The organism is Halorubrum kocurii JCM 14978 (assembly GCF_000337355.1).
Lineage (GTDB): Archaea > Halobacteriota > Halobacteria > Halobacteriales > Haloferacaceae > Halorubrum > Halorubrum kocurii.
Genome location: NZ_AOJH01000006.1, coordinates 11468 through 69138, shown reverse-complemented (window position 1 = coordinate 69138; position 57671 = coordinate 11468). Strand labels below are relative to the sequence as shown.

Genomic DNA, 57671 nt, shown 5'->3' with positions numbered 1-57671 from the left:
GGATCTGGGTTTCGGTGCTAACAAAGTGTACTCTGACAACGCCGAAGGAGTACAGATTTATCGCTTGCAAGGCGGATTCTTTCTATCTTATCAGGGTGTCGGGTCTCTGGTCGTCGAGACTAACGAAATCACGGTCTCACCCAATCCCGCTGCTGACCAAGACAGTGTCAAATGGCTGGTTACGAACCTCGGGCTCAGGCTCGCTCTCGTCGCTCGGGGTGCAGTGGTCTTTCACGCGAGTGCAGTAGTCATCGACGACACGCTCGTCTCGTTCACCGGACCCTCCGGACGGGGGAAGTCGACGGTCGCCGCAGCGTGTTACGCCAGCGGTCACGTACATCATTCAGACGATCTCGTACCCGTTTTCCCTCAGTCAAGTGGGGAAGCCTCTTGTGCGCCCCCTGGGCCACCTCGATTGCGAGTCAACGCAGACGTTGTTCCCTCACTGGAACTATCACCACCTCAGTCGAAACAAACTGACCGGAAAGTGCGGATAGATACTTCAGCCAGACACTCGACGAGGTATCAAGCCATAGATGTGCTGTATCTGATCGAAGACGCAGAAAGCATCGCTATTAACGAGGTCCCGGCACATGATGCGGTCTTAGAGATTTTACGTCAGTCATACGCACTGTACCGCGATTCGGACACCGACTCCGCGCGAGCTCACTTCGAACGCTGTAGTCAGTTGGCTCGGTCGATGAGCGTCCGAACTCTTTCTCGCCCCCGTTCACTACAAAGACTACAGGAAGTAGTGAGTTCCATCGAAGAAGACGTCTTAGAGTGAATGATCTACCGAAACCATCTATACTGTATCGCCTACTATCATTACTCAGTGCAGTTTACTACAGAGCGAACACCCACGGCCGCAGATGAGGTGAACACAGCCAACTACTCCGTTTCACCCTGACTAATGACTGATATCGATGACCGGTTGATCCCGAATTGGTCCCCGCAGGCGCTCTGGACCCTCGCAGTCGCCTTCTTCGTTGTCGGGGACCTCCTCACCACGAGTATCGGTGTTTCCTCGGGACAGATCGCTGAGGTCGGACCGCTCGGTGAGCCGATCGTCAGCCGGTACGGGATCCCCGGGATGGTGGCGTTGAAACTCGTCGTGGTCGGTTGCTCGCGTCTCGCTTGGAGGCTGGCTCCCACTCCGGATCGAATCGGCATCCCTCTCGGACTGGTGGTTGTCGGTATTCTTGTGACTTTCTGGAACTTCTTCGTGGTGCTCTCGGCCTCCGGATCCGTCTGACCGGTCCTAGGAAAGCCTGCGCGGCGTCCGCGCGAGGTCTACGGGCGACTCGAGATTCCTCATCCATTCAAGACGAGATGCTCTCTCGTAACATTGGTTACTATACTAATTTTTACCATCTAACATTTTCAATTCATTTTTGATAATTTGGACCCTGAATTTATTCGTCCTGTTCAAAGAGAAGCGGATAGAAATGAACCACACGGTGGCGGTCACAGGCGAAACGCAGGGAGAGGGCAAGGCCACATCGGTCGCGATACCCGGGGGCGTGTTCGCCGAAACCGGCGCCGACGTCCTGCTCGTCGACTGTGACTTCACCAACCCATCGCTCGCGGTCGATATCGGCATTAGGGACCCGGAGACTACGGTCTACGACGTGTGCACGGGGAGCGCGACGGTCCGCGAAGCGGTCCACACTGGGCTGGCCGGGATAGCCGTCGTTCCAGGTAAGCGATTCAGTGTGCCTGACGCGGCGGACGGCGTTGTCGTTGTCTCGAGGTCGGGGGGCGCTGCGGGGCGGAACGCGGCGGCAGTTCACGGGTCGCTCCGGGAACACGGACGTCCGCCGCTCGGGACCGCGATCACTCGCGTCGAGAGCAATGCGGATAGTACGGACTGGGACTGTGAGCTGCTCGCGACGGTTCCTGAGTCGAACGCGGTCGCGGTCGGGGCGACAGCCGTACTCGACGCACTGTCGGACCCGGCTGCCGGGAGCTGCCGGGAACTCGCTCAGGGCGTGTACCGACGCCTCCGAAATGAGAACGACGAGACGGTCTCGAACACCGTGACCTGGCTCCCACAGCTGTCGGATCTGTTCGTTGCGGCCGCCGTCACAGACGGAGCGTCTGGTGATACGGACACATCTTCGATCGATGAAGCCGGGGAGCCCAAGTCGGCCGCCAGCGCTGATGGCGCTCATTCGACTGTGACCGCGGTCACGGACGGTGGGACCGACTCTGAGGGAGTCGCGGACGACTCGACAGCGGAGGCAAACGGGTCTACCGAAGGACCGACAGAGGACGATGACAACGGTCCCACGATCACACGGCGTGGCGCGCTAGCCGCGCTTACGGTCGCCGTGGGCGGCGTGTCGGCAGGGATACTGAACACGCATGAGACGCCGAAGATCGAGGCGTTCGGCTACGGCGGCACGCCGGTTTCGTCGACCGAATCGGGAGCGACGAGCGCGACGAACAACACGACGAACGCGGGGTCGCTCCCGACGGCCGGGGTCGCCCAAACAGAACCGACGGACGAGACGGGAACAGAGGGGACTGAAGAGGACCCGATCGGGAACGAAACGGAGACTGGCAACACCACGGCCCCCGAGAACGTCAGCAACACAACCGAGACCGGGGAGGATCTAGCTCCCGACGCGGAGCCGGCACCCGACGAAGACAGTGAGACAGAAGCACCACCGACGAACGGCGGTGGAGGAGGGAGCACCGGGAGCGGCAGTGACACCGGTGGCGGCGGCGGGGCAGGCGGGGACGACGGCACGACCGATGAGCCCCCAGAGCCCAGACAAGGAGAGTTTGGAACAGTCGGCTACGGTAGTGGTGGCTACGGAGGTGTCGCGTGACCCGTCCGGAAGCGTGCGTCTGACCGCTTGTTTGCGCTCGTGGGAGGATCAGTCCACTGTAAACGCGTGGGCGACCGCGGTTAGCCGCTCATCACCGATCTCGTCTCGCTGACAGTGTTGCCGGCGTCGTCTTCCACGCTGAGCGTGACATTGTACATTTCACCGCCCCCTTTTTTGATCCTATACGACTCGGAGCCTGAGGCGTTACTACTGCCGACTGCCGTCTCGCTGGATCTCACGGTCGTGCCGTCAGCGCCGTCGACCCAGATAGAGATCGCACGCAGGTCTGCGTCTGTATCGGAAACGATCCAATCGACACTGATCTCAGCGTGCGGATTCGGTGAGCCGGCCTCCGAAACCTCGAAAGACTCGACTGCCGGATCCCTTTCCGCAGTAATCGTCGTGAACGCGGCCGAACTTCCCGTCGCGGAGTCACCATCGCTCGTCGCGGCGAGCGCTCGGAACTCGTAGTCCGTGTCGCTCGCCAACCCGGTTACGGTCTCGCTGAAACTCCCTGTCGCGGTCAGCGTCTGTGTTGCTGTCGCGTCCCAGCTGCTGCTCCCTGCGTCGCGGTACTCGAACGAGACCTCGGCCGAATCGGCGTTGCCGAGGTCGGGCAGCGAGCCCTCGAACGTCGCGCTCGTCTCGCCGACGTCCGTCGCTCCGTCGGTCGAAACGCTCACCAGGTGTTCGACGGTCGTGAAGGCGGTCGTCGAACCGGTCGTCGACTCGCCGTCGCTTCCCGTTGCTACCGCCCTGAACTCGTACTCGTCGCCGTCACCCAGTCCCGAGAGGGACGCGCTGAAACCGCCGGTCGACGAGAGCGTCTGTACGGCGGTGGCGGTCCAGGTGGCGTCGCCGGCGTTCCGGTACTCGAAGGCGACGTTCGCGGACAAGGCGCCGCCGAGGTCGGTCAGCGATCCGTCGAGCGTCGCTGTCGTCTCGCCGACGTCTGTCGCTCCGTCGGTCGCGACGGTCAGCGTTCCGGTGGGACCCCCGTATCCCTCGACGCCGTATCCGCCTTCACCGTACCCGTCCGATGAGGCCGTCGCGGTCCCCGACCCGAGGGTGACGACGGCGGCACCGGCGCCGAGCGTTTTGAATACCGACCGACGCGACAGGACTGGCCCACCGTTCTGTTTCTCAGTTGTCGTTTCTTTCTTTGACATATAAAATAAAAATATATTGAATGTATAATTACTCGGATCTGATTATCAAATATGAGGCTAGTTTTCGACGGTGGTAGTGTTTGAATACCCGAAATTAACTGTTCTCGGCGGGAGTAGTTCAGTCCGTAAAATCGACTGCTGAGACACTCACACCGCTCTGTCTTCCGGGTGCGGGTAGATCGCACCGCTCGGCTGCCACGACGAAAGGGACCGATCGACACGCTCCGCCAGTGGGCGGGAGCCGCCTATCGGTCGTGTTCGGCGTCGCCGAACTCGGCCGGTGTCCGGGTTCCGTTTCTTGTACAGGATGACGAGGGCGTGAACACCTGCGAGTTGGAGGGCGTCGCAACCGGGCCGCTCGCAGGTGGAATGTTAAGTCGAGCAGATTAGTGGCTGTAGCGGGCTTCGAACAGCGACTCGTCGGTCACAGTGCGGGTGGTTGAGCGTTCGGGACTTTTCCGTGACCTTTGCCCCTCACCACGTCAGTCCCTCGTACGTGATTCCGTCACGGCGCTCGATGATTCTTCGCCCGTCGACGACGACCGGATCCGCCATCGCGTCGAACTCCTCGTCGAGCGTCGCGAACTCGTCCCAGTCCGTGACCACGACCGCACCGTCGGCGCCGTCGAGAGCGGCTTCCGCGGAGTCGGCGTAGTCGACGTCGTCGAGGTATTCCTTCGCGTTCTCGATTGCGACCGGGTCGTAGGCGGTGACGGTCGCGCCGCGATCCTGGAGCCGCTCGATGACCGGGATGGCGCGGGAGTTCCGCATGTCGTCAGTCCCGGGTTTGAACGCGAGTCCGAGCACGGCGACGGTGGCGCCGTCGAGATCGATGTAGTCGGCCGTGAGGTCGATCAGGCGCTCCGGCTGGCGGTCGTTGACCTCGACGGTGGCGTTGAGCAGGGACGGTTCGTACCCCGTCTCCTCGGCGGCGGCGATGATGGCGGCGACGTCCTTCGGGAAACACGAGCCGCCCCAGCCGACCCCGCTCCGGAGGAACCGCTCGCCGATCCGGTCGTCGAGTCCGATCGCGTCCGCGACCTCGTACGCGTCGACACCCAGTTCCTTGCAGATGTTCCCGAGATCGTTGATTAAACTCAGCTTCGTCGCGAGGAACCCGTTGTTCGCGTACTTGATCATCTCGGCTGGAATGGTAAAATCGCACGAGATAGGCGAAATTGAGCTGTTCAGCTACGGTGGCAGACTTTTCATATCAAACGGGTTGAGGTCGACAAGCGCGACGTACGGTACGATCTGTGCTGAATCGCCTTCGACTGATAGAGTTACTCATACGGAACCGACGACTGAGGCAGGATTCGGTGACACAGAATGCGATCTATCGGAGAATGTGACGCGAACTAAAAGATCTAATAAAGTAATGAAAGACTTATACTGAAACCACTTTTTTATAACTGGATGCTGATAGCATAGTAAACATGAACTTAGTTGGAGCAAGTGTCAAGATGTTTATATCTAAAGTTATAAAATCTATTGGAGGTTTTCTAGCTGTAATCATTTTTTCGAGAGAGGCAGGGGCATCACCCTTGGGAACATACTATGGCTTTATAGCTTTCATTGGAATACTGAGCATTCCAACAGATCTTGGGATTGAAAGTGCTGCTGAAAAACGAATTAGTGAAGGAAAGGATCGTGATACGTATCTTGCGTCAGCTATCCTGCTAAAATCAGTTATTATAATTGTACCTAGTGTGTTATTATTGCTAGCAAATAACTATATCAATCAATACTTAGGTGCAGAACTCGGCTATATACTAGTATTAATACTGGTGATAGATCAAGGAGCTGGCCTTGGTATGAGGGTTCTCCGTGGTGAGCTCCGAGTTGGTGAGACGGCTCTCATACAAACTATCCATCCGTTAAGCTGGCTTACTGTAGGATATTATCTGTATATCCAAGGATATGGTGTCTCTGCTCTTGTATATGGTCACCTTTTTGGTACAATTCTTACGCTTGTAATATCTTGGTGGAAAGTCGAAACAAATGTTGGCTATCCCTCGATTAATGCTTGCCGATCGCTATTTGATTATGGTAAATATAGTGTGGTACCATCTATAGGCGGAACAGTATATAGTTGGATCGACATATTAATTTTGACTCTATTTTTAACTGAAGTGGGAAATATTACGCGTGGTGAGATCGGGGCCTATGAGAATGCTTGGAGACTATCTCTACTCGCGTTGATGATTAGCCGTTCTATTGAAACAACTATCTTTCCTCAATTTAGTCAATGGGATGCTGAAGGCGCCACCGATCGTATTGAGGAGGTTATCCCAAAGGCAGCTCTTCCCTCGTTGCTTGTTGTAATTCCAGCATTTGCAGGTACTATCGTTCTTTCTAAAGACCTCCTTCGCGTGCTGTTTGGTAGTGAATTCACCGTTGCGTGGTTGGTCCTGATTATTTTCTCTGGAGAAAAGGTTATCCAATCACTGTATGGGGTCTTTGCACGACCACTGATGGCTATTGATCGTCCAGAACTGTCTGCATATGCGACAATCACTAGTATAATAGTTAACATAATACTTAATATTGTATTGATCTTTGAATTTGGTATTATTGGTGCAGCCGCCGCTACAACGATATCTTTTGGTTTAAATACTATTCTACATGCTCGCTATCTAAACAAATTTATAAAAATCGATCTTCCACTATTTCAGGCAGCTTGGAGCGCAGTTGTTTCCCTCGTAATGATGCTTCTGGTTTATATTACTTCATCAATAATAGTAATTAATACAATCCCCGACCTAATCTTTGTAGTTTTATTTGGGGTAATTATATATGTAATTGGAATATTGATATACAGTCCGACTCGGACAGCGATTTGGCAAATGACTAAACCAATTATTGGAAAGTTCTCATCAAAAGTATCTGTGTCGTAGTCATCTCAAATACAGATACTTTTATTATGCTAGGTTTAATTGTGAGTAGGATGTGGAAGAATCTAATGTGTGGTAAAAAGCTAGATTCGTCAGTAACTGATGATGATACAGTGAATATAACCATAACTAATGTTTTTGGGTACAGTAATAAAGGAGATTCTGCTATTGTCTTGAGTATGTTAGACGCTTTGAATAAGGAACTGGGTGATGTAGAGATTGCTATCGAAAGTTGGCACCCTGAGTTAGATCAAGATATATATAAAAATTGTAGAGTGTTTGATCGTCTCTGGAAGGGAAGACGTTGTGAGAAGTTCGGAAATTTTAGTCCGTACCCAGAAAACCTGTTGGAATCTGTGACCAAGTTACCTTACCTGATTAATTCTATACAATCAAACAATGGACCTCTCTCCGAGAGTATTTTCTTGAGTTCCAAAGAAGAAGAGCTTATCAGCCAATTACAGGAGTCAGATGTTATAGTAAGTGTTGGCGGTGGATTTCTCTTAGGATCAATTGAGAGCTTGGTTCATTTGTATTCATTAAAAATTGCAACACTCAGTAACACCCCTGTTGTGATATACGCGCAATCTATCGGTCCTTTTGATAACAAACTGGTTCGAGAATTAGCGGCGTCTGTTTTACAAAATGTTGACTATATAACTGTTCGAGACAATATTTCAAAAGAAAATCTAGAATCTATGGGTGTTACTTCCCCAAAGATAGAGGTAACTGCCGATGCTGCATTTCTATTTGAGCCAGAATACACAAGCAATATCAAAGATATAAATAACGATATTAATAATTCTGGTTTCTCTGTTGGAATAACTGTTAGAAATTGGCGTTATCCCAATTCGAAGAATCCGAATAAAAAAAGAAAAAATTACCGTCAGCAGCTGTCTAAATTTGTAGACTATATAAACTCCGAATATGCCGATCACATTTATTTTTTCAATCATACAGAGCAAGATTCTGCTGAGGCTGAAAGGATCATCGATATGAGCAGTTGTGAAAGCGACATTACTAATTTGAGATCTGATATCCCACCCAGAAATCTAAAACATTTAATAGGTAAGATGGACTTATTCGTTGGAACGCGGATGCATTCTACGATCTTTTCAATGGAAATGGGTGTTCCAACTATTAGTATTGCATACTTACCTAAGTCAATAGATTTAATGCAGCGTGTCAATTTAGATAAATACGTTATTCCAATCGAAAAAACAAATAAAAACGATCTGCAGATTATGCTTGACAACATTATTAGGAATGAACAAGAATATCTACAAACTATGACGAAAAAAATACAAAGACTGCGTAAATTGGCGAGAAAAAATGTAGAAATTGTTAATAAACACGCACAATCTTAATTCTATTTAATTATAGCTGACTAGGGTGCTCTATTGAAAATGCGGTAAGGAAGCGAGATCATAGTGTTTTGACGAGCTACTTGAGGTTGTAGCGTGTGAACGAGAGGATGATCTCACGGAACTGTCGGTACCAGAACTGCGAACGCAGGGCGAAGTCCTGCGTTCGCTTGACTGTTGAGTAGGAAGTTTTTGACATCCATCGCTGTGTATAGCCTTTTTTTCGAATGAGCGCGGTGTTGGCGGCTGATTTGGAGTTGATCCACGTGAACGAGGTACTCAACATCTAATGCGGTAATCTCGTATTCGGAGTACCAGTCCTGAAAACTATTGTCGGCAAACGGCCCACAGGTCGTCCGCGTTCCGGCGGACGACCCGCGGGCCAGTCTTCGTGTCATGCTCACGCTTGATACAGCAGTGAACGTCTAGTACCGCCAGCGACTCTGTACCGGTTAATGTTGTCTCTTTGATGATCTTTACTCTCTGTTTTCTCCACTGGCAATAGTACTCTGAAGCGTGGAACCGATTGAAGAACCTGCTGTCGAGTGCGAAGTGGCCAGATTGCGGGTGTTGTTGCGCGTTTCAGCGCAGCAACGCCCGCCAGATGTGTATCTTGTATCGATCGAACGAGTCGCTAATACGCTCCTCGAAAAGGATCTCGATGAACTGCTCTCTGAGCAGGCGGAGGTCTGCGCAGACTTCCACCTGCGGCCCTACTATGGTGACGAAGACGACACAGACGACCTCTGTCACCCGGTAGCAAAGTGTGGAACTACTGCGTTCCACGCCTACGCCACACTCTACGCGCGCGTAAAGAACAAACACTACACGCTGGCGGTATCGCCGTCTCGGAGACGGCGATACCGCCAGCAGTGTCCTCGCTGAGTTCTTTGGTGTCCTCGACGGCCTTGACACCATAGTCAAGGCTGGCTACCTTGATCGCGGATTCTAGGACAGCAAGTGTCTCACGCTGCTTCAGGCGCGCAATTACGCGTGCGTGATCCCGATCATCCGGTGGGGTGAGATGATTCAGCAAGAGCTCTCGGAACGATGGAGTCGCGTCATTCAGCACGATCTGACAGGGAAACTCGACGGTCACAGCTGGACCGTCGAGTTTCCCGTCTACATCGACTGTACGTACCTGAACGGGAAGTACGACGAGAACGGCGTGGCGCGTCACGGCTACGCCGCCGTTCATCGACTCACTACAGGACGCTCGATACCACTACTCGAAACGCTTCGGTATCGAGTCAAGCTATCGGTCGTTTGAGCAAGCGACAACGACAACACGAGTTCCAACGGTACGGCTGCTGTACGTCGTGGTGAGTCTTTTTTCACAGAACGTCTGACGGTACCTTCACCACAAATATGTGGCGACGCCCGCCTCGGCGAGGCGTCGCCTCTGTTGGTGGCCGTACAAGGAGTTCGTCAATATGGTTTGACGAGCTGCGTGGACAGCCCGGCGCGTCGCGAGGGCCGTCCCCGCGGATCGGCCACCTGACGACCGATTCAACCGCTAACCACCGACCGAGCAAACCAGCAGAGCGAGTGGCAACGCTGTCGCTGTCGGCGGCGGCTGGCCGCTGCCGACAGCGACAACTCTCCATCGATCTGTCCGTAACTCGACACAGAACTCAGGTCGCAGAAACAGCTAGCCGAGGATGTTTTGTGAGGTACTGATACTTGTTTCGCTCTTATGAAGTACATTGTTGGTGAGTCAGAGAACTGCTTGGACAATCTCTTTCAACGCCTCTCGACCCGGTTTACGGAGGATTCGTCGCCGAAGCTGGAGCGGTCTGAGATACGCTGTCAGTTTGTCCTTTGAGACGCCTCGATGCGGCGAGAGCCACCGTCGCGCCAGCGACGCGTGGCTCTCGCACGTGTTCACGTGCGCGTCTCCATCAACGTACTCGCCGTCGCCGTGAATTACTGATTCTCGGTGGAAGCTCTCGTCATCGTTAAGTGGATCGTAGGCCCGAAATCCGTCAGTATACACGGTCAGCGACTCCTTCTCGTGGTTGCCGAGAAGGAGTCGCATCGTCGCTTCGTCGGCGGATTTCGCCGGAATGACGTATCGCTGACCGCTGCCGCGATCCACGAGGACGAACACGGGTGGTTTGTCTTGATCATACGTTCCCCGTCCGCGTCGAGAGAGGCCGCGAGAGCGCGACCGAGAGTCGCGCTCGCGGCCTTTCTTCCCGGCAGAGACGTAGAACTCGTCGATCTCGGCCGGGCCAACGAGAGAGATGGCTGGCGCGTCGAGCGTTCTGGCGAACTGCTCGACGCGCCGGCGGAGCGAGCGATACGAAACATCAATTTCAGCGTCTAACTGGCGGATACTCGTGTTGAACCGGAGGAACGAGTAGAACGCGAACAACAACTTGTCGAGACCGATCTTTGCGTGCGCGAAGATCGTGCCGGTCTTATCGTTGAACGTGCGGTCGCAATCCTTACAGAGATACCGTTGATACTCTCGATAGCTGCCGTGTTTGATCACCGACTCAGACCGGCAGCGCGGGCAACAGAGGCCCTCGCGCCAGCGAACCTGCTCCAGCAGGTTCGCGGCGCTTGCCTCTGAACTCAGCAATTCAAATGGGAACATTGCATTCGGGTGACGCGTTCGCGTCACCCTTGCCCGCTACGCTTCCACAGCGACAGCTCTACCTGACCAACAATCTACTTCCGAAGAGCGNGCATTCGGGTGACGCGTTCGCGTCACCCTTGCCCGCTACGCTTCCACAGCGACAGCTCTACCTGACCAACAATCTACTTCCGAAGAGCGTACTTGTTTAGCTACACGCAGTGCTGTCTCAACGAAGTCGAGTACGCGACGCTCATAATCGCTTTCTCGACCTCATTTTTTCAAATTGTTACGGGAGGATCCCGTCGCTGTCTTCTATTTTTAGTAGAGCAGTTGGAACACGTCGTTTGCGGCCGATTCCGACCCAAACATATTAAGTAGAATCACATTGTCGAATATTGCTTCCACGGTGTTGTTGTCTGTTTTAATACGACGGTGAAAGCTCAACGGCATCAATAATCTCCTACTGAGACGCGTACATTTATATACTCGGTCTTTATTCATGTAGGTAGATGACTGAAACACCAAACCATAGATTCAATACACCTAGCGAAGGCGAATCAGAATGGCACATCCCTCTAAATGAAAACTTTGAAAAACTCGATATAGATGTTGAAATTAGAGACACAGAAGCCAACAAATCAAATTATGACCCAAAAAAAGGCACAAAGTATGAAGCAACAGACTCTGGCGCAATTTACTACGGAGATGGAAACTCGTGGATTTTAGCCAGTAGAAAAATAAATAAACTAGAATCAAAAGAGATAACATTCGGAGAAGCATTCAATAAGGGCCCAGGGTTTGCGATCGTTGCACCTTCTGAACCACAGGCATATAACAAGATACAAGATGCTATTGACGCTGGTTACAGAGACATCTGGTTATGCGAAGATGTTGATGAAAATAATATTGTAATTCCACCCAATCCTGATGGTGAGTTTCAAACAGCTGGTAATCCTTTTAGACTTCGGGGAATGGCGCAAGATGGTAGACCTCAAATTAATGACTTAGGTGATGGGTCGCCAGTAATAACCGTAGAGAAGGGGAACACTACAAGCCGATTTTTCCTACAAAATTTTAGAATACAGGGAGGTCTAGATACAGGACCGTGTATTGATCTTGGACGACCAGATTTTGACGGTGGAACCGCAGACCCAGCCGGGAGACCAGCAAGAGGATGGATTGAGAACGTATCGAGTAGAGGTGGGCCGTGGATTATTTGGGCGGGCCGACATAAATTAATCCACTGCGACAATAGAAATCTCGGTGGTGAACAACAGTCTCTAACTGTAGCCGAAAAAGAAGTATGGCCTTCCATCTACACTCAAGGTGCTACCTTTGCGATGTATGGTGGGGCATGGAGAACACAAAAGGGCGAAGATAATACTCTAATTCAATCTGGCGCATTTAGTATTTCTGGCGGTGCTACTTTTAATAACCGAGATGGAGAGAACCCTAACGGCGCAACAGTTACACTCTTAGGGGCCACTAGAGGGTTCTTAGGTGGATTCTCATGCGAAGGGGGACCTATTGACCTGCGCTTAGGATTGAAAGGAGACAACTTGAACAGAGGGATAGATAATCTTGTGTTCCTAGCTCCTTCTATGGGAGGTAGTGATGGAATAGAAATGGAAATCAACCAACCGGTCGGGGGGTCAACCTTCTTTTACCCCAACATGGATGTTAAAATACAACAGAATGATCGTGCAGAGCTGTTATTTTTCTCCTCCTCAAATAATAGCATTACAGTAACTGGCGATTATAATACGGGGATATACAATATAGCTCCTGATTTTGATGGTCAATTACAGTTTGGGGGGGTTGAGGGAATGGATATGCGGATACAACTACCTACAGCGGATTCTAAGCCAGATACCCCAAAAAAATACTCTGAGGTTATCGCGTCTGGGGAAGGCTGGGATCCCGCCGAGACTGGCAATCCGGCAAAAGTTATATATAATGGTAATTCTTGGGAGATTGAACACGAATTTAGCCCTTAGCAATATATAATCTATGAGATTGAGTATGATCATGACACAAAATGAACATCCAGATACTGTTTTATATGATAGTATCTCAAATATGAGTATCAATGGATACCGCAATCCTCCATTTAGGCAACGATATTCATCCAGCTCATCGCGGCTTTGCAGAAGCAATAGATGCTGATCTCGTCAGTTGCTCAAAAACTGGCACAACTCCACATTCAGTTGATTCGTTCATTAGCGAATTTCAGATGGGTAGCCAAATAGATGGATACGATGTTCTCATCGCAGAAGGGGCTCGTCCTCTCTATGCTGGCTTAGTCGCTAAGACATTATCTGATGCCTCACTAATATATCTGTGTGCTGAACACCGCCTCTACCAACTAATTGAAAGTGAGATTGATGTCCATTCCTTTTATACACGATTAAAATCGATCGTTGGAAGCTACGGACTACCCGCAGTTAGCCGTATTCTGAGATACAGTGTTGACGGTGTGATTGCCGTTTCAGAGTTCATGAGGCAGTATCTGAAGCGTCTAATTGGTGATAACACTCCTATTCGCGTTGCACACCCGTATATCCAAAGACCATTATTTGACGATCTGGGCGGGCTTTCATCGACACCCGATTCAAAGATCGTGAGCACCGTTGGCCGCCCGGCAAGTTACAAGGGCGTAGACTTGTTAGTCGAAGCTTGGAAAAAGATTCACAAAAAACACTCAGACGCAGAGTTACATATTATTGGGAACGATCATCCGGAGGAATACGAGTCTGTAAACGGAGTTGAAGTACTGGGCTATGTTGATGATTTAGCTGCTGAATACGGGAAGAGTGGACTCTATGTTCAACCGTCTCGAGTAGATGCTTTCCCAGTAACTGTATTGGAGTCGCTTAGATCAGGCACGCCAGCAATTGTGACCGAAACGACTGGAACGAAATCAGAGGTTAGTAAGATGTCGGAAGATCTAGTTGTGAAAGCTGACCCGAAACAGTTAGCCCATGGAATTGATTGGTGGTTCAATCAGAATTTAAATAAACGGAAGAATTTCTCGAAACATGCTAATGAGATTGGAGCACGATTTGATCCTGAATCGCGAAAGAGAAAATTCAGAGAGGAGTTCAATACGATTATTACAGAGATCTGAGTTCTTACAGAAGAGTCCAAAATTTATTATACAAGACAGTCACCTAACTGTTATTCATAAATAACATCTAGATATTGTTCCGCCGATGTAACGTCAGAGAAGTCCTGTGCACGGTTACGCAAAGCTGTAGGATCGTACGGATCGTCAATAGCGTTATTTAGTCCCTCTGCGACTGCGCTAGCGTCTCCCTCCTCGACCAAATAGCCAATCTCGCCATCCTGTAGAATCTCACTAGGACCACTGGGACAATCAGTAGAGACTACTTGAGTTCCACATGCCATTGCTTCAATTAATATATTAGATAATCCCTCCCAATTACTCGTCAGCGCAAAGGCATCTGCGTGATATAAATACGGATAGATCTCATCAACTAAACCGAGAATATCTACTTCGTCTGCGATATCGAGCTCTTGGGCCTTCTGTTCCAATTCTTCAGTCTGGCCACCCTGTCCAACAATTATCACTCGCAGTTCACAGTCTAATAACGCTACAGCCTCGAGTAGCAGTGTAAGGTTCTTTTGTGGTTGTGGCTTTGCTCCTAGAACTACCGGGATCTCGTGTTCTGAAGTAAGCCATGGATGCTGTGGTGGATCAAAGTCCGAATTAAGCAGCCGTTCGGTAACTACTGGGTTATATATATGTGTTATGGTATCCGGTGAGACCCCTGTCTGATCAATTATACTGTCTGAGACACCCTTAGACACGCCCACCCAACGCTCGTCATCCTCCCGAAGTAAAGATATCCCCCTAAAAATCGCACCCGATCGATACCGCCTGAATCGATCCCGGTCTTGGGTGAGTCTGTTCGCATCGTTGTGAAACGTGAGGACCAACGGGATGTCTTCAGGTACCGCTCTAAGCGCTATCTGAATAGCAAGATTAGCATGTCTTAGTCCGGATATGATACCGTCCGGTTGGTACTCCTCAAAATATCGTATGAGACTTGGTACGGTGGCCAACACTCCTATGCCTCTCATCATCGGTGAGGACAGTTCGTCAACCTGGACATCCGAAGAAAGCTCATCAGTTAATGGCCCACTCGACTCGCCTTGTGGAGTGAGAATAATTACACGCAGATGCTCCGAGAGTGCATTCGCGAGATTTACACTATTCCGTTCTATCCCTCCTGCTGCATCAAGTGTTGGAGTAAAAAGTACAATCTCGCGAGGGGAGTTCATGTTGTTAAGACACAAGACAGTCGGCAATATATATTGGGGATACAGGCAGTGTTCAGACAAGCTAGTTCTATGCGAAGGCAAACACTCAAATAGATTTTCGTCGGTTTCTGCTTTGGCACGGCTAAAGTAGTTTGAAAATTGGTCAGTCTAGTTCTCGAAGGATGCGTTCGATGCTTATTTAATTCCTGTATATTCCGAGAGAAATTAGAGGCCATGATAGCCGTAGTGCGGAATTCGTAAATAAGATCACAAGGTTATGAAAACCCCTCACTCAAGATATCCAAGTGACTCTAATCGATCCGTGATTTCGTCGTCAGATATCTCATTATCAACCGGATATAGGTCGGGTTGATAACTCATCCTGTCTCTGGCGTCCACTTCAACCCATGGTACTCGCCGAACGCTAGGAACTCTAAAATCACCGTGCCCGTAGTAACCGCGTTCACCGAAGGCATTTGCGTGATCAGCACTCACAACCACATTATTAGCATCCAAATTATTTACTAAGGTTTCAATATCGTCTAGAACGTGTCGTAAATTACCAACATATGCTTCCCATACTTCGTTGTGGTCAACTAACCCATCTCTGAGCTTATCCCAGATATTTCCTTTCCATGCTTTCCCTATACGCTCAATGTCGATGCCGGATCCAAGCTCCGGATGCGTTATCGAGGGAAAATGTGGCTGCATATAATGTACAATCATCTGGTCTGGGGAGTCTGTCCGCCATGTGTCGATTGCTCTGTCTGTTAACGATCTTGGGGGAATAGTTCCTAACTGGTCGTCCCACGCATACTTCCACACTTCGTCGTATGTTTTGAAATCGTGTGACCCCACGGCGATATCTGAGTGTGGATTTCCGGTAACATATGCAATATTAGAGAAATCATATTCGGGAGTAATCGTTCGTTGTAACCACTGTGTAGAATCACCAGCTACGGATACATATGTTTCAAATGAATCTTGGTTTATGAAATCGTATTCTGACATAACCTCCCTAAATGTATCTGGTCGACAAGCGTCGAGTAGTAATAGAACATCAAAATCTCTCTCGAGGATGTGTTCATCGTTATAATCAAAAATATCTCTAGATATATTCCGCACAAATACTTCCTGATATATTTGGGAACTGCCCCACAAAAATCCATTTATATTTGTCCTCTTTTTTATCCCATTCATAAAAGAATGTATTTTTTTATAGTTCATGTTAGGTGTTGCTAACTAATGTGTAGTTACAGATTAACACATTATAAGTGTAGTGTTCAATGAAACGTCCGAAATTATTTGTTAGTACTAAACAATAGAACTCGATATCAACAGCATTAATGAAAAATCACTACGACTCCGTCGTCGATTTCGTTGAAGCGGTCCCGAGAAGCGTCAATTCCATCGCAATCTGTGGGACGTCGTACACGGACACGGGCGGTATCGCCAGAGTGGTCGAACAGCAGGCACTTGCGCTCACCAAAGAAGGATTTGATGTCGAGATCAACACGCTGACTGGGGATAAGGACGCCCCAGACGGTGTCACCCTTCACGAGCTCGGCCGCTTCGAGACGACGCCGTACAAGGAGCTTGACAAACTCCTCACCCCGATTGTGCCGGACGGATGGCGCTTCCTCTCCCGGATGGCTGACATTGACCTGGTCATCACCCACCGATTCCCCTTCTCGATTCTGAGCTACCTCGCCTCGCGGACGAAAGAGACCACGTACGCGTTCTGGTCGCACCCCTCTCAGTCCTCCGACGACCTCTTCGACGGCGTCGCGAAGGTCTGGGCAAAGGCCCAACACCACATGGAGACGACCAATTTCACGGTAAGTCGCGCGGACTACGTCTGTGCCGTCAGCGAGGAATCACGGTCGTACATCGCGTCGAAGACTGGTCGCGACGCCATCTACGTCCCGAACACTGTCCCCGACTCGCGGTTTGAGGAGGTGGCCTCGAAAGAGACGATCGAAGATCGGTACGACATCGATCCGACGGACACGGTGGTGTTACACGTCGGTCGCATCACGCCGCGCAAGAGCATCGACAAGCTCGTCGAATCGTTCGAGACAGCCACCGACGCCGAAGAAGGATACAAACTCGTGTTGGTCGGCAAGGAGAACATGGACGAGTACTCCACGACCGTGCGCGAGAAGGCGAGCGATGACGTGATCTTCACCGGATTCGTCGACGACGAGACCCTCGCCGGGTTCTACGACCGCAGCGATGTCTACGCGACGTGCTCACTATCCGAGGGGTGGGGACTGCCGCTCTCGGAGGCGAACCGGTTCGGGACCACCATCGTCGCGTACGACTCGATCCCGGCAGTCCGGTCGATCGAGAACGCGGTGTTGGCGATGGACGGTAACCAGAATGACTTCGAGGCGAAGCTCGCGGAGACTATCGGCGTACACGCCGACCATGCCGATCGATCCGAGGTCGAGGCGCGCGATGTCGACGCAAGCTAATTATACCCACACCGTGTCGCTTCAGGGGACAACAGCACACCAGTATGAGCACTCGTGTTACACCCGCCGTCTCGACAGCGTGGATCAGACCTTCGTCGATGCCGACTGCGGTCCGGCTCTCGCTGTTCGTGCTCGGCGTTCATCTCCTGACGCTCCTGCCCGTAGATATTCCGGGTTTGTCGGTCGTACAGGCCGTATCCGGGTTCCTAATCCTCTCGTTCGTCCCCGGGTATCTCCTCGTGAGCTACGTGCTTGACGAGTTCACTCTCGCCGGATTCCTGTACGCGGTCGGATTCAGCGTGGCCTTTTCGATGTTCCTCGGATCGGCGGCGAACCTGTTGTATCTCGGCTTCGACACGGCTGTCGTCCCCTTCGAACAGCCGACGATGTCGATTATTTACCTCTGGGCGTCGGCGATGTTGAGCATCCTCGTTTGGACTCTCACGGATCCGAACGACGTCCGAACGTTCACCGTCAAATTCCCCGACTACGACGTTCGAATCCTAACGTTGTTGGCGCTCGTCCCGACGTTTGCCATAACAGGCGCGATGTTTATCAACCGGTACGCGTTCAACGAACTAACCCTGTTCACGATCGTCTGTATCGCGCTCGTCCCCGTGTTCGTGTACTACTTCGATGATCGAGGAAGATACTACCCGATAGCCATCGCCGCAATCTCGTCCGCCCTTCTTTTACAGAACACGGTCATTACGACCTATCTCCGTGGTGGCGATGCTACCCGTGAATTCGCAAGGGCCAATTTCGTCCTACAAAATGGATTCTGGATACCTGCTGGAACGTTCGGTTCTATGCCACGGATTGTGACCCTCCAACCTGCCTACTCGTTACTAACGGACGTGAGCCTATTTTGGGTGTTCAAACTCGTTCATCCAATCCTGTTTGTCACGGTACCGCTCATCACGTACGTACTCACGGCACGATACTTCTCGAAGGATATCGCCTTCTTGAGTGCAACCTTGTACATATTCCTCCCCCGGACGTACCAGATCATTAGTCGGAACACGCGGACCGGTGCGGCAATCATGTTTACAGCGTTGCTACTATTCGTGGTACTTGATACGGATCTACCAACCCGATTACGACAGTTGTTCGTTATTACGTTTTTTATTGGTGTTCTCATGTCGCACTACGGAGTCAGCACGCTCGTTGTGTTTGCACTCTTTGTCGCGTATGTCGTAAACACTCTGGCCGCATACTTGCTCGACGGAAAGCGTTTTTCCAACCTCTCGTTAAGGAATATGGCGCTGTTCGGCGTGCTGTTCTTCGTGTGGTATGAGTACATGACTGATGGAATATACGATTTCCTAACTATGTCGTTCTACAATCAGATATCTGATGCGCTGTTCTTCACCCAAGGGAGTACCGCAGTCCGTTCGATCAACCTCGCGACGGAAAGCACGGGCGGTGCGTTCGGGATGCCGTCAGCCTCGTACGAAGTCATGTTTATTGGTCACCTCCTCCTCGGAGTGTTCACGTCTATCGGGATCAGCCTCGTCTACCTCCGGTACTTCGGCGATGGAATCCCGTACCGGCTCGATATTCAACGCTGGATTGACAGGAACGTGTTACCCGGACTCTCCGACGACGTACTTGAGGATTCGGACTACGTCCACCTCGTCGTGGGAATGTTCCTCTTTTTTCCGCTCTCGTTCGGTCCACAAGTCCTGAGCGCAGGCCGCACGTTCGCGTTGGTTATGGTTATTGTCGCACCGTTCCCCATTCTGGTACTCAGATCAATGCGGTTCGAACGAATCGGGTCGAAACCCGCAGTTGTACTGATGGTCGCCTTCCTTCTCGTCACGTCCGGGTTTGTGTCCGCGGCGGCGACACACGATGTTTCCCCACAACCAATTATCGACGGAGAACGAATTGTAGAGAGCGGGTCCACCACAGAGCAATTCGCATATTATGCTGGATACACGTCTCGAAACACTGTCACTGCGTCAAACTTCTTGATAGCCTATCTTCCAGACGGAGCAAACGCAGAGGTAACCACCGTCAGTCAGTTTATTCCGTATTTCTATGAGGGTAATCGGAGAGCAAACATTCAGTTCAGTAGGTTCGATGGCTCCACTAAAAACGCCGAAGGGTACACTTATCTCTCGGAACCTGACACTGTCACCGGAAAGAACACACAGTCATTTCTTGGCTTTGTTTTCTACACCTACGATCCGCTCCCAGCATTCGATGAATCAAACACCGTCTATACGACGGGACACGACAGAGTCCACTACAACGGATAAAAGAATGCCTACACTTGGTTAACGACTCTCGGCGTACACCCGACCCACCCGCTCCGCGATCGCCGTCCAATCGTGGTTGATCGCCCACGTCCGCGACTCATCTGCCATCCGCTCGTACTCGCCCGGCTCCCCGAGCAGTTCGTCCATCCGCGCGGCCAACTCCCTGATCCCGTCTTTCGGCACCAAATACCCGGTCTCGCCGTCGTCGACGGCGGTCGGCACCCCACCGACCTCGGTCCCGATCACGGGCGTTTCACACGCCATCGCCTCCATGAACACGATGCCGAACCCCTCGTACTCCGAGGGCAACATGAACAGGTCCACCGACGAGTACAGCTCGGGCAGCTCCTCGTCCTCAACGAACCCGAGGAACCGCACGTCGTCGCTCACGCCGAGCTCCGCAGCCAACTCCCGCAGCGACTCCTCCAGTCGCCCGGTGCCCGCGATCAGCAGTTCCGCGTCCTCGCGCTCGAGCTGCGCGAACGCCCGGATCGCCTTGTCGATCCCCTTCCGCGGGTCGAGCCGGCTCAACACGAGGATCGACTCGCGGTCGGTGTCGACCGCGGGATGGACCTCGTCGGTCGGCCGAAACCGGTCGGCGTCGATGCCGGGGGGAACGGTCGTCAGGTCGTCCGGGTCGAACCGATATAGGTCGCGCAGCTGCTCGCGCGTGTGGTCGCTCACGCCGATGATGTGGTCGGCGAACCGCCCGGCCACCGCGTCGAGCGCGACGTTGATCGGGTGGAACACGTATTTAAATAGGTAGTCGGGCGGGCTCTGCGGGTCGACCGAGCGCGCCTCGTCGTAGGAGGTGCCGTGGCTCGTCAACACCAGCGGCGCGTCCGCCTCGTCGAGCAACCGCGGCCCGAGCGCTATCGTCGACGCGGGCATCAACGTTCCGTGGATCACGTCGTACTCGTCGAAGTCGATCCGGAACCGACACGCGATCGAGAAGTACAGCGTCGAGAAGACGACCAGCGGCCGCGCCTTCGTGATCCGCGTGACGGTCACGTTCGGGTGCGTCGAGACGTCGTCGTCCTCGCCGGGGACCGACTGGGTGTACACGTCCACCTCGTGGCCGAGCTCGCCGAGCGCGTTCGCGAGCTCGTACGCGTACGTCGCACCCCCGCCGGTCCGCGGGGGGTACATCTTCGTGATGAAACACACCCGCAACGCGTCGCTCATAGGTCGGCCTCGCCCGAGACCACCTCGGCCGCCGCGTCGCCGACGCGCGCCTTCTCCGTCTGGGTCGCGTCGTGGCTCGCGAGCACGTCGGCGAGCGACGCGGCCACCTCCGGATACGACTCCGAGACGTCCGTCGTCTCGTCCGGGTCGCCCTGGAGGTCGAACAGCCGCGCCGTCTCGCCGTCGTCGACGAGCTTCCATCGCGACGTGCGGACCGACTGCGTCGCGTTGTTTTCCGTGTGCGAGACGACGAACTGCCGGGTGTGGGCCGCCGGGTCGAACGGCGTCACGTCGGCGAGGTCACACAGCAGCTCGGGCAGCGACCGCAAGGGGAGCTGCTCGTCGACCGTCCCCGTCGCTCCGGCGTTGTGGACGAACAGCGGCACACGGAGGTTCTCCTCGTACAGCGTCTGTTCGTGGCCGAAGTTCCCGTGTTCGCCGAGCGCCTCGCCGTGGTCCGAGAAGAACACCGTGACGGGGTCGTACGCGTCGACCGCGCCCGTCAGCGCGTCCACGAACCCGTCCACGGACCGGACCGCGTCGCGGTAGGCCTGGCCGATCAGCTCGCCCGCCCGGTCGGGGAGTTCCGCGTCGTTCGTCTCGCCGTACCAGTACCGCAGGATCGAGTAGTACATCTCCCACGCGGCGGACTCCTCCCGGTAGGCCCGCGGCGTGATGTACGGCTGGTGTGAGTCCAGAACGAACACCCACAGGAAGAACGGCTCCGACAGCGACTCGATCCGGTCTTCGATCAGCTCGAAGTACCCCGTCCACTGCGAGAACCACTCCTTCTTCGAGCTCCACCCGCCCGGGTCGCCGGGGAGCGACTTCAGCCCGCCGTCGGCGACGGTGAACAGCGTGGAGTCGGAGAGGTGTTTCGAGTCGACGTCAGGGCTGTCCGCGCTGACCTCGTTGAAGTCGTCGAACCCGTGGTGGAAGCTGCTCTCGCGCGTCGTCCACGGGTTCGTCGTGAACGTCGCCGTCTCGTACCCGCGCCGCTGGAGACGTTCGCTCAGGTGCGTGAACTGCTCCATATGACGGCCGATACGCGACTGTCGGCCCTGCCAGTCCGCCATTGACCACTCCGGATCGTCGGTCATGAACTCCCCCGTAAAAAACACCGGGACCGACGAGGGCGTGCGCGGCCCGGGCGCGACCGCCTCCGAGTACGAGACGCCCTCCTCGGCGAGCCGGTCGATGGTCGGCGTGAGCGACGACGCCGAGTCGACGAAGCCGCAGTGGTCGGCCCGGAGGCTGTCAGCCGTCAGCATCACGATGTTCCGCGGGTCGTCGGCCACGGTCACTCCTCCAAGTAGCCGAGCGACTGGAGCCGGTCCTGGACGCCCTCGCGGGACGCCTCCGCCGCCTCGTCGCTCTCGCCGTCTCGTTCGACGCGCGTGACCACCTCCGAGAGCACGAACTCGGCGTACTCCGCCGGGCTCTCGAAGTCCGTGCGTTCGACGCGCGCGTCAATCCTGTCCGCGAGCTCGTCCGAAATGGTGAGATCTGTCATCGGTGAGTGGGTCGTGTTCGGTCGTGAGATCCGTTCGATCGCTTATAAACCTCCGTGCGGTGGCGTCGTCCATCGCGGCTACTTATACCCCAGCGCGTCGAGCCGTTGTTCGATCTCCTCGCCGACCGCGTCGTCCTCGTCCGCGTCGCCCCCGTCCTCCTCGCCCGCGCCACCAGTCCCGTTCTCGACGCGCACCCGCTCCTCGACGTGCGCCTCCAGCGTCGAGCGCAGCGACGGGTCTGTCGACGCGGTGTGTTCGATAGCGCCGGTGTCCGTGTCACGCTCGCAGAAACACGTCTCCTCGCGCGTGCGGAGCGCGTACCGTCGAAGGTGGCTGTGTTCGTCTTCACCCCGCGCCTGCGAGAACACTTGTCGGTCCTCGTCGGGCGGCTGTAACAGCGAGAACGCGGGCTCGTCGCCGAGTATCCCCTCGATCGTCGCGACGATGTCGAGCGTGCTCGCGGGCGTCTCGACCGTCTCGCTCGACCCGTCGGGGAGCCGGACGAACAGCGGCACGTGGGTGATTTCGTCGTGGAGGTACCGCGGGTGTTCGTAGTAGCCGTGCTCGCCGAACGCGTCCCCGTGGTCGGCCGAGACGATGACGATGGACTCATCAAGGAGGAGTCGGTCGCGCAGCGCGTCGAGGAACGCCCCAAGATGTTCGTCGTTGTATCGGATCTCGGCGTCGTACAGGTCGATCAACAGCTCGCGCTCCGACTCGGTGATCGATTCGGGGTCGTCGATCGCGCGCTGGTACAGCGACTGGGCCTCGCGCCCGCTCACCTCGCGGTCCGCGTACAGCGTCGCGTACTCGCCGGGCGGTTCATACGGGCCGTGAGTGTCCATGTAGTGGTTCCACAGAAAGAACGGCTCGTCGACGGTCTGGGCGTCGAGCCACGCTAACGACCGCTCGTTGATCTCGTCGGCCCGCGCGTAGTGCCGATTCCGTAGTTTGTCGAGGGCGCGCTGTGCGAGCGCGATGAGCTTGTGCTGACCGAGGTGAAGGTCGTCGTCGAAGGTGTCGAACCCGCGGTCAAACCCGTAGGCCCGCGAGACGAAGGGGTTCGAGTGAAACCCCGCGGTCGCGTACCCCGCCTCGGAAAGCGTCGACGCCACGGTGTCGCTCGCGAGCCGGTAGTCCGAGCCGATCGCGATATCCGGGAACTCCCCGGTGAGCAGCGCCGGCACCGCTTCTCGCGTGTGCGAGCTCGCGCTGTACGCGTTCGTGAACCGAAGACTCTCGTCTGCGAATGCGTCGAGCACCGGCGAGGTGTCACGGTGATACCCGTAACACCCGAGATGGTCCGCGCGGAGCGCGTCAGCAGTCAGTAAAACGACGTTTGGGCGGTCCTTTCGCATCGATTTCGAGAAGCGTGCGTAGCAGTATATGTGTTACGTGCCGGGTGTGTTCACGGCCGCGGGTAGAATGATACGTTCACTGACTAGTGTCAACGTTCCTAATGGTCTTACATTACATCTATATCTGTGTAAAGGAAGTGTTGCACGGATATAGTTACCAATTTAACTATTACGCCTATACGAGCGTAAATGATCATTCCCCGACCGACAGGCGGATCATACCATTCTGAATCAAACATTTATTGAAATAGTAATGATATATGGCTATTGGTGCAGTTATATACATAATAAAGACGGACGACTACTAATCAAATATCGAGATAGCACATCGTTTGTGTGCTTATCATATTGCAGTATGTGTTCGGTTCGACGGTTGGAGGGGTGATGCTGCTCGGCGTCGGGCAGAGGAAGTCGGCCTGTTGCGGAGGACCCAAAAGTCATAGTGGCTGAGCCACTCTCTCAGAATCGATGCGTGTCGCGTTCGTCTCTAACGTCGTGTATCCGTACGTCACTGGCGGCGCAGAAAAGCGAATCCACGAAATCGGGTCACGGCTCGCGAACCGAGGCCACGAGGTGACGGTCTACGGACGCCACTTCTGGGACGGTCCGTCGGAAATCACGAGCGACGGCATGACCCTTCGAGCGGTCGCCCCGGCCGCCGACCTATACAACGACGACAGGCGGTCGATCACCGAGGCGCTCGATTTCGCCGCGCGAGCCCTCCCGCCGCTTCGACGTCGGCTTCGCGACGACGAACACGACGTCGTCGTTGCCAGCGTCTTCCCGTACTTTCCTGTCCTCTCGACGAGACTCGCGGCCCTCGGCACGGACACGCCACTCGTCACGACGTGGCACGAAGTGTGGGGTGAGTACTGGGAGGAGTACCTCGGGTCGCTGGCCGTCTTCGGGAAAGTGAGCGAACGCGTGACGGCGCGGACGCCACAGCACCCGGTCGCCGTCTCGGGGAGTACGGCCGACCAGCTCGCGGCGATCGGTCCCGGCCGCGACGACGTCGCCGTCGTCCCGAACGGCATCGACACCGAGCAGATACGGACCGCGCCGCGTCCCGACGCCGGGTACGACGTGCTCTTCGCGGGGCGGCTCGTCGAACACAAGAACGTCGACCTGCTGCTCGAGGCGTTCAACCGTGTCTGCGAAGAGCGCGACGTTTCGCTCGGGGTCATCGGCGACGGCCCGGAGAAGGCGCGCCTCGAATCCCAACGCGAGTCGTTGACGAACGCAGACGCCGTGGAGTTCCTCGGCTTCCTCGACGAGTACGAGGACGTGTTGGGCCACATGCGCGCGGCCGACGTGTTCGCCTCGCCGAGCACGCGCGAGGGGTTCGGGCTCACGCTCGCAGAGGCGATGGCCGCCGACTGTTCTGTCGTCGCCGCCGACCACCCGGACTCGGCGGCCGACGAGGTGATCGGCGACGCCGGATTCCTCACTGCGCCGACCGCGAAGGCGCTCGCCGGGGCACTGGAGACCGCGCTTGACGGCGACCGACCCATAGTAGATCCCGTCGATCGGGCGCAGCGGTTCGACTGGGACGCGGTCGCGTTACAGGCGGAGACGGTCTATCAGCGAGTGGTCGATTCCGACGGGCGGCCGCTCGAGTCGGACGCAATGCTCGGGACGTCGCCGTGACTCGGGCGAGGCGTTTCCGTTTCGACACTCGGTAGGCGACCGGCCCTCCCTGAGTGAAACCCCCGTTCGAACCGCGCGGCAGTTCGAGAAGGCCGAATTAACGCTGAGACCGACATAGGACGTCTTAATAACCGGTTTAGGAGAGGAAAAGACACTTTCTGCAACAGAAATCAGGACATTAATTATGAACAAACATACAGTTATTTAGCTAATATAACAATGTATATAGCGTTTAAAGCTGTTTCAAATCATGTTTGCTGTTATATGTAGCTATTACCTTATATTCTGGATACTTCTTATAGTGTTGCAGAAAAAGAATTATACATCTGGTATGAAATTCGTTACTGTGAATTGAAATAAGACGGAGCGCACTATGAGCAAATCAGAATCCCCCTCGACGCAACCCAAATCGATCCGTCAGAAACGGATCTTGGACATTGCCGCTGACAACCCCGGTGCGACGCTCGCAGAGATTGCAGAGCAAATCCCGAGCGTTTCGGCCGATCACGTCGACCGCGTCCTCGATCAGTACGGCGATCCGGCCGCGTCCGACGAGTCGGACCCAGACCAGTCATCATCGGGGCCACCGGACGAAAACTCGAACGCCGATGCCGACCTCGATTCCAAAGGCTCGTCCGACGGTCAAGCGACGACCGAGGCGACGAACCAGGCCCACGAACTGTCGTCGGAGACCGACAAAGAACCGGACGGCCCATCAGTGACCGAACCGCCCGAAACTGCTTCTCAAATGGACCCGGAGACGGAGGCCGACACGACCGAGCCAGGAGTAGAGCCAGAGCCGGCGGCTGAGGCCGGACCGTCCGACAAATCGGCGGAGACGGCCGGATCCGGTGCTGACACCTCCTCGCCCACTAATGAGTCGATCCCCGATCCCGAAGGACTGACGCAGAAGGAACGCGAGACCCTTCGGGCGATCTCTTACGAGCCGACCGCGACGCAGAATCAAATCGCCGATATGCTCGGTGTCTCACGTGCCACGGTGTCGAACCGGGTCAACGCGATTCCTGGGTTTAACTGGGCCGACCGTGACTCATTCGTTGAGGAGGTGTTCGATGATCACCTAACCGTCGACGTGTCGGTGAGTCCGAACGGAGACGACGGTTCGGCGGCCACGCAGAACACCGGAAAAGAAGCCGTCACTGACGGTTCGCCGAGCAGGCAGTCCGAGGATGCCACCGGTGATTCATCGACTCAAGAGGACTCGAGCGCCGCCGCTGACGGCGTCGTCGATGGCACGGCGCCAACGGCACCGGCGCCGCAGGCCGCCGACCGGGACGCCACGACAGAAGACTCGGACGCCGCGTCGAGCGAGGACCTCGACGCGATTTCACACCAGCTGGACGACTTCGCCGAGCGGCTCGCGGCAGTGGAACAGGAGCTACAGGACGACGGTGAGACCGGTGAGGGGTCGCCCTTCAGTGATACTGACCTCTTGCATAAGGTCGTCTACGCCTGCATGAACTCCGACCGGATCGTCGAGGAGGAGGAGCTACAGATACTCGACGCGCTCGTGAACTGAATCGGAGCGGAACTCTTTCCAGCCAACCGCGAAGCGCAGTCGGATAGCCCCGTGTTTCGGTCTCACTCGTTAGTCTCCGAGATCACTGCGAGCCTCACTGTCGTCGCTTCGGCGTCGTTGACGACGACCGGTTCGCCGACGCTCTGCGCGGCCGCACAGCCGAGCGCCGACACGATCGGATGGTCGAGACGCGTCAGCGGGCCGAAAGCGGCCTCATCGACCGAAATAACAAATTCTTGGAAATCTGTCCCTTTTTCTACTGCTATCTGATCGGCCACCTCGAAGTGCTCGACGAGCGAGTCGGCGGTCTGTTCGAACGCGTCGAGCGCCGTGGTCGGGGTCTGCGCCGCTCGGATCCGGTCAACCTCTCGCGTGAGCTGCTGCCCCGACGGTGTGAACGAGAGCCCCTGTGACCCGGTCGTATCGCCCGGAAATGCGTGCGTGACGTTCTCCGGGACTTCGAAGCCCCGCTCCCGCGGAATAAACCCCCGAGTTTGGTCACCGACGGGAGCGTACACGGTAATTGCCTGTAACCCCAGGTCGTCTTTGAGTCCGGCGAGCGTCGCCGTCGCGGCGTCGTAAACGCTCTCGCTCACGCCCACCGGCACGACGCGGGCAGGCGTGAGATACCACGTCATCACCCCGCTGAACAGGCCGATAGCTCCAGTGACAACCAATACGGCACGGACGTCCGGAAGGATCGCTCCGCCGAGGACGGCCACGGTACCGATCGCGGCGATTGCCAGCGCGGTTTTCTGGTACGATACCGTGCGAGCGCGGGCGTAGTCAGCCCGTAACCGGTCGTTTTCCGTCTGCAGCACGTCGATGTACGTCTCCAGCTCAGTGATCCGCTCGGAGGGACCAACCGAATCGGACACTCCCTCAGCGTTACCGTTCAGTGCCTGTTCGCTCCCCTCTGGTGCCTCAGCGGTCGGTGTCTGTAGGGTCGCGGTCTCTCCGTCGCCGTTTTGCGTCGTCCGCTCCGTGGCGTCAATGTCGTCGCCGTTCGAATTGGGTGCGCTCATTTCTATGTGACGGCGATCTCGACTGCGGCGTCGAAGTCTGCACTGACACCCTGGGTTCTACGCTTCAGTGCGGCTGAGATCGGAAGTCGATCGACTACGCGCCAGCGACTCATCGGTCGTCTGTGAATGCCGGCCGGAGCAGCGAGCGGCGGAATCGTTGAGCGTCTCGCTGTCATCACAGCGGCTTCGTCACTGGGGCGATGGCGGTCTTCCGGCCGTGTCGAATCCATTAGCGTACGAACTTGTCCGTCGCTAATTGAATGTACTGGTGATGGCGACAGTATCTGTTATTTTTCGGTTTGTACTGTGCTATATGCGATTTAAATGTATGTTTCTAGTATTTTAGAACCACTTCACACTAAACATTCACTAAACACAGAGGTAAACACGATAAAGTATAAGAATACACACCGATATCACTGTATTGTGTCACGCTCCCTCGTCCGCCGTCTCTTGATTATCGGGTGTGCGGTGGTTGCCATCGCGGTCGTCGGCGTCTCAGCCGGAACGGCAGACGCGGGAGTACAGTTCGACGCGGGGTGGACGCAGACCGACGATCCCCAGCCGAACGCGACCACGGTACGGCACGAAGATCCGGACTCGGTGACGCGGTCCGGCAACACGTCGGCCCTCGAACGGCGCCTGTCCGTGGCAGTGACCGATCGATTGGCAGAGAGTGCACGCAGGATCGAGGCCGGAGAGTACGATACCGCACAGCGGCTGCTGGCGGACGGGTACGACGAGCGGGTTACCCGCTACATGGAAGTGTACCGGACTGTCGTCACGACCGACCTCGAACGGGTTGAACGGCGGGAGACGCTTTTGATTGAGACCGCTGCGCTGCAGACGCGGTACGCAGAGAGGCTCTCAGAGTACCGGCGAGTGGCCGCCGAGTACGAGAGTGCTCGGCAGTCCGACGATCGGGAGCGTGCGCAGCGGCGCGCACGCGAGTTGAGCAACATCAGTAGCGATCTCCGTCGGATCGAACAGTCGCTGACTCCGCGGTATCGAGCGATAGCTGAGACGACGCACGGTTCGGTCACGACGGCCGACAACGTCGTCTCGGCGACGACGACTGAAACGGCGCAACGGACAGCGAAACGAGTGCGGGAAACGTACACGTCGACGGAAGTGAGCGCGGAGGCGAGCGCGAACGGATCGTTCGCCGAGCCGGTTCGCATCACCGGACGGCTGACTGCGGAGGACAACGACCCGCCGAGTGGAAACGTCTCGTTCAGGGTGAACGGGCGGCACGTTACGACGACAGTCGACCGAGACGGGACGTTCGATATGCTGTATCGACCCGTCACCGCGCCGGAGGGACCGGCACGGGTCTCCGTCAGCTACGCGCCCGGCGACGCGGCGCTGTACCTCCCGTCACGGACCGAAGCGTCGACCGCGATTACGCAGTCGACACCGGCCGTTTCGATCGATGACGCGTCGTCGCGTGGGCGGGTCGGGTCGTCGGTCACCGCCGGTGGACGGGTAACGGTCGAAAACACCCCCGTTTCGAACACGTCGGTCACGCTTCGGATCGACGGGCGGAGACTGGCCGAAACGCGGACTGAGGGCGACGGCACCTATCGGTTCGACACACGCCTGCCGGCGAACGTCTCTGCCGGAAACCGAACGCTGTCAGTCTCCGTCGGGAGTACCGGTACCGCGCTGACACCGGTGACCGAAGACAGCGAGTTAACCGTCGAAGAAACTCCGACGCAACTGACGCTGTCTGCGGTCCGAAGCGGGGGTGCCGTGGACGTCTCCGGCCGGCTGGTAACTGACACCGAAGCGGGTGTCAGCGGGCGGGAAGTCGACGTGTCACTAGACGGCGACCAACGAGCGACCGTCCGGACGGCCGACGACGGAAGCTTCCAGACGAGCGTCGAGCTGTCGAACGCGACGAACGCGTCGGACGCGGTTTCGGTACAGGCCGCGTTCGATGGCAGCGGCACGAACCTCGGATCCGCGACCGTCGATGCCTCGCTCACCCCGCCCGGACAAGGGATCTCACCGGGGGACACGCGGCCGCTGACGCTCGTGTTAGTCGCCGGGCTCGTCGCGGTCGCGGCGGGCGCAGTTGTGGTCTACCGAAACCGCCGTGAGAGTGGGTCGGCACGCGACTCGCTGGTGGACGCGGTACAGCCGACCGCGCTCGACCCGGGAGTCGTCGCTGCACCGGTCACCACGGATGTCGATGGGAGCGAGTCCGACCCGGACTCCACATCAGGTTCCGGACGGACCGAGGAGGACTCATGACTGACACAGACACTACCACCGGCGACGACGAGCCGAACGGCGACGGAGCCAGTGCGGATGACGGCACGGACCGTGAAATCGCCTCGGGTTCGACGGTCCCGATATCGGCTGACCTGGCTGCGGTCGCTCTGGTGACGGCCCTCGCGAGCGCTGCGGTGACGCTTCCGGTAGTCCGTTCGACTCCGATCCGGTCCGTCCTGGCGGTCCCGCTGGTGCTATTTCTCCCGGGCTACGCGATCGTCGCAGCTCTGTTCCCGGAAGCAGGCGAGCGTGCCGCTGACGGTGACGAGACGGATAAGTCACCCCAAGCTAACGGTCCCGGACTCACGTACGTGGAACGTGCCGCGCTATCGTTCGGCGTGAGCGTCGCGGTGGTCCCGCTCACCGGGTTGGTGCTGAACGTCACGCCGTTCGGGATTCAGTTGGCGCCGGTGTTGTTCTCGGTGGCGGGTCTGACCCTCGCTGCCGCTGTGCTCGCGCAGTATCGCCGCCTGCAACTGCCGCCAGGCGATCGGTTCGCGGTGCCGTACCGTCAGTGGGGCCATTCGGTCGTCGGAGTCTTTTCCGGCCACGAGTCGAACCTCGATCGCGCGTTGACCGTTCTCACTGTCTTGGGACTGCTCTTGGCCGTCACGAGTGCTGGATACGCCTTCGCCGTTCCCAAGGAAGCGGGCGCGTTCACTGAACTGTATCTGGTCACTGAACAGGACGACGGCGACCTGATCGCTGACGACTATCCGACGGAGTTCGTGAGCGGTGAGTCCAAGCCGCTCGTCGTGGGCGTCGGGAACTACGAACACCGGAGCGTGGAGTATTCGCTGGTCGTCGAGCTGCAAGACGCCACCGTCGAGAACAACTCGACGCAGATCCACGAACGTGACGAGCTCTTCCGACAACAACTAACGCTAGGTGACGAGGAGACGAGCGAACGGAAACTGAACGTGACTCCAGAGATGACCGGCGAACGGCTGCGGCTCTCGTTTATGCTGTTCAAGGGTGACCCGCCATCGAGCCCGACGGCGGACCAAGCCTATCGTGAGACCCACTTGTGGATCTCCGTCTCTGACGGCTCTCAAGAATCGTAACGCCTCGACGAAACGTCGCTTGGTCAGTTGTTCGATCCGGGGTCGTCTGTTGTGAACTTCGATCCGGGGTTGTCCGTTGTGAACTTCGATCCGGGGTTGTCCGTCGTGAACTCCGCCGCGACGCGGTCGACTCGCTCGTCGTCCCAGTCCGGCCGGCGTTCGCTCAGTTCCTCTTTGAGAGCGGCCCGCGGGTGCTGGTCGCCAGTGGGTGTGTCTGAGGAGTCCCCATCAGTGCTGGCAGTGACTCTCCGCCACGCGACCCCGACCGCGGTGACGAGTGCCGCAGCCAGCAGCAACAGACGGAGCGGCGAATCGGCCGTCGTCAGAAGAAAGGCAATGACATCGGGGATCGCCGGTCTGCGCTGGTGGTCGACAATGAGCGTCTCTGAACCCCCGAGGAGGTTCGCTGCGAACTGCCGATTGTCCGTTCGGTCGAGCATCTCGTTGATGAACACGCTCCCGTCGCTGACGAGGAGCACGCTGCCGTTTCCGACGTCCTCCCGGACGACTATCGGGTACTCTTGAACCGGCTCCGTGGGGTCGAGCTCACCGTTGGCGTTCGCATCGAGATACGAGAACCCCGAACTGTTCACGAGCACGGTCCCGCTGTCCGAAGCGGTCACTGCCGTCCCGTGATTGAGCGTCACCCGTGAGACATCACTCGTCGCGGACGTGTCGCGGACGGGTGTTCCGACCGGTAATGCGGGACTCCGGTAGTGCCGTTGTTCGTCTCGGAGCGGACGGCCGTCGAACCGTGAACTGACATCGAGCTCGGTCAGTAGCCGGTTTGCCTCACCGCCGCCTTCGGCCGCGACGACCACCGTTCCGCCGCGATCGAGGAACGACGCCACCGCGTCCGCCTCCGTGTCGGCGTACGGCTCCGTCGGCTCGAGGATGAACGCCGTTGCGTTCTCGGCTGCGGTCCGGTGATACCCCGCAGGTGAGCGCACGATTTCGACGTCGGCTCCGGCGTCCGCGGCGACCGTTCGACTGTCGCTCGTTCCGTCCCAGTCGTAATTATACGACCCGTAAGGCGTCGACGAGGTCCCGACCGCGACGCCCGTCGTTATCAGGGTGACGAGTAACACCGCTACGAACACCACCCGCGGATACGTCAGTTCATATCCACGAAGGCGCATCGATCACACCACCTCCGGCGGCAACACGGCGATTGTGCGTCTCGCGAGGACGACCAGAAAGCCCGCGATACCCACGAGGACAATCCAGCGGACCCGCTTGCGCCACAGCGGTCGGACGTGGATTGGTGACGTGAACTCGACAACGATGAGGACGCCGATGAGTGAGACGACGAAGAACAGTTCGTACGTGAGCCACCCCGTCGTGACGAGCACGAAGAGACCGGTGAGCGTCCAAGCGAGCACACCTGAGATGAATCGATACTGTCGTGCGACAGTCATTACCTATCTCAAGAATGGACGCGAATATGTAGTTTCGGTTCGCGCGGAAACGAACACTGCGACACGGTCGACGCAGATCCACACACGCTTCCAGTCGAATAGCACACGGATGTTTAGTTATACCAACATTGGAACATGTATGAACAAACACGAGGACAGTGGAATCCGGGACTCAGGTATCGGTGTAAAGCTGGTGAAGCACGTCACGGAGGGCGTAATACGCCGCTATCGAGAGGACGCCGATAGAAAACAGCGTGAACAGGTGAACGTTGATCGACTGAGGGCCGGCCCAGTACGGGATAGCCGGCCTCGGGGTCGGGTTCGACAGCGGCCACAGGAGGTCACTCGGTATCCGACCGGCGGCCAAGCCGATGTAATTGTCCGCGGTGAGATGTGACGCGTACGCGATGACGAACACGACCCCCGCTTGCACTCTATCGGTCTTCCAGCTGTACAGAACGACGAGTACCCAGAGCGGGATGGCAATTGGCAGGGAGTGCATGCCCACGCGGCCCGTCGGCAAGAGCCCCAGTTCCAGTGCGAGCGGCTTATCAACGATATCCGGGAACTGACTCCCGACGACCGCGACGGCGGCAAGTTTGAGCGACAGAAGGCGGTGTTCCGTAACGAGAATGTACCCGGCGGCGAGAGAAAGCGCGACAATCAGGTGCTCGATGGGTCGCATTGTCTCTCACTTCATTCCGACGGTCAAAACGTCGTCGTTGACGCGTCGCAGTCACGACGTATCGGGACCACCACGCCGGGGATACCGCGTGACAAGCTCCCAGTCGGTTGACCACTGGCTGGCCGGCTTCTCTTTCGAATGTGGTTCATACAATCCAAATAGCTATGTTCGATTCTTCGCTGTACTTGAGCCGATGAAGCCCACGCGTCGGATACTCGGCATCTACGCACGTGGATTCTGCATGGGAGCCGCTGACGCCGTCCCGGGCGTCTCAGGCGGAACGATCGCCCTTCTTACGGGGATTTATGAGCGACTCATCGCCGCCATCACGGCCGTCACGGTGAGTCGGCTTCGTCGGCTCCTAGGCGAAGTGCGTGCTGGAGACCGTTCGACCGTCATGCGCACGCTCCGAGAGATGGATGTCTGGTTCCTCGTCGTCCTCGGAGCGGGAATCGTCACGGCGGTCGTCAGCGTCCTGCGAATTATCAGTTGGCTACTGAGCGTCTCTCCGGTCGAGGTGTACGGGTTCTTTTTCGGACTGATCGGTGCCTCCGCCGTCGTGTTCTACCGGGACGTGTCAGTGTCGTCATGGGGCGAGCGTGTCGCTGTCGTCGGTGGATTCGCAGTCGCATTCCTAGCCTCCGGGTACGCGGCGACGGGCCTCGATACATCGCTTCCGGTATTGTTTGTCGCCGGGCTGATCGCCGTCAGCGCGATGGTTCTACCGGGAATGTCAGGGTCACTGTTGCTTCTCGTCCTCGGACAGTACGAGTACATGTCCACTGCGCTGAGTCGGTTCACAGACGCGTTACTTGCCGCGGCACAGGGTGGCGGCGTCGCTGGCGTGTACCAGAGTGGTGTTCCCGTCCTGACGTTCCTCCTCGGTGCCGCTGTCGGCTTGGTATCCGTCGCTCACGCAGTCCGCGCCGCGTTCGAACGGAACCGCGAAGTGACGATCGCCTTTCTCGTCAGCCTGATCGTCGGCGCGCTTCGAGCCCCCGTTGAGCAGGCGTCTGTTGAACTACGTCTTATGGGAATGAACTGGAGCCCGTACTGGGTCCGCTCGTTCATACTGTTCGCAATCGTGGGAGTCGCCGTTGTGGCGATCATCGAACGAGCGTCGACGCGAGTAACCCAAGTTACTCCGGTGGGAGAGTCCCAAACTGAGTGATAAGACGTTCGGTATCGGTCAATACCGACCGTATCAACGGCTCCCCGTCCGGGTCGCTCATGTATACAAACCGAGACTTTGGACTATCAGGCCGGCTGCCTAGTGACTCAGCCCTGAGAGCGGTCTCACCCCGAGAGAATTGTAAGAGAAAGTATATAAATTGCTCTCGGAAAGGCTGTCGAACGTGTAGATTTGTTCGTGGTCTCTTATCAGTACTTAAATATATAATAAAATATATTATATATTATTTTTATTTGGTATGTTTGATAGGCGACCGACCTCAAATTTCATAGAATGATATTTTGAAGATATTTTCATTTGAAAGTGTTATAACAGGATTATCTAAGTCATATAATTCACAATCAGAGTAGAGTTCTGCCACGACCGCAAGGCGCTATTATTTTATTAATAGAATATATTCAATAACAATTTTTAATCATATAGGATCACCGCTCTCCCAGAGTTTATCTGACAAAATTGTTGTTTTATGCCTAATCCCACTGTATAAATAATATACACAGAGCGGGATGGTGCTAATCACAACAAATTGACCACAATGTGTATACATTAGCAGTACTTTTGAATGTGATATGGATGCAGAGAACATTCCGGTTGAAAAACTGATGAGCACTGATCTCCTGACTGTTTCACCCGGTACTACTATCGAAGAAGCCGCGAATATCTTGCTTGAGGAGGGTGTTGGATCGCTGATTGTGTTGAACGACGAAGACCGTCTTGCAGGGGTTCTCACGAGTACCGATTTTGTGTCAGTCGTCTCGACAGATCGGGTTCCCCAGACGGCGACTGTCGCTGACTACATGACGGAAGACGTGCTCACGGTTCCCACGACGGCCACGATCCACGATGCCGCGGTCAAGATGATTCGCGAGGATATTCAGCACCTTCCTGTCTCCGGAGGCGAAAACGAGATTGCTGGGATGCTCTCGGCCACGGATCTCACAGCGCAGCTGACGTATATGGGTAGTAGTGGGACCGACTGATCGCATCGACCGTGGCCGCCGTTGTACTGAGTCCGATGTCGAGTGTACTTCCGCGCGAAGCGATCTGTGAGAGTCGGCCGCGTCGATCGGAGACGCTCGTGGCCGCTGAGGCTGTCAGCGATCCGTAAGCACGTGATCGTACGCTGCAGCGATCGGATAGTTCCACCCGCGTCCGAGTGCCTTTCGCGTGATGCGGAGCGGGGGCGGCGTCTGTCGCCGTTTGAATTCGGCGTGTGTTGTCCGTCTGAGCGCGTCGTCAACGACGTGGTCGGGATACCCTTGCTGGATCGACCCCGCGTTCCTGCCGCCCTCGATGTACTGTTCCAAAATGGGGTCGAGAACATCGTACGCGGGAACCTCTTCTTCGTCGGTCTGTCCGGTACGGAGCTCGGCGCTCGGTTCTTTGTCGATCACCGACGTCGGAATGATCGGTCCTGCCCCTGACGGCGGAGAGAGCGCGTCGTTGAACACGTCGGCGAGCTCGTACACCAATCGTTTGTAACAGTCACCCAGCGGGGCGAGCGCACCCACGGTGTCGCCATACAGCGTGCAGTAGCCGACTGCGGCTTCGCTTTTGTTATCCGGGGTGAGGACGAGCGCATCGCGTTGGTTCGCGATACCCATGAGTATGGTTCCCCGAATCCGTGCTTGGACGTTCTCCGCTGCGACACCGGTGAGCGAAGCGTCGTTGGCGTCGAGCGTACTGGTTACCGCTTCCACCGCCGATCCGATCGGGATCACGTCGAATTCGATGTCCACGTTCGTCGCGACTGCGCGAGCGTCAGCGACGCTCTGTTGGCTGGTGATCTCACTGGGGAGTGAAACCGCGTAGACGTTATCCGCCCCCAAGGCGTCTGCCGCGAGCGCGGCGGCCACCGATGAATCGATTCCACCTGACAGCCCGATGACCGCCTCCTCGAAGCCGGTCTTATCGAAGTAGTCGCGCACTCCAAGTGAGAGTGCTTCGCGGGCCTGTGAAGCAACGGCGCCGGTAGCCGATGCTCGGACGTCTGCTTCGACGTCTGCGTCGAGCGAAACCTCCGCGACGGTCGCGTCGGACTCGAACCCCGCGAGCCGGTTTCGTATCCCGTTTTCAACCGCGACGAACGAGTGACCGTCGAAGATCAGCTCGTCGTTGCCGCCCACCTGATTGACAAACACGACCGGACAGCTCGTCTCAGCGGCGTGCGCGCAGAAGCGATTCTCACGGCGGCCCGGCTTATTGAGGCTGAACGGGCTGGCCGACAGCGTGAGGATGACATCAGCACCGGCCGCGGCCGTATCCAGCAGCGGCGTCTCGTCGTGGCGGCGCGTCCCGGTCACGACGGTGTCCTGCCAGGCGTCTTCGCAAATTGTGATGCCGACGGCCGTGTCGGCGACCTCAACGACCTGTGGGTCGTCGCCGGGGCGGAAGTATCGGTGTTCGTCGAAGACGTCGTAGGTCGGGAGTAACCGTTTGTGGTACGTGTCAGTCCGGTCTCCATCGCGTAACACAACCGCGGCGTTGTGGACCGGAGCCCCCGTGTCATGCGTTGTTCTGACCGCCGCGCCGGCGATCAGTGGCGGTCCGTCGGCGGTGTGCGAGGCCAACTGGTCGAGCGCCGACTCTTGCGCGTCGAGTATTGCCGATCGGTGGAGCAGGTCGCGGGGCGGATAGCCAACCAGTGACAGTTCGGGTGTGACGACGAGATCTGGATCGGCTTCTAGCAGTGCAGTGTACTCACTGGCGATCCGGTCGGCGTTGCCTGCGACGTCGCCGACTACGGGATTGTGTTGAATAATACCCATTCGAAGAACACTTTGCATTGTTTTCAAAAGTTACTACGACCACACACTATTAAAGAGTAGAATGAGCGTATATTATCGAGTATATCGACGATTATTTTACTGATATTAGGACAAATGGTCTAGCCATCGACCCCCACCTGTTCTCATCGTGCGAAGAGCGCAGTTTTGACTCTCCGAACGCGACACGCTACACCCGGGCAAATATCATCTACCCCGTGATGATCTGGATGATCGCCTTCGGCGGCTATCTGATCGGCGATAGCGACCGTGTCGGCAGCCGTCAACAGCCCCTGTAGTCAGCGCTCTCGAGGGAGTCGTCCTCGAAGCTGGCCTTTCGATTTGACTGTTGCTCCGCCAGGACGGAACCCGTGATCGATGTTCTAGTAACCGATTGGCCGCACCCGCTTTCAGCGGTCCGCCTGCATGAATGACTGGCCTACTCTTGTAACTTCACTCTCATCAACAGTAACTGTGTGGTGCCGCTACGAGCAGTCCGGAGCCTCGTCGGGATACCGCACACGGCCTTTTCACGGAGGTAGACGTACGGGCAATATGGACACCCGTTCTCGTGCTTCGTCAGATTGGGGAACCCCAACCGATGACGAGCCAGTTGCCATCCGAACGACGGGACTGACAAAACGCTATGGGAAGGACGTCCTCGCCGTCGACGACCTCGATCTGACTGTCTACGAGGGCGAGATATTCGGTTTTCTCGGACCGAATGGCGCCGGGAAGTCCACGACCATCGATGTGATTATGGACTACGTCCGCCCGTCTGCCGGGAGTGCAACTGTCCTCGGATTCGACGCGCAGACTGAGACGCGGGAAATCCACGAGCGGGTCGGTATTCTTCCGGACGGGTACGGGCTTTACGAGCGCCTAACCGGCCGCAAACATCTGGAGTACGCGATCGCGTTGAAGCGATCTGATGACGCTGTTGACGACCTCCTCGATCGAGTCGGGCTCGATGCTGCAGCTGCTGATCGCGTCGTCGGTGGCTATTCGAAAGGAATGATGCAGCGATTAGCCCTCGCGATCGCCCTCGTCGGCGATCCGCAACTGTTGATCCTCGACGAGCCGTCATCGGGACTCGATCCCAACGGCGTTCGCCTCGTCCGTGAGATCGCTCGCGATCACGCGAACCGAGGGAAGACCGTCTTCTTCTCCAGCCATATTCTCAGTCAGGTCGAAGCCGTCTGTGATCGCGTCGCGATACTCAATCGTGGCCGACTCGTCGCTATCGATTCGATCGACGGGCTTCGCGACGCACTCGGAACCGGGTCGACGATAACGCTCACAGTCGACGCTGTCCCGGACTCGCTCACCCTCGTGGAGATAGCCGGTGTCTCAGATGTCGTAGTTGATGGGCGGATAATCCGAGTTAGCGTCGACGATGCTCCCGCCAAAGTCGACGTGATCGATCGCATACGAGATGATGGCGCTTCAATTCTCGACGTGACGATCGAAGAGTCGTCGTTGGAAGACCTGTTCAGCGCCTACACGGGTGATGTACCGCCGCGAGGTAATGACGCGGAGGCGGACCGATGACGCGTGCTCCGCTCTGGCTGACGATCGCTCGCAAGGAGTTCGCCGACGCCCTCCGATCGCGAATGATCTGGGGAATCGTCGTAATCATCGCGGTGATGACGTCGCTGTCTGCAAGTATCTCACTCCTCGTCCCCGACGTCGAAGGCGGTGCCGAGATGGCGATCGGCGGTGCGTCGCAGTTCGCGGGACTCCTCGTTCCGATCATGGCGCTGATCGCCGCCTATCTCGCGATTGCCGGTGAACTGGAGTCAGGGAGTCTGAAGGTGATCCTCGGGCTCCCGCCGTCGCGGGGCGAAGTGCTCTTCGGGAAGTTCCTCGGCCGGAGTGGTGTAGTCGCTATCGGACTCGCACTGGGGTTTGTGGTATCGGGTGTCGTCACGGCTGTCCTCTACGGTGGCCTTCCCGTGGGAGCGTTCGTTGGAACCACACTACTGACTGTCCTTCTCGGCGTTTCGTTCGTCGGCATCGGCATCGGAATCTCGGCGGTTACGGCGACACGATCGCGGGCCATGACTCTGGCTATTACTGCATACCTCGGGCTAACGCTGCTCTGGGATCTGGCTCCCACTGTGGTTCATCTACTGGTCACCGGTGAGATGCCCGGTGGAGTTGTGCCCGCGTGGTTACTACTCATACAGGGAGTCAGTCCAACCGGCGCGTACAACGCGCTCGTCCAGCGGTTGTTGCTCGGGAGCGGAACTGCCGTGGAAGCACGCATCGGGGGATCGGCACCCAGTTATCTCGATCCGGCGGTGTTTCTCGGAATACTGTTTGCGTGGGCTGTCGTCCCGCTCCTCGTCGGGTATTCCAAGTTCCGCCAAGCCGATCTGAGCTAATACCGCAGCATTTCGAAAGTTCAAATCGAACTCAGGAGTCTAGGTTTCTCGCAGGATTAATTTTTCAGATTTCAATCGGCGATTAAAAGGCATAATACATAATATCATTAACTTTATCAGACGACCTGTGCTATCGCGACAGCTTCCCGGTAGCAGGCGACGGCCAGCAATAGATATCCGCCGGCAAGAAGTGTCAACTCACTGCGCGTCAGCGACCAGTCGCTGGGCGATCGTACGCGGACGAAATCCTCTTTCCACCGGGGCCCGGACTCCTGATGCCACAGCGTTACGCCCCGCGTCGCGACCACGACCGCGACGAGCGCCGTAATCTCCATCGGGCCGCTGCGTTCGACGAGTACGGCCAACGACGGCACGATGCGCTCTCCCGTCCCGATTGCGAGGGACCCGGTTCCCCAGACTGCCCCGTACCAGGGCGCCTGGACGACCTCAATGACGTATCCCATCGGTGTGTTCACCGACCGGAGCGTGTTCGCACCGACGGCGATCAGAGAGACGCCGACGTTCCACCCGAACAGCCACAAGAATTCCCGCGTGATACTTCCCGCGTATCCCGTAGCTGCGCCCGGGTTCCCGCCGCGTAACAGCCCTTGGGGGAGAACGAGGTAGCTGAGGACCCACGATGCCGTGAACACGCTCGCGACGACGACCCACAGGGAGACAAACCGGACGAGGACGTCGTCGTGGTTAACGTACTGCCCGATTCGCTTCGACACCAGATCGACCAGCCCGGTCGCGTTCGACGCCGCCATACGGACAGGCATCGTGCTCTGCTGACAAATACATTAACGAGCCGGACGGGCAACGCCAAGCGACGGCCCAGCACTGATGACAAGGGCGACGACGGCGATTGTAAGCATCATAACGAGAAGTCCGAACCCGAGGGGTGTCGTCGCACCCGCGGCACCACCGACCGGATAGTAATTCAGGAGTGCGTTGGCGCCCGCGTGCAAGAGAATCGCTGGTAGGATGCGTCCGTCGACCCGGTTCGTGAGCCACGCCAATAGAATCGAGAGTTCGACGAGCTGGAGCAGATAGAGACCAAGCGGGAGCGTGTTCTGGATGGTACCTGGAATGAATACTAGCGGAAGGTGCCACCCGGCCCAGACGACGCCAACGAGGAGTCCAGCCGTGAGCGGACTGTAGGCATTCTGGAGTGCTGGTAGGAGGTACCCGCGCCAGCCAGGTTCCTCGAGCCCGCCGCCGAACAGGACGACGAACCCGAGGAAAAGCGGATACTCGATGACGCCCGGAAGCAGGCCCGGTGTCACGACGCCATCGAAGAGGACGACGTGGATCACAGCGGCACCGAGCAACAGGGCAACCGGAAGCGCAAGGGCGAGCGCGTAGTACCGCAGCGCGATTCGAGCCTCGAAGATTTCCCGAAGCCACGCCCTCACGTATCGACCCGATGCCCGAACGAGGACGGCACTCGCGGCGAACGGTCCGAGCCCGCCGAGCACGAACAGGACCGTTCCTGTGGGTGTCGACCCGGTCTCGCTGATCGCCCACACACCCCAGAGTGACCACGAGATGGCGTACGTGAGGGCGGTGTACCCGAGGAGTGTCGCTCGAGGCGACCAGTCGTCGACAGCGACGGCGTGCGAACGTGACGGCATTCGATCACACCCGGCGGTTCGGGGACGCGATCGTCGTCACGCCGGGACTGTAGTAGTGCACGGGTTCGGTCTCGGGGTAGGCGAACCCGTTGGCCTCGAACAGCGTGTTGGTCTCGATCGTCGGGTCGGCCTCGTACAGCGGCCACGGCTCGTGGTCGATGGCTGCGTACCGCAGCGAGCCGTCTTGTGCTTCTGTGTAGTATCGGTAGCGCTCGGTGAGGAACGCTTCGAGCGAGTCTGACTGTACCTCGAGTTCCGGACCGGATGGACCATATGTCGCGGCGAAGTGAACGGGGCGAGCGCCGGGATGCAATCGCCTGCTCTGGAACCGGATATCGCCGTCAGCTTCGGTGAGCGAACAGCGCGCGTAATAGTACAGGAGGTGATGGAAGAGACGGGCGCCGACGACGCTGAGGATACCCTGGGCGTCGAGACTGAAGAAGTACACTCCGCTGTGGCCGTCGTGAGTAACGTATGTCCGGAGGTTGAGTTCGGGGAGTGAGAACCCCCAACCTTCGGGGGCCCACGTTGGCCGGACGTCGACGTTCGTGAAGGGCACGACGGAGAGCCACGCGTCGCCGTCATACGTATCGGCCGAGAGTGCCGACGGGAGGTGCGCGTTGAGGAGCTCGGGGTCGACGGACCAGTTCGCGAACAGGACGTGCCGCCAGCCCATGTGAAGTGGTGTTACCATCGATTGGCCACCTCGGTTCGGATACTCCGATCGTGGAGTGCCGTGTGCATAGTTACGTTCCTCCCGGGATCGTGACGGGTTCGAACCGCTGGAGACCGAAGTACGTGTTCAGAACGGCGCCGAACCCGACGACCGCAACGGCGAGTTGTGCGATCCCACCAAGGTACGGCACGATCCCGAAGAGCTCGAGGACGAGCAGGAACACGGCGATCCCGGCAAGCGTCGCGACGCCATCGCGTTCGATCGGGAGGCGCGTCCCGATGAGGTACCCGAACACTGCCTGGCCGTAGAGGATAACGAGGAACTCGGCAAAGAGCCCGACGATCGCGAGCGGGAGAAGGATGAGGGTGAACGCCATGTAGACGAAGAGGACGAGGAGGGTCGTTGCGCCGAGACTACCGACGACGCCGCTGACGAGCGCGTGGTCCGTGACGGCTGCGCCGACGTTCTCGAAGAGGAGTGGATGCCGCTTGACGAGCCACCACCCGAACGCGCCGAGGACGAGGAACTGCAGAAGGAACCCCCCGACCCGCTGTGCGGGCGAACTCGACGGCGTCGGCGCCTCGAACTGTGAGACGCGACCGACCGACGCATCGGGGCTGACAGAAGCCGATCCCGAATACGTCTGGACGGCGCCAGTCACGGTCGCGCCATCACTTACCGAGATATTTCCGTTGAGGAGCGTCACATCGCCGTCGACAGTACCGTCGATGGCTGCGGTCCCACCGATGACATAGATGTCGCCGTCGACCGCCGCGTTCTCGGGGACGGTGGTGGTTCCGCCGGCGACGACGTGGACGTCCGCGAGGGCCTCGACGTCGTTGTCGCCCTCGAACGTCACAGACATGTCCTGCACGTCGCCACCCCCGATGGAGATCATCAGGAGGACGACGATGAGGAGCGGAATGGCCTCTGTCGGACTCATGCATTAGCACCTCCGGTCTCGCGAGCGAGTTCGACCATCCGTTTGGCATACAGGCCGACTGCGAGTCCGAACAAGAGGAGGAGAGAGAGCGCCTGCACCACGTTCAGGTGCGAGAGGAGTGTGAGGTCGGCTGCCTGGAAATACAGCGCGAGTGCCGTGCTTGAGAACGTGGCGAGCCACCCGGCGACGCCGATGCCGATCGCGGAGTGGGTGCCGACCGTCTCCGGCGTCGAAAGGTCGGGCCAGAGCGCGAAGTTCAGGGTCGTGTAAAAGCTCACGGCGATCGCGTACAGGGCGGGGTTCAGCGGAGAGGTTCCGCTGCCGGCGATCGTGGGGAACACCGCCTCGATTCGCAGGTCGGACGTGTACATGACGTGCGTCAGGGCGAACAGCGCGAACGTCCAGAGAAAGACGCGCGATAGCGAGTAGTTCGCGTAGATGACACCGGCCATCACCGCGCCGACGACGTGCGCCACGGCGATGAACAGGCGCGTCGAGAGGTCGGGCGACTGCCAAGAGCTCAACAGGAGCGACGGCGTGTCGATGATCCGGAGGAACCCGAGGCTGTCGATGAAGAACACGCCGAACATCAAGACGACCGGGACGGCGAAGGCCAGACTCCGCGCCTGAACCTGGGTGTCGTGACAGAACCGCCCGGTGCCGTACGTCTCGTGGCGTGTCCCGAGGACGTCGAGAACTGCATCGAGACGGTCGAAGCTGGCAAACGAGAGGACGGCCAGGACGAGGATACCCGGCGCCATCGCGGCGACCATCAGCTGACTGAAGACATCGACCGACCAGGAGAGCGGAATCGCGTTCGCCAGGAAGTACGCGATCGCTGTGATCGCCGCGGCGACGTAGCCTCGGTCGGGGACCGGAACGAGATCGATCGCGAGCGAAAACGAGACGGGAAATCCGACCCCGAGGCCGATCGACGCGAAGACAATCCACGCGCCGAAGGCGGGGACGGTCCGGATCATCGGTGCGACAAGCGTGAGCGCGAACTGGAGACAGACGACACCGAACAGGAGTCGGAGCTTCGTTCGGAGGGTCGTACTCCACCCGCGGCGGTCCATTGTCACGCCAGTCACGGCCGCCACAATTAGCGTCACGAGCGCGAGCGCTGCCATCCACATCGAGACGTCTGTCTCGGACAGTCCGACGAGGCGTGTCCCGAGGTCTATGAGTCCCAACTGGACGAACGTGATGTTGTAGTAGTAGCCGGCGACCATCAGCGCGGTGAACAGCAGATACCCGGACACTGTTGTCCATCGCCGCTGCCGCACGTGCTGGAGAAATTCCATCGAATTAACCTTGCCTACTTGGGAGGCCGATACGATATAGATCTTGTGTCTGAGGCGTTCCTTAAAAGTGGTCGCCTCCTGCGCGGTTGGCCAGCTAGACCCTGTTCTGTGATAGCGCGGCAACTACTGTTAATTATTTAACTATTAGGCGCGTGTTCTCTCTTATGAACCGTCGGCAGTTTCTCGGTGCAAGTGGTCTCGTCACGGTCAGTGCGTTCTCGGGGTGTCTCGGTGGCACGCCATTCGGTCGCAGCCGAATTATCCAGACAACGGAGGAGTCGTTCCCGGCAGCGGACGTCGAGACGGTGAGAGTTACTAACGACATCGGTGACGTTCTGGTCACAGCCACCGACGTCGACAATGTTCGCGCTCGTGTGGTCAAGCGGTCCACGGAGGGTCAGTCCGGACTGGATGATATCGAGGCCACAGTTTCGCTGGACGACGGGGTTCTGACCGTCGAGACACGTATCGACGACGATGCACAGTGGTTCACACGCTCGTCGCCAAGCACGGACGTGACAGTGAGCGTCCCCGAAGGAGATGCGGGACCGGCCGTCGACTCAGTCACGTCGGAGTTGGGGGACGTGACGCTTCTGAACACGCGCGGCGACACCAGGGTCCGAACTAACCTTGGGAACGTCACTGCAAACGGCGTCAACGGCTATCCCGACCTCCGATCGAACCTGGGAGAGGTACTCTCCTCTGGTTCGACGGGGTTGGATCGCGCGCGATCTGATCTCGGAGCAGTGAAAGTCGAAGTGTGGGACGTGCGCGACGACATCGAAATCAGGACGGATCTTGGCGATGTCGCTGTCGGAATCGCCGATGACCTCGATGTCGACGTCCTCGCCGAATCGGTCTCGGACATCAACTCGACTCTCGCGCTCACAAACGTGGAGTCGAGCAGCGACCGACTCGCAGGACAACTGAACGCCGGCGGCTCAGAGGTCCACGTCCTAAGCGAGTTCGGTGACGTCTCCCTGCGTCCACTCCAGCGGGAGTGACGACCCGCACCGCTTCGACGGGATGACGTTCCGAACGCCGTCCCGATTGGTCAGCCGGAGTTCGAACACTAACGAGGGACACTCCGCCAAGTTCGACCACCGCGTGACCTGCTTCCAGGTGGGACGGTCCTCCCTGTCGTCTTCAACCGCGACCTGGTAGGTGTCGTCGGGATACCCTGCACTGGTGAACGTCCGCCCGATACCCGGTTCGATATCCTCGCCGGTGAGCGATTCGACGACGTCACCGGCCTGGTTCGTGACGGTCACTGCGATTGTGTGCGTGATCGTGTCCTCGTTGGTGACGCTTACCATGAGTTCGCCGATGCCGTCCACTGAGCCGGCGCAGCCAGCCAGCGCCGCGAGGGTCCCTGCGACCGTGGTTCCAGCCGCGGCGCCGAGGAAGTCGCGGCGATTCACGGTCTCATACTGCTCCCAGTGGGCTGAGGGGTTGCATCGGTCAGCATCTCTTCGTCGTCAGCGACTCCGATGTTGCGATCAGTCCAGAGGAGCCACGTCCCGAGAATGGCGACCCCGAGGACGACGGCGATGTTGACGGGAACGAACACCGCCATCGCTTCGGCGGTAAGGAACGCCGGAAAGGAGTTCTGAAGGAAGTGCCATCCGACCAGCGGCCACAGCGTCCCCATTCTGAACGCGATCGCCGCGAGCCCGATACCAGAGACGGCGCTCAACACGCCGACGAGCAGCACTTCACTCAGGGGCACGCCAACCGCGAGCAGCGAGAGGTGAGAGGCGCCGAAGAGGAAGCTGGCCGCGAGCGCCGCGGGAATCCGACCCCGCGACTCGAAGCTCCGGAGGACGACACCCCGGTACAGGAGTTCCTCCGAGACGGCCGCCCCGAGGGCGAACCCGACGACGACGAGCACAACGACGCCGGCCGTGGAGAGGGGCTGTCCATCGAGGATCGTAAACTCCGGGACCGCGAAGGGCGCCGGCGCGAGCGCGAGGGTTACTCCCAGCGGGACGAGCAGCAGGGCGGCCAACACGAGGAGATACCGACGGCCGCCCGACGCTATCGGTGCAGTCAGCCGGACCTTCCGCCACCAGCCCAGCCAGGCGACCAGGCCGACGACGAGTGCGACGAACAGCCAGTTGACGACGACACGGATACCGATGACGGAGAGTCCGGGTGCGAACGTCTCGACGAGGGGTCTGGCGAGTACGCCGAACGCCAGCATCGCCGCGAGAATACCGACGTACAACTGCACCGGGCGCGAGTGGAAATACCTCAGGCCCATCCCCTGATCACACTCCGAGAGCAGCGACTAGTGCCAAGCTGAAACTGATCGCGTTGACCAGGCTGTGGATCACGATGACCACGACGAGATTTTGCGTGCGCTCGTAGATTACACCGAAGATGACAGACCCAACGCCGATACTCAAGAGGGCGAAGAACACGCCCAGCGAGAGGAGATCCGATCCGCCGACCCAGTAGCTCGGAACGTGTCCCAGCGCGAAGCCGACGGAAACGATGGCGATGGCCGGCACAGGCCCCATCTGTTCACGGAGGCGGCCCTGGACGATACCTCGGTAGAAGTACTCCTCGATGGGGCCGATGATGAACAGTGCGCCAACGATCGCCAGGCCGTACACCAGAACCGGACGTTCGGCGGCCGCAGCGGCGCTGAAGTTCGTTGGCGGTGTCGCATTGAGCAACTGCATCCCGATCTGGATCAGGATTGCAGTGATAAACATGATGACGACACCCGCGACGATCCAGCCGCTCTCGCGCAGCGTCGGGAGCCATCGCGGCACGTGGACGGTAACCGGTCGAACGCGGTGGTACGCGACGCCAAGCAGGCCGATCGCTAGAGTCGCGAGGAGACCCCCGCCGATAAACGTGACCGCGAGATCGCCACCGTATCCGAACTGCGCCTGTACGAGCTTGAAGCCCTCAACGATGGCTAACGGGGGAATTGCCGCGGCAAACAGTAGCCCGAGAGCGACGAGAATCGCCCGGCGCGGGCTATCGGCAGTTCGGGGCTGTACATCCGGTTGATTGTACGTTGAGGTTGACATGATGAACACCGCAACGAAGCACGATGCTTCCGTTTTGCTCGCGCTTACATACGGGAGGATGACTCCTGAAGACGTAGGCCGTATCAATCCGCGTTTTAAATACCCCGTTCGATCCAGTTGGAATCCTCAGTCCCTGGGTTAAGCCAGCGTACCACATACGGAAGTCGGCAGCCCTTTTGTTCGCGTCGGTTGCTAATTGGTTCCCAACGTGTCGATGTCGCTGACTGCGGGGAGCTGTCGAAGCGTAGGAACACTGGCGAGATAGACGGCCAGTAGCAGAAATCCTATCCCGGCGACTGTTATCACGGCCACTGGCCCGACTAGGGAAGCAGTGGCTCCTCCTGCGAGGGCTCCGAAGGGCGTCGATACGGCCGAGGCGCTTCCCAATACGGCCGTCACTCGGCCCAGTAGTGTTTCGGGGACCACAGCCTGGATTACCGAGACGATCAGGACATTCGTCACGCCGACCGGGACGAACGCAAGGACGAACAGAGCGACAGTGGCGGGCAGCCAGCCGACTGCGACGGCACCGAGCCAGGCGATGCCTGAAAGCAGGAACGCCACGATCGACAACCGACCGAAAGCAAAGCCGGCGAGGAGAGAGGCAGCCAGCGACCCGAACAGGATGCCGACAGCGAGCGCTGCCATCAGGAATCCGTACCCCTCGACACCCCCGACGAGAGCCCCGTACGACGGGAGTACTGCGATCGTCGCCCCCAGGGCGAAGTTGATGACCATGCTCCCGAACAGCATCGAGATGAGGAACGTACCCCGGAGGTACATGATGCCCTCCCTGAGGTCAGCGAAATATGCCGATTGACTATCGTCTCCGTCGGACACGGTGGCGTCGAGACGCTCGTCCGATACTGTCTCTTCGATCTCCGAGACCGGCTCGTCGGGCGACTGTCCGCCGTCGGGAGTAGCCTCGACATCCTGAGTCGGCGTCCCGGGGAGCGTCTCGGGCTCGGCATCGAGATTCGAGTCCGTAGCGTCGGTCCGCGGCACCGAGAGCGTCGAAAAGAGGGCCGCAGCCAGCACGAAGGTCACCGCGTCGAGGGTGAACAGCGCCACAGCACCGACGACCACGACGAGCACGCCGGCCAAGGCATTGAACACTGCGTCGACCCCCTGATAGGCGAGTGCGAACAGCGAGTTCGCGGCCACCAGCTCCTCTTGTTCGACGAGTCGTGGGATGGCGGCGGTTTGTGCGGGGTAGACCAGTTGATTGAGCAGCGCAAGGGTCGGCATCACCGCGAGCACCAGCCACACTGAGAGGTTGCCAGTCGCTGCGGCGATGGGAACCGACAGGACAAGCAGGCCCTGAACGAGTTGGGTACCGACGAGGATGCGACGGAGGTCCCAGCGGTCGACTAACGGGCCAAAGAGAAACTGCAGGCCAGAGGGAGCTAACACGAGAAAGCCCGCCAGCCCGGTGAAAAATTCACTGCCGGTCAGCTCCCAAACGAGCCACATCGCGGCGACGAAGTAGACACTATCGCCGACGTTGGTGACGAGGCGGCCGGCGAACAGGCGGGTGAAGTTTCGGTTCCGGAGTAACGTGTGCATGAGGTATTATGATATCTGGGATCAGTGTGGTCAGAGGTCTGCGGCGGCGAACTTGCGGTAGCCGAGCACCAGCGGAACGACGAGCCAGAGCGCAAGCACCGCGATGCTAGCCCATCCCGTGAGGTAGAACGGGACCGCACCGTCCAGCATTCCGCCGAGAGTCAGGGCTGCCGCGGTACCGTCACCGAGGAACCATCCGAGGGCGTTCTGATAGGCGGCCGACGGCGTGACGACGTTGAGGAAGGCATACCATCCGGGGACTGCGGCGAGTCCGCCGAAGGAGAACCCGTTCACGACGAACATGACCGCTGGGGCCAAGAGATCGCCGAGGAACTCGAGGAGGACGAACACGCCGACCCCGAACGCCATCGCCCGCCCGCCGTTCCCGGTCGTCGCGGAGACGGCGATCATGATCCCGACGTACACGAGGGCAAATAGGAGCGTCACCGCGGCGAAGATCGCGTAGTCGACCGGCGAGAACGACGGCAACAGGGCAAGGATCACCCCCAGCGTGACGGCGAGGCCGGCAAGGATGGCCACCCCGAGCACTGCGGTGCGCCCGATGAGCTTCCCGAGAACCACGTCCGCGCGGCTGTGTGGGAAGCCCAAGAGGAGCTTGCTCGATCCACGGTCGCGCTCGCCGGCGATCGCTCCCGCGCCGATGACGATCGCCGCGACCGAGACGAACAGCGTCGTCACGGCCAGCAGCAGCGTCAGGTAGCCGAGGGTGCTCAGTTCACCGATATCCTGACTGAGTTCCGGGACAGTGGCGTAGAGGACCGCCATCCCTGCCGAGAGGAGGACGAACGCGGCGGTGATGGCCCAGAGGGCCTTCGAAAGCCGGGCGTCTCGGAAATCCTTCCGAGCAACGACGGTCCAGCTCATGCGCGCACCTCCTCGCTCTCAGCCGAGGGAGCCACGAGTTCGCGGTCGTCCTCGTCTTCGCTGCTCGTGGCCGTGTCGTCGTCCGTCGTGTAGGCCGCGAACATCTCCTCGAGAGATGTCTCCTCGATATCGAAGTCGACGACGGTCCCGCCAGCCGCTTCGAGGGCGTGCATGACGGCCGTCTTCGTCTCCGGCGCGCACGTCACCGTCAGGCGAGTCTCACTGTCGGCGTGGACGCCGGTCACCTCCGGAAGGACAGCGACCGCGTTGACCATATCGTCGGTCACCGACTCGACGGTGAGGACCAGTCGAGTGTCGGTCCCCAGGGCGTCCCGAAGCGCGTCAATCGTGTCGACGGCCACCAGTTCCCCGTTTCGGAGGATTCCCACGCGGTCACAGACCGCCTCGACCTGTTCGAGGATGTGCGAGGAGAAGAACACCGTCGCCCCGCGATTGCGCTCCGCCCGGATGATGTCGCGCATCTCGCGCGCCCCGTTCGGGTCGAGTCCCGTCGACGGCTCGTCGAGAATCAGCAGCTCCGGCGACCCGGCGAGCGCCATCGCGAGGACGAGTCGCTGTTTCATCCCCTTCGAGAAGCCGCCGGCCTTCCGGTCGGCGGCGTCGGCGATGCCGACGCGCTCTAGCAGTTCGATCGGATCGTCGTCGCTGCCTTTCGAGGCAATCGCGAATTCGAGGTGCTGCCGGGCCGTCAGGCGATCGTAGAGGTGATAGCCGTCGGGGAGAATTCCGACAGCCTGCCGAACCGCCATCGAATCGTCCTGTGCATCGTAGCCGAGGACGGTGGCCGTCCCTGCCGTCGGGCGAACGAAGTCGAGGAGGATATCGATTGTCGTCGACTTCCCGGCGCCGTTGGGGCCGAGGAAGCCAAAGATCTCTCCCCTTCGAACCGTGAGAGAAACACTGTTGAGGGCCGTTACGTCGCCGTACTGCTTGCTTAATCCGGTGAGCTCGATGGCCATCTCATCAGAAATGGGGTCCGAGCGTGAATCGGTGTGACTCATTGACGCCTTATACGGGTCAGATACCCAAGATTGCTCTCGCCGTATCTATCCGGTTTTTATAAACTCTGGCCGGACTCACTTCGATCGGTAACGGAGACTCGAAGAAAAAATCCGCGAGCGCCGGTGTTGACCCCCACCCACGACCGAAGTCGTTGCCTCGCTCCTGTGTTCTCTGGAGGAGGCGGTCAATCCCGGACCGTTCGATCGGTGGCTAGCTCAGTCGTTCCCGGGGCCCACCTGGCTCGTCCGTACAGCCACGCGTAGCGCATCGCCGATGAGCGTGTTCTGTGCTCGGCGAAGGCGGTCGGAGAGTGACTGCGGGGTGATATCGAGTTCTTTAGCGATGACCGCCATCGACGTCTCCCTCGGGAGCTCGAAGAAACCCATCTGCCACGCCGTTACTAGCGCCTCGTGTTGTTTCGGGGTGAGCCCGAACTGGCTGCCCGTCTGCGCGTAGGACATCTCGTGAAGACGGACGAGCTCGAACGAGAACCCTCGATCGCGGAGGTGGGAGGTGAACGCGCCGACCAGCGCATGGTCATCGAACCGGATCCGGAGCACCCACCCGTCCGCCGTACCCATCGCTTTCAGAATCGATGTCCCCTCGTCCGTGTACTCCTGCACCAGGGCTTCGACGCTATCCCCCCATATCGCACGATACATCGTACCCTGCTCGGCGTCGAGGATCTGCTGGAGGGCATCGATCGACTCGTCCAAAGCGGCGGCTTCTTCGAAGGCCGCGTTCGACACTCCCGAGACGATGAAGTACTGGGTCAGCGACTCCATCTCCGAGGCGACAACTCGGTCGATCTGGATGACAGTCTCCGGCTCAGCATCGAACGTATCTGAGAGAGCGAGGGCTCTGGGAGGCACGCGGAACTCTCCAAAGACGCTCATACTGTAACAGTTCCAAACGAAACTGGATAACTGTTCGGGAGGCAGTGGCGGGCCACTAGAGCCGAGGCGGTCGCCACGGGGCGATCGACTCAGTCCTGCCGACCTGCTCGACGGTAAACCACGGCGCCGAGCACCGCCCAGGCGGCTGCAAAGGGCACGAGGAGAGTGCCAGACTGTAGCCACAGCCTTCGCGGCGTCGCCGGGAGAACGCCGGACGAGAGGAGTGCCACCAGTGGTAGCACGGCCGCGACTACGAGAACCACAGCCGCGATCGTCGGGCGGGGAGACACCCTCCACAGCGCAATTCCGAGCGATCCGGCGCCGACGACGACGAGGGTAGAGCCGGCATACGCAGCAACGAGAACCAGGGTGTTCTCTCCGGTCGTGGGGACTGCCCGGAAGCCGGCCGACACCAGTACGATGACAGCCCGAACGTGCAGTCCTGCGATCAGAACCATGCCGGAAGCTACCACTCCGAGGCCGATTCGGCCACTTCGCCCGTACTGGTTGCCGAAAGTGGTTGCTACTCCGATCACCCCACTTATCATCAGCGTCCACCCCAGCAGCCTGAAGACGTCGAGCACGGTCGCATCGTACGGTCTGGTACCGAAGACGACGGGCTCTAACAACGACGAGGCGATCCAGCAGAATGCACCCACGACCGCACTGATTCCGCACCACGCCGTAGTCGAGGGGCACACACTGCTACCGCTTGCTCGCCTACGGACCATCGATACCCTCCTCGGCTGTCACGGACCCACTCCGTTTGGAGTCGAATTCGGAGGTGTATGCCCACAGGCTGTGAGGTCAAGCCTTGCGTCTCCGCGTGCGGACGCCGTTTGACGAATCGGATCGGGCATTGATACGAACTACCGTATATGCGGTCGGACGGCAACACCTTTTCGCTGCATCCATTCGCAGGTGGTGTGAACTCGGGATTAACTTATAAAACACGGATGGATACGGCGGGAGCTATGTGCCCATACGGGTCGTATCTATTGATATGTCCTCAGCAATAATTGATGAAGAGACAGTCGTACAGAATCGTGACGAGCAGACGCAGCCGCTGAGCAGAACGCTCGATGTGGCCATCTCGCTGTTTCTCGTGCTCGCAGGAGGCGTTTTCGGAGCTGCCGGATATCTCCTCGCCGGGTTCGCGGACGTTGGCCGAGTCACGTCTTGGGTAGCTTCCGGACGGATTACCTCGACGGAGATGAGTGACCCCGAACTGATCGACGCGGTCTACGCCTTCATCTGGGGGAGCGGAGTCAGCTTGACACTAACCGGCGTGATGCTGGTCGGTGCCGGTATCGCGTTCTTCGGGGTCCAGACCCGCGCGCGACGCCGCTTCGACGCGACCGGGATTGTATCGCCGAGTACGACCGGGAATGCCATCCTCGGGGCGATGGTCACTATCGTCGCGTCGTTCGTTCCGTTCTCTCCCGTCATCGGTGGCGGAGTCTCGGGCTACCTCAACCGCGGATCGAATGACAGTGCCATTCGGACCGGCGGCCTGACCGGCCTGTTTGCCAGCCTACCGGTTGTCACCGTGTTCGCGGTCGTCACCTGGAGTCTCCTTGGGAGTGCCACTGGGCTGACGGCGTTCATCCTCGCTATCCTGGCATTCTCGCTGATCGTCTCCGTGGCGTACATGGTAGGCCTGAGCGTCCTCGGCGCCTACTTGGGCACCCACCCGTCGGTCGTTAACGCGGTCAGTACCACCGAGTAGACGGGCTCGGTTCCAGGCTAGCAGATATCGGTGACTCCGTCGTTTCCCAACCATGCGACGATTCCTAGTCCGATTATCGCATGAAGAGACGCCAACTACGATCCAGATAGGTTGAGGGCCCCGGTCGCAACCCCAGCTAAATGCACGAGTCCACGGTTGCTGGGCCACCAGGCTTCTTCCGGAGCAACACCTTTGTCAGCGGCAGCAAAAATCGGTGTCAGACGCTCAAGATGACTGTCGGCGAATCCCCGCGCGAAGACCAGCCAGACGACGTCCTGATCGCGGAGTACGGAATGTCACGGCCGCTCATCCTCCAGTGGACCGTCGTCAGTATGCTTGGATTTGTGGTTGCTCTCTTCGGTCTGCTGTTGTTGTACTACGTGTCAACCGGTGATACGGCTGGAACGGAACTGGTCGTGACACCCGATACGGGGTGGTGGAACCTCGGACTCACAATCGTCGTTCTCGTGGGTATGCTATTGCTCGTGATCGTCCCGCATGAACTCTGTCACGGCGTAGGGATCCGTTTCTTCGGCGGGGAGCCGCGATTCGGTCTGGGAGTCGCGTATTTCGTCTTTCCGTACGCGTTCGCAACGACCGAGACGCGGTTCTCGCGCGATCAGTTCATCGCGATCGCACTTGCCCCACTTGTGCTGCTCTCATTGGTTGGCGTCCCGGTGATGATCGTGTTCGAGTGGCGATGGCTCGCCCTGCCGTTGGCGCTGAACGCCGGCGGCGCCGTCGGGGACCTCTGGATGGCATTGACGCTGATGCGCTATCCTCCGTCCGTAACGGTGGTCGATACGAGGACGGGACTCGAAATCTACGGCACACCGTCGCTCGAGCGAACCGAGACCGCCCCGGCCGTCGTCGTCTGGGATCTGCTCGTCGGCATCGCAGGCGGCGTCGTGATCCTCGCCGTCTGTGGGGGGATCCTGGCACCACTCGTCTTGGCTGCGATCGGTCTCGATTCATTCACTCTCGGCGTGCCAAATAGCCGGCTGTTGATCCTCGAGTTCGTTCAATCGCCCGACGGAGGTATCGAGTTCACGATGGGCACGGGAATTCTCGCTTTCGGCGTCTTCATCGGGATCTGCTACGCCTATTTCCGAGCGAGCGGACGACGTTGATAAGAGTGGATTTCACCAATTCCAGCTACTCGTCTTCGAGAGCGTCATGAATATCCCGGCTCGAATGGTGGCGGTTTGCGCTGAACTGGATGACGAACTCTTCAGCAGCTAACCCGTAGACGGTCATCTCCCTGCCTTTTGAGGAATACCACGTATCGACAGTCTCGATGAGGCCCGCCTCGGCAAGACGGTCAAGGTGGTACTGGGCGTTTTGGATGGAAGTGTCGACGGCGTCGGCGATCGTCGAGGCTGTCCGTGGCCCGTCACTGAGAACGTCGAGGAGCTCTTGGGCAGTGTCAGACGACAGTGCTTGGAGGACTGGGGAGTGCTCGTCGCTGCCGATAACGATCTCGGTTCGGTCGCGGGGCGTGTAATCGACGGAGGGCTGGAGTGGAAAGGCGCTTGCCATTGTCTTGGTAAACCGCTGTCCGTTTTGTTTGTTCGGCTCACTCCGAACAAACCAATCAAACAATTTAATAATTACGGAGTTCATCGAATACATATGGTTCACCGGGGTCTCCAACAGGACAGCGGACACGACGAGTGCTCATGAGTAGCGACGAGATGACAGACGCCCGCGAGCGGGTCATTGAATCGATGGAACAGTCGGCCGAAGTGTACGGACTGAGCCGGAGCTCCGGCCGCATCTATGGGGTGCTGTACTTTGCGGACGAACCGCTCTCAATCCCCGAGCTCGTGGACGCCACGGGCTATGCGAAATCGACGGTCAGTAACGTCACGCGAACGCTGACTCGAATCGGACTCGTCCACCGACGGTCCTCTGAGGGAGGTGGGCGGCGAGTACAGTTCGAGCCCGAACGCGAAGTGTGGTTCACGATTCAGGACGTGTTCCAACAGTACATCCACCGAGAGATGCAGGCGACGCTCCGAACGATCCACCGGGCCGAAGATCAACTCTCAGCTGAGGACAATCCCCATGAGAGGGAACGCGTCCGTGAGCTGCGGGAGACGTATGAGGATCTCAGAGAAATTGTTCAACTTGCTACCGAATTCTCCGCGGCGGAGTTGCGTGAGGCGCTCGAAACGTACGAACGGTCGTAGCGGCCGCTCCCCGGACTCACCAGTGAACTGTGTACGTGCACGTGTCGTCACCCTCGCGGCGGCAGCCAGCCCCCGTTTCTTCGATGAACACGAATGAATCAACGGGAGCGTACTCCTTAGCGACGCCGCGGATCAGACCGCGGTCGAACGGGCATGGATACGGGTTGTGGCACGTTATCTCACCGACCTGGTCATCCGTCTGGGTGAACCGATAGAAACCGATGTCGCCGCCGCGATGGTTGCGCTGGTAAGCGTCGTCGATCGACCGGAGGGCGTCGGGAACCGAGGTGATGTCGCTGGGCCACGCCGCGATCGACGGAAGTTGCTCTCCGAGGCGATCGAGGACGTGGGGCTCCAGATCGGCAGCAATTGTCTCGAAGGCGTTCAACCACGCCTGTTGTCGATACCACTCGTCGGGGGCGGGATCAACGATGTCTTCCTCGGCAAGCGCAGCGTTTGCCCGGTCCCGGTATTCCTCGGAGAACCGTCCCATGGCCGTCTCGACAACCTGTAGTACGGTCTGACCCTTGATTTCGACGTCCTGATCGAATGCCTCGTACGGCACCATTATCCAATCTGTCGTTACAGCGAGCTATAAAACTGACACATATCGCTTCCGAGATATCATATCGTCCACCCCGATGTTGCGTGTCTGTACCGCGATCAAGGCAGGCGAATCGATTCGGTTGCGGGTTCGATTTCGACCTCACCGCCGATTGGAATGGGACACGTCGGATACGTGTGTCCGAACTCGCAATCGAAGACGACGGGCGCGTTCGGATTGTACGTTTCGAGCACGTCAGCAATCGCGTCACGTTGGCGCTCTCGATAGCCCACTCGCCACTCTCGTGGGTGGTCTTCAGCGTGTGAGCGTGCGGCGGCGCGTCCGACAAGCACACCGTCGAATCGTTCGAGAAGACCGCGTTCGCCGAGTGCCCGGAGGTTCGCACCGACGACAGCCGGGTCAGGGACCAGTTCGCTCGTCTCTACCGCAAGGACGGTGCCGTTCAGTGCGTCGGGATCGGGCAGGTAGCGATCGGCGAGGAACTGCTCAACGATGACTGCATAACAGCCGCCCCAGATCCGACCTGCGACAGTCTCGTCGCCGCCACGCCAGATCCTGCCGTCAGATCGTTCGATCTCGCGCGTGGTTGTGACTGACTCCGGGTCTTCCCAGTCACCGGCCTCATCGGTGAACACCTCTGATTCGGTCCACTCACCGACAGAATCCTCGAAGAGCACACGCCGGAGGTACTCCTCGGTGTACTCAAACATCTCGCCGTCCATCGCGTATTCCAGCAGTGTCGATCCACCGTAGTACGAAACGATCCCGTGGTTCCAGAGAAACAGGGCCAGATTCGTGTTGTCAGAGTACCCGTAGAATCGCGTCGGGTGTTCGCGGAGGACGTCCCCATCGAGATACGGGAGGATCGTGATCTGGTCGTGGCCTCCGATATTCGCGATCACGGCCGAGATGTCCGGGTCACGGAAGGCGTCCATAACCTCTTCGGCGCGTGCCTCTGGATTGTCTGCAAGCCACTCCGGGTCCGCAGTCGCAGTCGGATACTCAACCGGATCAAGGTCGAACACGTCGCGCATTCGTTCAAGACCGAGTTCGTAGATGAAGCGCGCGGACTCGGGTGCGTTTGATGCCGGTGCGACAACCGCGACCTGATCACCTGGTTCGACAGGGGGTGGAGTGAGGAATTCAGGCATGAGTAGAATCTATAGGGAGCGTCAAATATTTCTTGTTCAGCAGTTTTCGAGGCGGAGCCTCCGGCCTCAAGGAGCGAGGGGTTCCGACGCTCAGTCGGAAGCGCGACGCGAGTAGGCCGGAGAGGAAGCC

The 57671-nt window shown here is 58.1% G+C and carries 49 protein-coding genes and 3 pseudogenes; 21 read left to right on the top strand and 31 right to left on the bottom strand.

Going from position 1 to position 57671, the window contains the following annotated elements; translation table 11 throughout:
- The first annotated feature begins 913 nt into the window (after positions 1–913).
- Positions 914–1255: a hypothetical protein gene (locus C468_RS00685; protein WP_008846937.1), complete on the top strand. Its 342-nt coding sequence runs from the start codon at positions 914–916 to the stop codon at positions 1253–1255.
- 193 nt (positions 1256–1448) lie between these two features.
- Positions 1449–2837 carry a MinD/ParA family ATP-binding protein gene (locus C468_RS00680; protein ID WP_008846936.1) on the top strand — a complete coding sequence of 463 codons (1389 nt, stop codon included), beginning with the start codon at positions 1449–1451 and terminating at the stop codon, positions 2835–2837.
- 80 nt (positions 2838–2917) lie between these two features.
- On the opposite strand, the gene C468_RS00675 is transcribed toward C468_RS00680, so the two are convergent.
- On the bottom strand, positions 2918–4006 hold the full coding sequence (locus tag C468_RS00675; protein WP_008846935.1) for a fibronectin type III domain-containing protein: 1089 nt from the start codon (positions 4004–4006) through the stop codon (positions 2918–2920).
- Between the two features lie 474 nt (positions 4007–4480).
- Positions 4481–5152, bottom strand: a pseudogene (locus tag C468_RS00670) (nucleotide sugar dehydrogenase); the annotation flags it as partial.
- A 290-nt stretch (positions 5153–5442) separates the two neighbouring features.
- On the opposite strand from C468_RS00670, the gene C468_RS17170 reads away from it, so the two are divergent.
- Positions 5443–6903 carry an oligosaccharide flippase family protein gene (locus tag C468_RS17170; RefSeq protein WP_152422828.1) on the top strand — a complete coding sequence of 487 codons (1461 nt, stop codon included), beginning with the start codon at positions 5443–5445 and terminating at the stop codon, positions 6901–6903.
- A 50-nt stretch (positions 6904–6953) separates the two neighbouring features.
- Positions 6954–8267 carry a polysaccharide pyruvyl transferase family protein gene (locus C468_RS17165; protein ID WP_161609708.1) on the top strand — a complete coding sequence of 438 codons (1314 nt, stop codon included), beginning with the start codon at positions 6954–6956 and terminating at the stop codon, positions 8265–8267.
- Between the two features lie 76 nt (positions 8268–8343).
- On the opposite strand, the pseudogene C468_RS17160 reads toward C468_RS17165, so the two are convergent.
- A pseudogene (locus tag C468_RS17160) lies at positions 8344–8903 on the bottom strand (IS5/IS1182 family transposase); the annotation flags it as partial.
- Between C468_RS17160 and C468_RS00665 the strand changes: the two are divergent.
- A pseudogene (locus tag C468_RS00665) lies at positions 8886–9784 on the top strand (ISH3 family transposase); the annotation flags it as partial. The pseudogenes C468_RS17160 and C468_RS00665 overlap by 18 nt on opposite strands.
- 197 nt (positions 9785–9981) lie before the next feature.
- Here the strand turns inward: C468_RS00665 and C468_RS00660 are convergent.
- Positions 9982–10866 carry an IS1595 family transposase gene (locus C468_RS00660; RefSeq protein WP_008846930.1) on the bottom strand — a complete coding sequence of 295 codons (885 nt, stop codon included), beginning with the start codon at positions 10864–10866 and terminating at the stop codon, positions 9982–9984.
- A 491-nt stretch (positions 10867–11357) separates the two neighbouring features.
- Between C468_RS00660 and C468_RS17850 the strand changes: the two genes are divergently transcribed.
- Together C468_RS17850 and C468_RS17155 are read left to right on the top strand one after the other, a co-directional pair.
- On the top strand, positions 11358–12845 hold the full coding sequence (locus tag C468_RS17850) for a hypothetical protein (RefSeq protein WP_152422827.1): 1488 nt from the start codon (positions 11358–11360) through the stop codon (positions 12843–12845).
- A 92-nt stretch (positions 12846–12937) separates the two neighbouring features.
- Positions 12938–13975, top strand: a complete 1038-nt coding sequence (locus C468_RS17155) for a glycosyltransferase family 4 protein (RefSeq protein WP_008846929.1) — start codon at positions 12938–12940, stop codon at positions 13973–13975.
- Between the two features lie 50 nt (positions 13976–14025).
- Here the strand turns inward: C468_RS17155 and C468_RS17150 are convergent, their stop codons facing one another.
- A complete protein-coding gene (locus C468_RS17150) occupies positions 14026–15153 on the bottom strand; it encodes a glycosyltransferase (protein WP_080510552.1) in 1128 nt (375 codons plus the stop codon).
- Between the two features lie 267 nt (positions 15154–15420).
- Positions 15421–16359, bottom strand: coding sequence for a hypothetical protein (locus tag C468_RS17845; protein WP_152422826.1), 939 nt, complete (start codon positions 16357–16359; stop codon positions 15421–15423).
- Positions 16360–16478: 119 nt separating this feature from the next.
- Here C468_RS17845 and C468_RS00655 point away from each other — a divergent pair, with 119 nt between their 5' ends.
- Both C468_RS00655 and C468_RS00650 read left to right on the top strand, forming a co-directional pair.
- Positions 16479–17609 (top strand): glycosyltransferase family 4 protein, encoded by a 1131-nt coding sequence (locus tag C468_RS00655; protein WP_008846927.1) that lies wholly within the window; start codon positions 16479–16481, stop codon positions 17607–17609.
- Between the two features lie 44 nt (positions 17610–17653).
- Positions 17654–19873 carry a DUF2206 domain-containing protein gene (locus C468_RS00650; protein WP_080510551.1) on the top strand — a complete coding sequence of 740 codons (2220 nt, stop codon included), beginning with the start codon at positions 17654–17656 and terminating at the stop codon, positions 19871–19873.
- Positions 19874–19891: 18 nt separating this feature from the next.
- On the opposite strand, the gene C468_RS00645 is transcribed toward C468_RS00650, so the two are convergent.
- The 4 genes from C468_RS00645 to C468_RS00630 form a co-directional block, all read right to left on the bottom strand.
- On the bottom strand, positions 19892–21058 hold the full coding sequence (locus C468_RS00645; RefSeq protein WP_008846925.1) for a glycosyltransferase family 4 protein: 1167 nt from the start codon (positions 21056–21058) through the stop codon (positions 19892–19894).
- Positions 21055–22356, bottom strand: a complete 1302-nt coding sequence (locus tag C468_RS00640; RefSeq protein ID WP_241430954.1) for a sulfatase-like hydrolase/transferase — start codon at positions 22354–22356, stop codon at positions 21055–21057. The genes C468_RS00645 and C468_RS00640 overlap by 4 nt, the downstream gene beginning before the upstream one ends.
- 2 nt (positions 22357–22358) lie before the next feature.
- On the bottom strand, positions 22359–22571 hold the full coding sequence (locus C468_RS00635) for a hypothetical protein (RefSeq protein WP_008846923.1): 213 nt from the start codon (positions 22569–22571) through the stop codon (positions 22359–22361).
- 78 nt (positions 22572–22649) lie between these two features.
- Complete coding sequence (locus tag C468_RS00630) at positions 22650–23930, bottom strand: sulfatase (protein ID WP_049911777.1); 1281 nt, start codon at positions 23928–23930, stop codon at positions 22650–22652.
- 468 nt (positions 23931–24398) lie between these two features.
- Here C468_RS00630 and C468_RS00625 point away from each other — a divergent pair, with 468 nt between their 5' ends.
- Together C468_RS00625 and C468_RS00620 are read left to right on the top strand one after the other, a co-directional pair.
- The gene (locus tag C468_RS00625) at positions 24399–25577 is read left to right on the top strand and encodes a glycosyltransferase family 4 protein (protein WP_008846921.1); all 1179 of its coding nucleotides are present in this window, start codon (positions 24399–24401) and stop codon (positions 25575–25577) included.
- 373 nt (positions 25578–25950) lie between these two features.
- Positions 25951–27117, top strand: a complete 1167-nt coding sequence (locus C468_RS00620) for a winged helix-turn-helix transcriptional regulator (RefSeq protein ID WP_049911776.1) — start codon at positions 25951–25953, stop codon at positions 27115–27117.
- Positions 27118–27179: 62 nt separating this feature from the next.
- Here C468_RS00620 and C468_RS00615 read toward each other — a convergent pair whose 3' ends face one another.
- Positions 27180–28142, bottom strand: coding sequence for a hypothetical protein (locus tag C468_RS00615; RefSeq protein ID WP_008846919.1), 963 nt, complete (start codon positions 28140–28142; stop codon positions 27180–27182).
- 426 nt (positions 28143–28568) lie between these two features.
- Here C468_RS00615 and C468_RS00610 point away from each other — a divergent pair, with 426 nt between their 5' ends.
- On the top strand, positions 28569–30398 hold the full coding sequence (locus C468_RS00610) for a hypothetical protein (protein WP_049911775.1): 1830 nt from the start codon (positions 28569–28571) through the stop codon (positions 30396–30398).
- On the top strand, positions 30395–31483 hold the full coding sequence (locus C468_RS00605; RefSeq protein WP_008846917.1) for a DUF1616 domain-containing protein: 1089 nt from the start codon (positions 30395–30397) through the stop codon (positions 31481–31483). Before C468_RS00610 ends, C468_RS00605 begins: the two co-directional genes overlap by 4 nt.
- Before the next feature lie 23 nt (positions 31484–31506).
- Here C468_RS00605 and C468_RS00600 read toward each other — a convergent pair whose 3' ends face one another.
- From C468_RS00600 to C468_RS00590, 3 genes are all read right to left on the bottom strand, one after another.
- Positions 31507–32622: a DUF4350 domain-containing protein gene (locus C468_RS00600; protein WP_152422825.1), complete on the bottom strand. Its 1116-nt coding sequence runs from the start codon at positions 32620–32622 to the stop codon at positions 31507–31509.
- 3 nt (positions 32623–32625) lie between these two features.
- Positions 32626–32901: a hypothetical protein gene (locus C468_RS00595; protein WP_049911773.1), complete on the bottom strand. Its 276-nt coding sequence runs from the start codon at positions 32899–32901 to the stop codon at positions 32626–32628.
- A gap of 172 nt (positions 32902–33073) precedes the next feature.
- Entirely contained in the window at positions 33074–33586 is a 513-nt protein-coding gene (locus C468_RS00590) for a metal-dependent hydrolase (RefSeq protein ID WP_008846914.1), read from the bottom strand.
- A 193-nt stretch (positions 33587–33779) separates the two neighbouring features.
- On the opposite strand from C468_RS00590, the gene C468_RS00585 reads away from it, so the two are divergent.
- Positions 33780–34757, top strand: a complete 978-nt coding sequence (locus C468_RS00585; protein WP_008846913.1) for a DUF368 domain-containing protein — start codon at positions 33780–33782, stop codon at positions 34755–34757.
- Positions 34758–35347: 590 nt separating this feature from the next.
- Complete coding sequence (locus C468_RS00580) at positions 35348–35758, top strand: CBS domain-containing protein (protein WP_008846912.1); 411 nt, start codon at positions 35348–35350, stop codon at positions 35756–35758.
- Positions 35759–35872: 114 nt separating this feature from the next.
- Here the strand turns inward: C468_RS00580 and C468_RS00575 are convergent, their stop codons facing one another.
- On the bottom strand, positions 35873–37564 hold the full coding sequence (locus C468_RS00575; RefSeq protein ID WP_152422824.1) for an NAD+ synthase: 1692 nt from the start codon (positions 37562–37564) through the stop codon (positions 35873–35875).
- Positions 37565–38098: 534 nt separating this feature from the next.
- Between C468_RS00575 and C468_RS00570 the strand changes: the two genes are divergently transcribed.
- Together C468_RS00570 and C468_RS00565 are read left to right on the top strand one after the other, a co-directional pair.
- Complete coding sequence (locus C468_RS00570; RefSeq protein WP_008846910.1) at positions 38099–39094, top strand: ABC transporter ATP-binding protein; 996 nt, start codon at positions 38099–38101, stop codon at positions 39092–39094.
- Entirely contained in the window at positions 39091–39930 is an 840-nt protein-coding gene (locus C468_RS00565) for an ABC transporter permease subunit (RefSeq protein WP_008846909.1), read from the top strand. Before C468_RS00570 ends, C468_RS00565 begins: the two co-directional genes overlap by 4 nt.
- Positions 39931–40046: 116 nt before the next feature.
- Here the strand turns inward: C468_RS00565 and C468_RS00560 are convergent, their stop codons facing one another.
- From C468_RS00560 to C468_RS00540, 5 genes are read right to left on the bottom strand one after another with little or no spacing between them, the layout of a single operon-like run.
- Positions 40047–40700, bottom strand: coding sequence for a hypothetical protein (locus C468_RS00560; RefSeq protein WP_008846908.1), 654 nt, complete (start codon positions 40698–40700; stop codon positions 40047–40049).
- Between the two features lie 33 nt (positions 40701–40733).
- The gene (locus tag C468_RS00555) at positions 40734–41567 is read right to left on the bottom strand and encodes a CPBP family intramembrane glutamic endopeptidase (protein ID WP_008846907.1); all 834 of its coding nucleotides are present in this window, start codon (positions 41565–41567) and stop codon (positions 40734–40736) included.
- A gap of 4 nt (positions 41568–41571) precedes the next feature.
- Positions 41572–42261 carry a YqjF family protein gene (locus tag C468_RS00550; protein ID WP_049911770.1) on the bottom strand — a complete coding sequence of 230 codons (690 nt, stop codon included), beginning with the start codon at positions 42259–42261 and terminating at the stop codon, positions 41572–41574.
- 52 nt (positions 42262–42313) lie between these two features.
- Positions 42314–43186, bottom strand: coding sequence for a polymer-forming cytoskeletal protein (locus C468_RS00545; RefSeq protein WP_008846905.1), 873 nt, complete (start codon positions 43184–43186; stop codon positions 42314–42316).
- The gene (locus tag C468_RS00540) at positions 43183–44490 is read right to left on the bottom strand and encodes a hypothetical protein (protein WP_049911769.1); all 1308 of its coding nucleotides are present in this window, start codon (positions 44488–44490) and stop codon (positions 43183–43185) included. The genes C468_RS00545 and C468_RS00540 overlap by 4 nt, the downstream gene beginning before the upstream one ends.
- Before the next feature lie 164 nt (positions 44491–44654).
- Here C468_RS00540 and C468_RS00535 point away from each other — a divergent pair, with 164 nt between their 5' ends.
- Positions 44655–45494 carry a hypothetical protein gene (locus C468_RS00535; RefSeq protein WP_008846903.1) on the top strand — a complete coding sequence of 280 codons (840 nt, stop codon included), beginning with the start codon at positions 44655–44657 and terminating at the stop codon, positions 45492–45494.
- Here the strand turns inward: C468_RS00535 and C468_RS00530 are convergent.
- The 8 genes from C468_RS00530 to C468_RS00495 form a co-directional block, all read right to left on the bottom strand.
- Positions 45447–45911, bottom strand: a complete 465-nt coding sequence (locus C468_RS00530) for a twin-arginine translocation signal domain-containing protein (RefSeq protein ID WP_008846902.1) — start codon at positions 45909–45911, stop codon at positions 45447–45449. The two genes, C468_RS00535 and C468_RS00530, sit on opposite strands and share 48 nt — an antisense overlap.
- Entirely contained in the window at positions 45908–46723 is an 816-nt protein-coding gene (locus C468_RS00525) for a CPBP family intramembrane glutamic endopeptidase (protein WP_008846901.1), read from the bottom strand. The genes C468_RS00530 and C468_RS00525 overlap by 4 nt, the downstream gene beginning before the upstream one ends.
- A 37-nt stretch (positions 46724–46760) precedes the next feature.
- Positions 46761–47534: a CPBP family intramembrane glutamic endopeptidase gene (locus tag C468_RS00520; protein WP_049911768.1), complete on the bottom strand. Its 774-nt coding sequence runs from the start codon at positions 47532–47534 to the stop codon at positions 46761–46763.
- Between the two features lie 192 nt (positions 47535–47726).
- Complete coding sequence (locus C468_RS00515) at positions 47727–49100, bottom strand: MFS transporter (protein ID WP_008846899.1); 1374 nt, start codon at positions 49098–49100, stop codon at positions 47727–47729.
- 30 nt (positions 49101–49130) lie between these two features.
- Positions 49131–49985, bottom strand: a complete 855-nt coding sequence (locus tag C468_RS00510; protein ID WP_008846898.1) for an ABC transporter permease subunit — start codon at positions 49983–49985, stop codon at positions 49131–49133.
- On the bottom strand, positions 49982–50965 hold the full coding sequence (locus tag C468_RS00505; RefSeq protein WP_008846897.1) for an ABC transporter ATP-binding protein: 984 nt from the start codon (positions 50963–50965) through the stop codon (positions 49982–49984). Before C468_RS00505 ends, C468_RS00510 begins: the two co-directional genes overlap by 4 nt.
- 258 nt (positions 50966–51223) lie before the next feature.
- Positions 51224–51904, bottom strand: a complete 681-nt coding sequence (locus tag C468_RS00500) for a helix-turn-helix domain-containing protein (protein WP_008846896.1) — start codon at positions 51902–51904, stop codon at positions 51224–51226.
- Positions 51905–51993: 89 nt separating this feature from the next.
- A complete protein-coding gene (locus C468_RS00495) occupies positions 51994–52488 on the bottom strand; it encodes a hypothetical protein (protein WP_152422823.1) in 495 nt (164 codons plus the stop codon).
- Positions 52489–52907: 419 nt separating this feature from the next.
- On the opposite strand from C468_RS00495, the gene C468_RS00490 reads away from it, so the two are divergent.
- Together C468_RS00490 and C468_RS00485 are read left to right on the top strand one after the other, a co-directional pair.
- Positions 52908–53633, top strand: coding sequence for a DUF5518 domain-containing protein (locus C468_RS00490; protein WP_008846894.1), 726 nt, complete (start codon positions 52908–52910; stop codon positions 53631–53633).
- Positions 53634–53773: 140 nt separating this feature from the next.
- The gene (locus C468_RS00485; protein WP_049911767.1) at positions 53774–54763 is read left to right on the top strand and encodes a DUF3267 domain-containing protein; all 990 of its coding nucleotides are present in this window, start codon (positions 53774–53776) and stop codon (positions 54761–54763) included.
- A gap of 25 nt (positions 54764–54788) precedes the next feature.
- Here C468_RS00485 and C468_RS00480 read toward each other — a convergent pair whose 3' ends face one another.
- Positions 54789–55172 (bottom strand): ArsR/SmtB family transcription factor, encoded by a 384-nt coding sequence (locus C468_RS00480; RefSeq protein WP_049911806.1) that lies wholly within the window; start codon positions 55170–55172, stop codon positions 54789–54791.
- 140 nt (positions 55173–55312) lie between these two features.
- Between C468_RS00480 and C468_RS00475 the strand changes: the two genes are divergently transcribed.
- Positions 55313–55825, top strand: a complete 513-nt coding sequence (locus C468_RS00475) for a GbsR/MarR family transcriptional regulator (RefSeq protein WP_008846891.1) — start codon at positions 55313–55315, stop codon at positions 55823–55825.
- A gap of 16 nt (positions 55826–55841) precedes the next feature.
- On the opposite strand, the gene C468_RS00470 is transcribed toward C468_RS00475, so the two are convergent.
- Together C468_RS00470 and C468_RS00465 are read right to left on the bottom strand one after the other, a co-directional pair.
- Complete coding sequence (locus tag C468_RS00470) at positions 55842–56393, bottom strand: hypothetical protein (RefSeq protein ID WP_008846890.1); 552 nt, start codon at positions 56391–56393, stop codon at positions 55842–55844.
- 95 nt (positions 56394–56488) lie between these two features.
- Positions 56489–57541, bottom strand: coding sequence for a S66 family peptidase (locus tag C468_RS00465; RefSeq protein WP_049911766.1), 1053 nt, complete (start codon positions 57539–57541; stop codon positions 56489–56491).
- Between the last annotated feature and the right edge of the window lie 130 nt (positions 57542–57671).

Coding starts and splice junctions, on each gene's coding strand:
- C468_RS17150 (WP_080510552.1), bottom strand. CDS start 15,153: ATGAACTCCCCTCGCGAGATTGTACTTTTTACTCCAACACTTGATGCA.
- C468_RS00615 (WP_008846919.1), bottom strand. CDS start 28,142: ATGAGCGCACCCAATTCGAACGGCGACGACATTGACGCCACGGAGCGG.
- C468_RS00515 (WP_008846899.1), bottom strand. CDS start 49,100: ATGCACACGTTACTCCGGAACCGAAACTTCACCCGCCTGTTCGCCGGC.
- C468_RS00535 (WP_008846903.1), top strand. CDS start 44,655: ATGAACCGTCGGCAGTTTCTCGGTGCAAGTGGTCTCGTCACGGTCAGT.
- C468_RS00490 (WP_008846894.1), top strand. CDS start 52,908: ATGTCCTCAGCAATAATTGATGAAGAGACAGTCGTACAGAATCGTGAC.
- C468_RS00545 (WP_008846905.1), bottom strand. CDS start 43,186: ATGAGTCCGACAGAGGCCATTCCGCTCCTCATCGTCGTCCTCCTGATG.
- C468_RS00565 (WP_008846909.1), top strand. CDS start 39,091: ATGACGCGTGCTCCGCTCTGGCTGACGATCGCTCGCAAGGAGTTCGCC.
- C468_RS00625 (WP_008846921.1), top strand. CDS start 24,399: ATGCGTGTCGCGTTCGTCTCTAACGTCGTGTATCCGTACGTCACTGGC.
- C468_RS00620 (WP_049911776.1), top strand. CDS start 25,951: ATGAGCAAATCAGAATCCCCCTCGACGCAACCCAAATCGATCCGTCAG.
- C468_RS00550 (WP_049911770.1), bottom strand. CDS start 42,261: ATGGTAACACCACTTCACATGGGCTGGCGGCACGTCCTGTTCGCGAAC.
- C468_RS00600 (WP_152422825.1), bottom strand. CDS start 32,622: ATGCGCCTTCGTGGATATGAACTGACGTATCCGCGGGTGGTGTTCGTA.
- C468_RS17170 (WP_152422828.1), top strand. CDS start 5,443: ATGAACTTAGTTGGAGCAAGTGTCAAGATGTTTATATCTAAAGTTATA.
- C468_RS00635 (WP_008846923.1), bottom strand. CDS start 22,571: ATGACAGATCTCACCATTTCGGACGAGCTCGCGGACAGGATTGACGCG.
- C468_RS00520 (WP_049911768.1), bottom strand. CDS start 47,534: ATGTCAACCTCAACGTACAATCAACCGGATGTACAGCCCCGAACTGCC.
- C468_RS00570 (WP_008846910.1), top strand. CDS start 38,099: ATGGACACCCGTTCTCGTGCTTCGTCAGATTGGGGAACCCCAACCGAT.
- C468_RS00680 (WP_008846936.1), top strand. CDS start 1,449: ATGAACCACACGGTGGCGGTCACAGGCGAAACGCAGGGAGAGGGCAAG.
- C468_RS00540 (WP_049911769.1), bottom strand. CDS start 44,490: ATGGAATTTCTCCAGCACGTGCGGCAGCGGCGATGGACAACAGTGTCC.
- C468_RS00470 (WP_008846890.1), bottom strand. CDS start 56,393: ATGGTGCCGTACGAGGCATTCGATCAGGACGTCGAAATCAAGGGTCAG.
- C468_RS00555 (WP_008846907.1), bottom strand. CDS start 41,567: ATGCCGTCACGTTCGCACGCCGTCGCTGTCGACGACTGGTCGCCTCGA.
- C468_RS00475 (WP_008846891.1), top strand. CDS start 55,313: ATGAGTAGCGACGAGATGACAGACGCCCGCGAGCGGGTCATTGAATCG.
- C468_RS17845 (WP_152422826.1), bottom strand. CDS start 16,359: ATGAACTATAAAAAAATACATTCTTTTATGAATGGGATAAAAAAGAGG.
- C468_RS00505 (WP_008846897.1), bottom strand. CDS start 50,965: ATGGCCATCGAGCTCACCGGATTAAGCAAGCAGTACGGCGACGTAACG.
- C468_RS00605 (WP_008846917.1), top strand. CDS start 30,395: ATGACTGACACAGACACTACCACCGGCGACGACGAGCCGAACGGCGAC.
- C468_RS00630 (WP_049911777.1), bottom strand. CDS start 23,930: ATGCGAAAGGACCGCCCAAACGTCGTTTTACTGACTGCTGACGCGCTC.
- C468_RS00590 (WP_008846914.1), bottom strand. CDS start 33,586: ATGCGACCCATCGAGCACCTGATTGTCGCGCTTTCTCTCGCCGCCGGG.
- C468_RS00510 (WP_008846898.1), bottom strand. CDS start 49,985: ATGAGCTGGACCGTCGTTGCTCGGAAGGATTTCCGAGACGCCCGGCTT.
- C468_RS00645 (WP_008846925.1), bottom strand. CDS start 21,058: ATGAGCGACGCGTTGCGGGTGTGTTTCATCACGAAGATGTACCCCCCG.
- C468_RS00585 (WP_008846913.1), top strand. CDS start 33,780: ATGAAGCCCACGCGTCGGATACTCGGCATCTACGCACGTGGATTCTGC.
- C468_RS00595 (WP_049911773.1), bottom strand. CDS start 32,901: ATGACTGTCGCACGACAGTATCGATTCATCTCAGGTGTGCTCGCTTGG.
- C468_RS00650 (WP_080510551.1), top strand. CDS start 17,654: ATGAGCACTCGTGTTACACCCGCCGTCTCGACAGCGTGGATCAGACCT.
- C468_RS00685 (WP_008846937.1), top strand. CDS start 914: ATGACTGATATCGATGACCGGTTGATCCCGAATTGGTCCCCGCAGGCG.
- C468_RS00675 (WP_008846935.1), bottom strand. CDS start 4,006: ATGTCAAAGAAAGAAACGACAACTGAGAAACAGAACGGTGGGCCAGTC.
- C468_RS17850 (WP_152422827.1), top strand. CDS start 11,358: ATGACTGAAACACCAAACCATAGATTCAATACACCTAGCGAAGGCGAA.
- C468_RS00655 (WP_008846927.1), top strand. CDS start 16,479: ATGAAAAATCACTACGACTCCGTCGTCGATTTCGTTGAAGCGGTCCCG.
- C468_RS00485 (WP_049911767.1), top strand. CDS start 53,774: ATGCACGAGTCCACGGTTGCTGGGCCACCAGGCTTCTTCCGGAGCAAC.
- C468_RS00480 (WP_049911806.1), bottom strand. CDS start 55,172: ATGGCAAGCGCCTTTCCACTCCAGCCCTCCGTCGATTACACGCCCCGC.
- C468_RS00560 (WP_008846908.1), bottom strand. CDS start 40,700: ATGGCGGCGTCGAACGCGACCGGGCTGGTCGATCTGGTGTCGAAGCGA.
- C468_RS17165 (WP_161609708.1), top strand. CDS start 6,954: ATGTGGAAGAATCTAATGTGTGGTAAAAAGCTAGATTCGTCAGTAACT.
- C468_RS00660 (WP_008846930.1), bottom strand. CDS start 10,866: ATGTTCCCATTTGAATTGCTGAGTTCAGAGGCAAGCGCCGCGAACCTG.
- C468_RS00500 (WP_008846896.1), bottom strand. CDS start 51,904: ATGAGCGTCTTTGGAGAGTTCCGCGTGCCTCCCAGAGCCCTCGCTCTC.
- C468_RS00465 (WP_049911766.1), bottom strand. CDS start 57,541: ATGCCTGAATTCCTCACTCCACCCCCTGTCGAACCAGGTGATCAGGTC.
- C468_RS00580 (WP_008846912.1), top strand. CDS start 35,348: ATGGATGCAGAGAACATTCCGGTTGAAAAACTGATGAGCACTGATCTC.
- C468_RS17155 (WP_008846929.1), top strand. CDS start 12,938: ATGGATACCGCAATCCTCCATTTAGGCAACGATATTCATCCAGCTCAT.
- C468_RS00575 (WP_152422824.1), bottom strand. CDS start 37,564: ATGCAAAGTGTTCTTCGAATGGGTATTATTCAACACAATCCCGTAGTC.